Below are 55,840 nucleotides of genomic sequence, written 5' to 3'. Positions count from 1 at the left end.
GGGCCGCGCCTCGTTTCCCTTCAGCGCGGGCGCTCGCGTCACTCCGAAATGTTCGGCGAACGGTTTGGCCAGCACGAGGGGCGTCAACAGCGCGAAGGCCTCGATGTTTCTGACGTGGTTGAGTGCCGCCCAGATCAGCCCGAGCAGCAGGAATATGCGGGTCCATGACAGCACCACCCCGCTGCAATAGCCGATGGCGATCAAGCCGAGCAGGCTGGCGCCAAACAGGTCGAGCGAGCTGAAGTCGGCCGGCATCCACTCCCAGATCAGCGAGAGCAGCTTGCCGAGGCTGAGGATCTTGGTCGACGCCAGCAGCGTGTTCCAGCCATAGGGCGTGCAGCAGCTTGCGGCGAGCGCGGCAAGGCCGAACACGGCCCAGCGCGTCGCCAGGGCAAACCGGTCCTTGCGATCGCAGGACGCGATCGCATCGAGGCCGATGGCTCCGATCAGGGCCAGGCCCATGACGAAGCCGCCGTGAAGATTGGCCCACAGCGCCATCAGGGGCAGCAACAGCCAGGACGGCGCGCTACGCCGGTCAGCGGCCGCCAGCAGCCCGCCGACGAAGGCCACCATCACGGGCAGCGCCAGCATGTGCGGGCGCGCGAGAAAATGACCCATCGACATGAAGAGGAGCGGGGTGACGAGCACGAAAGCGCGTGCCGGCTCCAGATAGGGCTCGAGCAGGTGAACGAAGATCGCCGCCGTCGCGCCGATCGCGAGCGACGTCAGGATGACCACGCCGGACCAGTTCGACGGCTCGTAGACCAGTGCGAACAGGACCTGCGACAGCCAGGAGCTCGAGATCCACGCCTCGCCGGCGCGCGTGAACGAATAGATGTCGGTGTAGGGCATCGCGCGGTGTTCGAGGATCCACTGCCCGATCTTGATCTGCCACAGCGTATCCGAATCCCGCAGCATGATGTCGCCGACGCCCAGGAAGAACAGGTAGACACCGACGCCGATGCAGACCGGCAAAAGCCAGCGCGCAACGCCGCGGACCGGAACGCTGCTGATGACGGAAATCGACATTGGAGTCTCGGGGTTGGGCGACCGCGCGACGGCATTTGAGCACGACCGCCTTTAAGCTCGGGTAAACCGGGCGAGATCTGCGCTGCCAGAGGGTGAAAGGATGCGTTTACTACCTGCTCGCGTGAAGGCGGAACCTTGATTCGAGAATGCCGTCTTTGGCAGGGTGCTTTTTTGTAGGAGGGGGTCGGCAGCGGGATGACCGGTTGAGGGGCATGGCCGCGGACTGGCGCTCAACGTCGCCAGAGTCTCGCATGGTAGACCATCATCGTTCGGGGCGCGACTTCTTGACATTGCATGACACCCCGCGGCCGCGATGCATCGCCGTCAATGCCTTCAATTGTGATGGTCTGACGACTTTTGTTCCATACGACCTGACGAGGAACATCAAAATTCATCGACAGCGTAATCTCATCATCGCGGACGTCGGTAACCTCACCTCGGTAGAGCCGTCCTTCCTTGCCGCGCTCGAAGATCGCTTGTTTTGATGCAGCATCCATCGTGAAATACATGTACCCCGCGTCTTCGCAGCGAACGGAGATCGGATGCTGAATTGGTTCGCGAACCCGGAAGCTCAAAATGCTTCTCGGCGGTGTGACGGTGCACTGATGAGTCAATGTCGGCCGAAAGGTGGGGTCGTCGAATCCCGGCCAAGTCAACATCTTCTGATTGCGATCAAAGATCAGGTCGAGTCGTCCTGGACGGACGCGCAGCATGAATTCGATCTTTCCATCGTTCGTGGAAATGATCTCTCCTGAATATGCATTGATGCCGAAATTTGTCTCGACGTCTATCGACGGCGTTTCAAAGACGACAGCTTTTGCGTCGATGTCGAACGTCGCGAAGTAGGGGCGGACCGGAGCGCCACCTTCACACCGCACCGAAAATAAGTCGCTGGCTGTCGCGCGGTCTGATGTCAGCATCAGAAAGCAAGTGAGCGCGAGGCCCAGGAGCCGATTCATGTCGCACGCTCCGTTCGTCCATGAGACCCCCACGCCGCAGCTCGACAGCGCCGATCTCGCTCGAACTCTCGAAATTGCCCGGCAGTGAGGGGCGACGCCATCAGCACACTGCGCGCGACTGAGGTCAACGTCTGGCTGTGAACAGGATAAATGAACCTATAAGTTTATGATCGTAGCGCAATCCCAGGCGAAATACTCACAGGCGGAAGAGCGACCACTGAACTCAAATTGTGAACTGGCGGTCCAAGCCGTCGAAGAATACTCGTTCGGCCGCGCGATGGGTTAGTTGCACGTCGAACGGGCTGGCCAAGTGTGACGTTGATCCCGCGCTGCTCCGGGCAAACTCCCAGCGTTTGGACGGTGGCCTCGACAAAATGCCGTCGATGCAGGCTTGGCGCCTCCGTCCGCTCGCAATGACGCTTCACGCATTTCCCATCTTGTCATTCACCCTGAATAGTTGTTCAGTCCTTGCGGGGCGATTTGCATCTTTTGACGTGACGAAGCGTTTGGCCGCAGGGCGTGTGGCCGGCGTGTGGGACAGGAAGCGCGCCATGGTTTATCGGCGGACGCATCAAGTGGTGAAGCGCCTGGCGGCGCGGCGCAGCGCTATACTGGCGGCGGCGCGGGACGCGGCGGCGGAAGGCGGCATGGCGGCGGTGCAGATCGCGCCCGTCGCGGTCCGGGCCAATGTCGCGGCCGGCACGGTCTATCGCTACTTCCCCTCCAAGGCCGACCTGATCTCCGAGCTCATTGCCGAGGTCTCCCGCGACGAACTCGCGGCGATCCGGCGGGCGGCCGATGCTGCGCCGGGGCCGTCCTCGGCGCTGGCGGCGGCCGTGACCACCGTGGCGGTCCATACCCTGTCGCAGCGCAGACTGGCCTGGGGCATCCTGGCCGAACCTGTCGATGTCGATGTCAGCGCTTCGCGCCTCGCCAGCCGGCGCGAGATCGCGGGCGAAATCGCCGCGCGAATCGATGCCGCCGTGCGCGCCGGTCACCTGCCGGCTCAGGATACCGCGCTCGCCGCCACCGCATTGCTCGGCGCGCTGCACGAGGCCCTGGTCGGCCCGCTCGCGCCCGACAATCTCGATGATCCCGTCAAGATGCGCGATGCGGTGCAGACCGTGACGTTGCTGGCGCTCCGCGCGGTCGGCGTCATGGACGCCCGCGCCCGCGGCCTCGTGGTGCAGCAGACGCTGCTGCCGACGACGAAGGCGCTGGTCGGGGCTTGAAAAATCGCGCTGCGCGCGAGGTGTCGACCTGATCGCATTCAGGTCATTGCCCGCGCATGCTTTTTCGCGACATCCCAGCAAGCCGGCCGGTTCTGGCCGGCTACTGTGCATGGGGTTGTTTTTCGACTTTTTGTTTGGCCGCCCCGGCGGGCCTCACATGTTGGCGTCGCCCTCGGGGCCGACCGAGGCGATGCGCACCATGTTGGTGGTGCCGGGGATGCCGAGCGGCACGCCGGCGACGATGATCACGCGCTGGCCGGCGCGGACGAAGCCGTCCCGGAACGCGATCTGGCCGGCGCGGCTCACCATGTCGTCCTGGTCGCGCGCGTCTTCCGCCACCACGCAATGCACGCCCCAGGCCACGGCGAGCCGGCGGCCCGTGGTGATGTTCGGAGTGATCGCCACGATCGGCGGCTTCGGCCGCTCGCGGGCCACGCGCACCGCGGTCGAGCCCGAGCTGGTCCAGCAGATCAGGGCGGGCAGGTCGAGCGTCTCGGCGATCTGCCGGGCGGCGTCCGCGATGGCATCGCCCGCGGTGGATTCCGGCGCGGGACGCTGGGCCGTGACCACCGAGCGATAGGTCGGGTCGCGCTCGACCTCCTCGCCGATGCGGTTCATGGTCGAGACCGCCTCGACCGGGAATTTGCCGGCTGCCGATTCCGCCGACAGCATGATGGCGTCGGCACCCTCGTAGACGGCCGTGGCGACGTCGGAGACCTCGGCGCGGGTCGGCACCGGCGACTGGATCATCGATTCCAGCATCTGAGTCGCGATCACCACCGGCTTGCCGGCGCGGCGCGCCATCCGCGTCATCTGCTTCTGCAGGCTCGGCACGCGCTCGAGCGGCAGTTCGACGCCGAGATCGCCACGCGCCACCATCAGCGCGTCGGAGGCCTCGATGATGTCGGCGAGGCGATCGATCGCCTGCGGCTTCTCGATCTTGGCCATCACGGCGGCGCGGCCGCGGATCATCTTCTTGGCCTCGATGACGTCGTCGGCGCGCTGCACGAACGACAGCGCGATCCAGTCGACGCCGGTGACGAGGGCCGCCTCGAGGTCGGCGCGGTCCTTCGGCGTCATCGCCGAGACCGGCAGGTCGGTGTCGGGCAGGCTGACGCCCTTGCGGTCGCTCATCCTGCCGCCGACGACGACACGCGTCACCGCGTGCTCTTTCGAGGTCTCCTCCGCGATCAGCCGCACCTTGCCGTCGTCGAGCAGCAGCGCATGGCCTGGCCGCAGCGCAGCCAGGATCTCCGGATGCGGGAGATTGACGCGCGTGGCATCACCAGGCGTCTTGTCGGAATCCAGCGTGAAGGTCTGCCCATTCTGGAGCTGGACCGCGCCGTCGGCAAAGGCGCCAAGCCGGAGCTTGGGGCCCTGGAGGTCCACCAGGATGCCGATCGGCCGGCCATAGCTGCTCTCGACGTTGCGGATCGTCGCCACCAGCTCCCGCATCTTGTCATGCGGGGTGTGGCTCATGTTGATGCGGAACAGGTCGGCGCCGGCCTCGAACAGGCGGCGGATCATCGCGAGGTCTGAAGAAGCCGGTCCCAGGGTCGCGAGAATCTTGATACGGCGAAGACGCCTCATGGCTTATTTCCAGACGGGGGCGAGGGGGCTGGCGGGAGGCCAGGCGCCGCGGGGGGCGTACCACCGGGCGGACCATTGGGCAAACCCGGAACGCCGCCCGGGCCAACCGGGCCAGGCAGGCCAGGTACGCGTTGCTGCGCCGGCTGTTCGTTGGCGTCGGTCAGCTGCACCGTCCAGGCCCGCTGCTCACCGGTGTCGACCTCGAAATAGCCGGTCCGGTCATAGCCGCGCGCGAGGCAATCCTCGGTGCCGCGGATGGTGAACTCCTTGTCGCGCGAGCACATGAAGGCCTGGCCCGACCATTCGCCGCCGCGGTCATAGTCGATGGCATAGATGTAGTAGTAGCGGGCGACCAGCGTGCCCCGGAGCAGCGTCTCACAGGAGCGCGATGAGATGTTCCACCAACCCTCGGTGGTCCAGCCCTCGGCATCCTTGTAGCCGAGCGCGATCCCGACCCGGCTCGAAGTGTTGTTGCAGAGGCGGAAATCGGCCGAGGCCGGGCTGGCGCAAAGGCACAGCAGGGCGACGACCAGCACCGGGACCAACCGGGCGAGCAGGCGAAGCGGGAAGCGGGGAGATTCGGCAATCATTGTCGCGGAAGCTATACCAGATCATTGACGATTTGGCGTTGGGCCGGGGACGCGCCCCGTAACCGGGCTTTGGCCCGTTTGCGCCGCGATATGGCAAAATCTGTGACAGGACCCACCTGATCCCGTAAGGGTGACCGCCATCGGGACGGGCCCTTAAGGAATACAGCCATGGCAATCGACGACAAAACCAGAACGGAGCTCGAGGCGGCGGCTTTCCGGCGCCTGGTCGACCATTTGAAGACGCGGACGGACGTCCAGAACATCGATCTGATGAATCTGGCGGGCTTCTGCCGCAACTGCCTGTCCAACTGGCTCAAGGACGCCGCGGACGCCCAGGGCGTGCCCTTGAGCAAGGACGAGAGCCGGGAGGCCGTCTACGGCATGCCCTACGAGACCTGGAAGGCGAAGTACCAGGGCACGGCCACGCCCGAGCAGCTCAAGACGATGAAGAAGGTCCATCCCCACGGGCATTGAACGGCGCCCACCTCCAGCGCCCGAGTCGCACCCAGACAACAGCTTTCTTCGCCTCGGCGCACGAAGGTGTGGGCGCGCTGTGGACGAGCGCGATGCTTGCTTGAATGCAGCTGGCCCCAACCCTAAGGGTCTACCCAGCACGCGCGGTGAGGGATGCCGGCGTCACCTCGTTTTGCCAGTTCCATTGGGAGTACAAGATGGCCACCTCCGCCGCCGTCCGCGACGACGAGCCCGCGACGAAATTTGCCAAGGACCAGCTCAAGTCCATCATCGAGCGCATTGAGCGGCTGGAGGAAGAGAAGAAGGCGATCTCCGACGACATCCGCGACGTCTATGCCGAGAGCAAGGGCAACGGCTACGACGTCAAGGCGCTGCGCACCATCGTACGCCTGCGCAAGCAGGACCCCAACGAGCGCGCCGAGGCCGAGACCATTCTCGAGACCTACATGCAGGCGCTGGGGATGATCTGAAGGCGACAGGACCGCGCCTCATCCATAAGAGTACCTCGCCGGGCCGCAATTTGCGGACGGCCTGCGCTTGGGTAAAATCCGCTGGTCTGCTAGAATGCTCGGCGAAGGGACCGAGCAATGGATGTGCCTGGACCAGAGCGCAGGCTCGCCGCGGTCCTCGCGGCTGACATGGTCGGCTTTAGTCGGCTCATGGAGGTCGACGAGGGTGGCACGCTCGCGCGTCTCAAGACCCACCGGATCGAGCTCATCGATCCGGCGATTGCCAAAAATCACGGCCGCATCATCAAGACCACGGGCGACGGCCTGCTGGTCGAATTCCACAGCGTCGTCGATGCAGTGTTGTGCGCTGCTGAAATTCAGAGCCGGATGGGGCGCCGCAACGCCGATGTCCCGCCGCCGCGATGGATCCAATTCCGCATCGGTATCAATCTGGGCGACGTGATCGTCGACCAGAACGACATTTTCGGCGACGGTGTCAACGTCGCGGCACGGTTGGAGGCGCTGGCCGAACCCGGAGGCATCTGCATCTCCAGCGCGGTGCGCGACCAGCTGGGCCAGCGTCTCGATGGCGTCGCATTCGAGGACATCGGCGAGCAGAACGTCAAGAACATCGCGCGTTCCATCCGCGTTTACCGGATTCGACTGGAGGATGGGCTGGCAAGCGCGACAGCCGGCACGACGGCCGCTGCAAAGGCGACTGGCAAGTCGAAGAAGCCGTCCATCGCCGTGCTGCCCTTCGCCAACATGAGCGGCGATCCGGAGCAGGAGTTCTTTGCGGACGGTTTGACCGAGGACATCATCACGGAGCTTTCACGCTTCCACGACCTGCTGGTGATCTCGCGCAACTCGACGTTCGTGTACAAGGGAAAGTCGGTCAAGGTACAGGATGTCGGCCGCGAATTCGGTGTCGACTACGTCATCGAGGGAAGCGTGCGAAAGGCCGGAGATCGCGTCCGCGTCACCGTGCAGCTGATCGATGCCGAGACGGATCGGCATATCTGGGCCGAGCGCTATGACGGCGAGCTCAAGGACATCTTCGCGATCCAGGACGAGATGACCCGGGCGATCGCCGCCACGTTGCCCGGCCGTGTCGAGGCCGCGACGCACGATCGGGCGAACCGCAAACCGACGGACAACATGGCAGCCTATGAATGCGTGCTGGCTGCGAAGATCCTGCACCATCGCTCCAATCGCGAAGACAATGCGCGGGCGCAACTTCTGCTTGGTCGGGCGCTCGAACTCGACGCGAACTATGCTCACGCGCACGCGTGGAAGGCGTGCGTCCTCGGCCAGACCTGGGTCTATAACTGGTGCGCGGATCGCGACGCCACCTTCGAGCAGGTGGCTGCAGAGCTGGAAACCGCGCTGGGCCTCGACGACAATGACAGCGACGTCCACCGCATCCTCGCGGCACTCAATCTGAACCGCGACGACCATGGCAAGGCCGCCTATCATCAGGAACGCGCGCTCGCGCTCAACCCGAACTATGACCTCGTGGTGGTGCAGCAGGGCGAACTGCTGACCTGGTTGGGGCGGCCGGAGGAGGGCATCGACTGGATCAAGAAGGCGATGCGGCTCAATCCGTATCACCCGGAGCGGTTCTGGAGCCATCTCGGGCGCGCCTATTACTGTGCCGAGAAATACGCCGAAGCCGCCGAAGCCTTCTCGAGGATCTCACGCCCCGATCACACCCATCACGCCTTCCTTGCCGGGATCTTCGCGCAGATGGGCAATGCAGTGGCGGCTGGCGCGCACGCGGCCGAAGTTCTCAAGCGTGAGCCGGCATTTTCGGTGGCCAGTCATCTCGCTACCCAGCATTATAAGCAGGAGGTCGATCGTCAGCGCTATGAGGCGGGCCTTCTCCGGGCAGGCCTGCCGGCTTGATCCGGCGCACGGCGGCGACCGACTGCCGATCCATCGAGAGTGAGACGGTGACCGAGCCGATATTGCCGCGCGAGGTGAGCCGGGCCTTCGACGCCTTTCCGACGCCGATGCGTAAGCGGCTTCTTCAGGTACGCAAGCTGATCTTTGCGACCGCCGCGGCGCATGAGGAGGTCGGGCGGCTCAGCGAAACCCTGAAATGGGGTGAACCGGCCTACCTGACCGAAGAGACGGGCAGCGGCTCAACGATCAGGCTGGGCCGCCTGAAGGCTTCCGATCACGCCGCCATTCTGTTCAACTGCAAGACGACGCTGATCGACACCTTTCGCGAGCGCTTTCCAGATAAGTTCGAGTATCGGCAGACCAGGGCGTTGCTGTTGCCGGTGGCGGGCAAATTGCCGAAGCGGGAGCTCGCCGTCTGCTTGTCGCTGGCGCTGACCTATCATCTGGACCGGCGGGGCGGGAAAGCGAAATAAATAGATGCTGTGAACCTGTAGCCCGGATGAGCCAAGCGATATCCGGGCTGTTTCAGCGCGCGCCGCTTTCCCGGATGTCGCTGCGCTCATCCGGGCTACGAGGCCGAGTTCGTGGATAGAGAGAGGGGCTACCGGCCTCAGCGCAGCGCCGCGGTGCGCATGACGAACGACGTCGTCTCGAGCTTCGCGGTCGCGCTGCCCGAGAAGCTGTCGCAGGACAGGCCCTGCATCGGATCGTCGACAAAACCCATCGCGACGACCGCGCGTGGCTTGACGAAATAAGCACGCAGCGCGACCGTGTCGAGCTCGCCCATCAGCGTCACCGACATCGCGCGGCTGGCGCTCGGCGACAGCATCACGATCTTGAGCCAGATGTTTTCGCCCTTGGCCGCAGAGAGGCGGGTAGCGGTTGCGACCCTGCCGTCGATGCTCTTGCCGACCACCATGTTGATCTCCGTCGCCTGGGCCACGCTGCGGGAGGCCGCAGACGGGCGGGCGGTGCGCGGGATCGGCGCTGACGCTGCGACGACGTTGGCGCGGTCGACCGGGGAGGCCGCCGGTGCGTAAGCCAGGGCCTGGAAGGCCGCGCTGGTCACGCTCGCGGTTGGTTGCGGATCGGTGGCGGCGGCCAGCGCCTGACGCGCCTTCAACGCTGCGACCTGAGCCGGCGTCGCCTGCTGCGGCGCGGCCGGGACATCATCCCAGAAGCCGCGGGCGTTGATGATGTCGGCCGGTGTCTCCAGCTTGCCCTCGACAGACTTGCCGGTCGCCGGCTTGTCAGCCACGGGCGCGGGCTTCGGCGGCGCAACGATCTGGGCATCGGCCGAAGCGAGCTGGAGGGTTGCGGCGATCTGCGGCTTGGCGCGGGGCGTCGGCACCGGCTCGGCGGGCTTGGCGGCGGCTGCGACCACGGTCGGCGCGGACGGCTTCGCGGCCGTTGCGGGCGCGCCCTCGTCATCCTCGTCGCTGCTCGCGGCGGGAGCCGGCTTGCTCCTGAACAAGGCGGCGAAGAAATTCGGCTTGCTGCCGGCGTCGTCGCCGCTGCTGCGCCGCTCGATCTCGGCCCTGGCCAGCTCATAGTTCTTCAGCGGAACGCCGTCGGTCGGCAGATGCACCGTCTTGCCGTCCGGGAAGACGCGGGCGAGCTGGTCATGCGTCATGCGCGGCCAGTGCCGAACGCTGCCGGTGTCCAGATGCACGAAGGGCGAGCCTGACGTTGGATAGAAGCCGACGCCGCCGCGCTGGAGACGCAGGCCGGCGAAACGGATCTGCTCCAGCGGCACGCCGGGGATGTAGAAGTCCATCGCATGTCCGAGCATGTGCTGGCTGGAGCGCGCCACGCCGGAGGAGCGGCGGCGGAGCATGGCGTTGGTGGCGGGGGAGCGGTAGGAGGAGATGATCTGGATCGGCTGCTTGCCGTCGACGTCGCGATAGACTTCCCAGAGGATGTCGAAGAGGCGACGGTCCATGACCGTCTCGTCCTGGGTGCGCCAGTCGCGCAGGAAATGGTTGAGCTGCTTCAGCGCGGCCTCGTCATAGCGGCCGTCGCGCTTGAAGGTGACGGTGAGGTCTTCGCCGGAATGGGTGTGGTGGAAGGAGAGCGTCTTGGTCTCGTTCAGCGCCGCGGCGTCGTGGACCGAGCCTGCGGCGGCAAGCAGCAACACGGAGGCGAGGCCGATCCGGGATCCGGCCTTCACCCCCGCATGGGACAACGACAGCGCAACGAATTTGCGTGCGAAACCAGTCAGCACGTATGAGCCCACCCAGTCGACGAGCGTTCAAAATGGACTCTCCCGCCAACCCCGTTAGCAGCGCGAAGAGGATGAACGCTTTCTTAAAGCAAGAAGGTTAATTCGAGGTTGACCTTCCCGCCCCCAAACCAAGTCAGAGTACGATCCTAAGCGGTTGACTGTGGCAAAAAAACGCCCGCCGCCCCGGCGCGGGTTGGCGCATGGTTAACGATAGGCGGCCCCATCCAAAGGACGGGGCCGCTGATTTCATTGCAGAATTCTTGTGAGAATGGCGCTGAGCCGGCCTCAGCGGGTAAACACCCGCTGCGGACGACGGCCGATCGGCGCCGGCGGCTGGGCCGGGGTCGGCGCTCCGAACAGCCGCTCGAAGAAGTTCGGGCCGGACGAGCCGAAGCCACCGCCATTGTTGGCCACCGCCACGCCGGAGGGCAGCGTCGTCGCCGGGCGCGAATAGCTCGGCTGGGAATGGGCGACGACAGCCTCGAGGTCCTTGCCGCGGTTGTTCTTCAGGATGTTGATCATGGCCGCATCGCGACCGTAGATGTCCTTGCGGAATTGCAGCTTGCCGGCGTCATCCACGAACGCAGTCTGATAGGTGATGTTGACCGGGATCGGGGTCGGGAATTTCAGATCGATCTCGCTCTTGCCGTACATGCTGCGCACGCGCTCCGGCGTGTACTTCTCGCTCGGCATGGTGATGTTGAGCAGCACGGAGGCGTATTGATCCGGATTCTGTACGCGCATGCAGCCATGGCTGAAGGCGCGCTCGTCCCTGGCGAACAATTGCTTGTCCGGCGTGTCGTGCTGATAGACCAGGAACTTGTTCGGGAAGTTGAAGCGAATGCGGCCGAGCGCGTTGGCTTCGCCGGGCGGCTGCGAGATGTGCACCGAGCCATCGCGGTTCTGCTCGAGCCTGAGGCCCATGCGCTGAAGCACCGTCGGGTCCTGCTGCAGCGCCGGCAGGTATTCGTTGTAGACGATCGACGGCGGCACGTTCCAGGTCGGATTGACCGTGATGTACTTCATCGTCTCGGTCAGCAGCGGGGTGGCGTGCTGGCCGGGCTTGCCGGTCACGACGCGGGTGGTCCAGACCTGCTGGCCGCGCTGCATCACCTTCAGCGTGAAGTCGGGAATGTTGAGGATGACATAGGCATCACCCAGCGAAGGCGCGCCGAGGTCGCGCGGCAGCCAGCGCCAGCGCTCCATGTTGACCAGCACGACGTCGATCTGCTTGTCGCGCTTGGGAGTGTTGAGCGCCTTGACGGTCTTGTCGTCGAGAATACCCGTCGCCTTCATCTCGGCGCCGCTCTGGAATTTGCGCACGGCCTCGGCGACCGCCGCGTCGTAGCGGGTGTCGCCGGCGTTCTCGGCAAGGCCGAGCTTGGCGCGGAGCTGCGGCACGCGCGGATCTTCGACGACGATTTCAGCGCGCTTCTTGCTGTCCGGGGTGTATTTCAGCGCCGGGCCGTCGGCGATCTCGATCACCGGGCCGTTGCCCTGGCCGCGCAACTCGGCGAGCTTGGCCTTCAGCTCCTTGTAGAGCTTGTGCGGCGGGTTGTAGCTGTCGAGCGCTGCGGAAGCATCCGCCACGGTCGTGACCTTGGCGAGCACCTCGTTGGGGTCGACCGGATGCTCGGGATAGAGAATGTCGCCGCTGACCTGCGACCAATGCATGCGGCCGCTCTGGGCATGGCGCGCGTAGTCGAACATGCTGGCGGTGAGCTTGAGCTCGGCATCCGCCAGTGCATCGGGCGTCGTGGCGGCGGCGAAATCCGGCAACGGATAGTCCGCGGGATTGAGGCCGTCGGAGGCCGCGTCCTTCAGCCGCGCGATCACGCCCTTCGCCGCAGCGGTCGGGTTGCCGCCTTGGGTCCAGACCGGCGCGAAATCGCGTGCGCCGTAGAACTTCTCGATCGCCGCGCGCTCGTTCTTGCGGTCGAAATAGCGCGAGGTCTTGGCGCCAATGATGTCCTTGAGCTTGTCCGCGACCGGCTGGTCGGCTGCGGGCACGTTGCTCGCGGCCTTCACCGGCTCGGCGGCGGGAGCCGCTGCAGCAGGTGCCGCGGGAGCCGCCGGCGTGGCGGTCGCGGTGTCAGCCTTTGCAGGCTCGGTGTTTGCAGGCTCGGTTTTCGCAGTCTCACTCTTCGGCGCTTCGGGCGCCGGCGTGGTGGCGACGTCGGACGGCCTGGTCTCGACCTTGTCCGGCGCAGGCGCGGCGTCCGCCTTGACGGGCTCCTTCGCGATTTCCTTGGTGGGATCCTGCACCGTGGCGGTGGTGTCGAGCTTGATGTCGGCTGCTGTGGGGGGCGGGACGTTTGCCGGCTCGGGGCGCGGGATCGCAGCTTCGATCGCGAGTTCGGCGGCGCTGCTGCGCGCCTGGTCCTGCGCCAGCGCCGAGTTGGCGGACACCGCGAGGAAGGTCGCTGCGACCGTCATCAAGACACGGTCAAAGCCCGCACGGTGGTTCAAACAGTCACGCATTGTGTCGCACCCCTCGGGTGAGCTGTCCACTCGTGGAACAGCTTCGTTATCGCCTATTGATGAGCTTCGGCTAAACTGCGCCGGCCTCTCGAAAGTTGCACGCCTGCACGCAACGATTCCTACGCAGACGATATACAGGCCCCGATTCTGCGGCCAGCGCTACCCGGGACGACTCACGACAAACTGACTTCAAGGGAGCCTCTTGGCAACGGATTGTGCGCTTCTGCCACGCGGTTTTCCCTCTGTCTGTCACTTCCGGGTCACGGTTCAAATCGCAGTCGAATTCTGTCGTCATGCGAACGGCTTACCGCTGTCACGCACCGTCGCGCGAATCTCCGTTTGCACCCGGCTCAGTGCGTCTCCTCACCGCTTTTGCCGCCATGTCCGGGAACCCCGGCCTCGTCGAGTTTACGGTAGAGCGTCGACCGGCCGATCTTGAGGCGGCGAGCCACTTCGGACATCTGGCCGCGATAATGCGAGATCGCGAAGCGGATGATCTCGTTCTCCATGTCCTCCAGCGCGCGGACATCGCCGGTCGCGGTGAGCATGGCGAGAGTTCCCACGGCGGGGAGTGGCGCGATGGGTATTTCGTTACCTGACACCACCGAAGGCATCGCCGGCGGCTCGAGCATCAACGGTGCGGTCGGAATATCCGTGACGGGATGCGGCTGCGAGGCGAGCAGGGGAAAATCGCCAATGTCGAGCTGGTCGCCGTCGCTCATCACCACGGCGCGGTAGACCGCGTTTTCGAGCTGGCGGATGTTGCCGGGCCAGTCGAGCTGGGCCAAGTGCGCGACCGCCTCGCCGCTGATGCCGGTGATCTGGCGGTTCTCCTCGGCGGCAAAGCGCGCCAGGAAATGCCTGAGCAGATGCGGGATGTCCTCGCGCCGGGCGCGCAGCGAGGGAATCGTCAGTGGCAGCACGTGCAGGCGATAGAACAGGTCTTCCCGGAAATGTCCCTGTTTCACCCGCTCCAGCAGCTTGCGATTGGTTGCCGAGATGATGCGGACGTCGACCTTGACCGGCTTGCGGCCGCCGACAGCCTCGACGGCACCTTCCTGCAGCGCGCGCAGCAGCTTCACCTGCGCGGTCAGCGGCAGCTCGCTGACCTCGTCCAGAAACAGCGTGCCGCCATGAGCTTCGACAAACTTGCCCATGTGCCGCTCGGTGGCGCCGGTGAAGGCGCCCTTCTCGTGGCCGAACAGGATGGATTCGACGAGGTTGTCGGGAATCGCGCCGCAATTGACCGCGACGAATGGCTTGGCCTTGCGCTCGCCGCTGCCATGGATGGCGCGCGCGAACATTTCCTTGCCGACGCCGGACTCGCCCTCGATCAGCACGGGGATCGCGGAATTCGCCGCCTTCTGCGCGGCGCGCATCACCGGGGTCATTGCCTCAGCGCGCGTGATGATGTCGGAGAAAGTCAGCCGGCCCTCACGGCTGTGACGGATGCGCTGCAATTCGCCCTTGAGCGCGGACGTGTTGAGCGCGTTGCGCAAGGAGACCTGGAGCCGCTCGACGCCGACCGGCTTGACGACGAAATCGGCCGCGCCTGCGCGCATCGCCGAGATCACGTTGTCGATGCCGCCATGGGCGGTCTGCACGATGACAGGGATGCTCAGGCCGGCTTCGCGGATCTTCGCGAGTACGCCCATGCCGTCGAGGCCGGGCATCACGAGATCGAGGATGACGGCGTCGATGGCCGGTGCATCGGGGGCGGTGAGGGTGGCAATTGCGGCGTCCCCGGAGTCCACGACGACCGTCTCATAGCCGCATTTCTGCACCATGTTCTCGACCAGCCGGCGGGCTACAGCGTCGTCGTCGGCGATCAAAATACTGGCAGCCATGGTGTTCCCCGCACGCTACTACTATCTGTCTCGAATCGGGGCACTCTGGCCGAAGCCGATTAACACATGCTTAAGCCTTGATGCCCCCGCCCGCCGTCGCGATTGTTGAACACAGGTTTTCCACACAATGACTTCGCGCTCCAAGACCGCTCTCACAAAATCGGCACTCCGCAAGCCAGCCACCAAGAAATCCCCCGCCAAGAAAAGATTCTCCAAACCTTCGCTCGCCAAGCATTCACTTGCAAAGCCTGCGAGCAAGACCGGCAAGCTTCCAGAGTGGAACCTCGCCGATCTCTATTCCGGGATCGACGCTCCCGAAGTGGCGCGCGATCTCGAAAAAATGGATGCCGACTGCGTCGCCTTCGAGACGGACTACAAAGGCAAGCTGGCAACAGGGACAGCAAACGAAGATGGCGGAAAATGGCTCGCTGAAGCCGTGCGACGCTATGAGGCGATCGACGATCTCGCCGGCCGTCTCGGCTCCTATGCCGGTCTCGTCCATGCCGGCGACAGCGTTGACCCCGCGATTTCAAAGTTTTACGGCGACGTGTCCGAGCGCCTGACGGCGGCGTCGACGCATCTTCTGTTCTTCGCACTCGAGCTCAATCGGATCGATGACGATATTTTGAACCGCGCGATGCAGGCCACCGAGCTCGCCTACTACCGTCCGTGGATCGAAGACTTGCGCAAGGAGAAGCCGTATCAGCTCGACGACAAGCTCGAGCAGGTCTTCCTGGAGAAGGCGCAGACCGGCTATTCAGCCTTCAACCGGCTGTTCGACCAGACCATCTCCAGCCTGCGCTTCAAGGTCGGATCCAAGGAGCTCGCGATCGAGCCGACGCTCAATCTGCTGCAGGACCGCGACGGCACCAAGCGCAAGAGCGCGGCGGAAGCGCTGGCGAAGACCTTCAAGGCCAATGAGCGCACCTTTGCGCTGATCACCAACACGCTGGCCAAGGACAAGGACATCTCCGACCGCTGGCGCGGCTTCAAGGACGTCGCGGATTCCCGCCATCTCAACAACCGGGTCGAGCGCGAGGTGGTGGATGCGCTGGTCGCCTCGGTGCGCGCGGCCTATCCGAAGCTGTCGCATCGCTATTATGCGCTGAAGGCGAAATGGTTCGGCAAGAAGCGGCTGGCCTATTGGGACCGCAACGCGCCGCTGCCGTTTGCGGCCACCGACGTGATCGGCTGGCCCGATGCGCGGAACATGGTGCTGACGGCCTATCGCGGCTTCTCGCCTGAGATGGCCGATATCGCCGAGCGCTTCTTCACCGATCGCTGGATCGACGCGCCGGTGCGGCCGGGCAAGGCGCCGGGCGCCTTCTCGCATCCGACCACGCCGTCGGCGCACCCCTACGTGCTGATGAACTACCAGGGCAAGCCGCGCGACGTGATGACGCTCGCGCATGAGCTTGGCCATGGGGTCCATCAGGTGCTCGCCGCGAAGAACGGCGCGCTGATGGCGCCGACGCCGCTGACGCTGGCGGAGACCGCGAGCGTGTTCGGCGAGATGCTGACCTTCCGGCGGCTGCTGGCCCAGACCAAGAACGCGAAACAGCGTCAGGCGCTGCTCGCCGGCAAGGTCGAGGACATGATCAATACCGTGGTGCGGCAGATCGCGTTCTATTCCTTCGAGCGCGCGGTCCACACCGAGCGCAAGAATGGCGAGCTCACCGCGACGCGGCTCGGCGAGATCTGGCTGTCGGTTCAGGGCGAGAGCTTAGGGCCCGCGATCGAGATCAAGGCGGGCTACGAGAACTACTGGATGTACATCCCGCATTTCATCCATTCGCCGTTCTACGTCTACGCCTATGCCTTCGGCGACTGCCTCGTGAACTCGCTCTACGCCGTCTACGAGAATGCGGCCGAAGGCTTTGCCGAGCGCTATCTCGACATGCTCGCCGCCGGCGGCACCAAGCACTATTCCGAGCTGCTGCGGCCGTTCGGGCTGGATGCCAAGGACCCGAAGTTCTGGGACGGCGGGCTCAGCGTCATCGCCGGGATGATCGACGAGCTGGAGGCGATGGGCTGATGTAGGGGCCGTAAAACATTTGTTGAACGATCGCTTGGGGCATGTTATACAAGTGTATAACGAGGTGCGGGCATGAACGAGAATGCGGGCCCCAAGGATCTGAAGAACGAGTCCACCGTGCTCCAGGTGCGCAAGATAGGCAATTCGATCGGCGTCATCTTGCCGAAGGAGCTCGCGGCTCGCCTGAATCTCAAAGAGGGCGACAAGCTGTTTCCGGTCGAGCAATCGGACGGTGGCGTCCTGCTGACGCCGCGTGATCCCGACTTCGAAAAAGCGATGGAAGTCGCGCGGCGAGGTATGAAGCGTTATCACAACGCCCTCGCCGAGCTTGCCAAATGAGCGAGCCGTTCTGGCTGACGCGTCGGATCATCATTGCGATCCACGACGAACAGCTGGCGATCCACGGCGGTGCAAGCGGCCTTCGAGACGAGGGCATGCTCGAATCCGCGCTCGATCGGCCCAGAAACGAATGGTCTTACGAGAGCGCCGATCTTCCTGAATTGGCGGCGGCATACGCTTTCGGCATCGCGCGCAATCATCCGTTAGTCGACGGCAATAAACGCACGTCTCTGCTGGCGCTGTACACGTTTCTCGGCGTGAACGGCATCGACTTCGTTGTACCCGAGGCAGAAGCGGCAGCCATGATCCTGTCGCTCGCGGCCGGCGAAGTCAGCGAGGAGAGCCTCGCGCGCTGGATCCGCGACAATTGGAATTCCAAATGACCCGATTTGCGGGAAAACCCCGCCTCGGTGCCGTTGCCCTGTTCAAATCTTTAAGGTATCCCAGCCCGAGAATTCGAGTTTCGACTGGGGACATCCATGGCTGACCATAGTGAAGTGGCGTACACCACCGCCGACGGCAACGACTATGTTGCCCACGAGCAGACCTATGAGGGCTTCATCAAACTGGTGAAGTACGGCACGGCCTCGGTCGCGCTCATCGTGATCCTGATGGCGATCTTCCTCACCTGATCCATCGTCTGCCGCACCGCCAGCGTCGTCGGTGCCCACAAAATTTGCATTCAAGCCGGTCCCAAAACCGGTATCCAACGTTGCGGGAGTAACGCTAAGTTCGCGTGCGCGCTTTTTCCCGCGTCGCCGGAGGCCTCATGAAGATTGCCGTTGCCAAGGAAATCGATCCGTCGGAGCCGCGCGTCGCCGCTTCGCCTGACACGGTGAAGAAGTTCAAAGCGCTGGGCGCCGAGCTTGCCGTCGAGCCGGGCGCCGGTATCAAGTCGGGCCTGCCGGATTCCGAATTCACCGCGGCTGGAGCCACCGTCAGCGCCGACGCGCTCAAGGACGCGGACATCATCATCAAGGTGAAGCGCCCCGAGGCGTCCGAGCTCGCGCAGTACAAGCGCGGCGCGCTCGTCATCGCGATCATGGATCCCTACGGCAACGAGGCGGCGCTCAAGACGATGGCCGATGCCGGCATCTCCGCATTCGCCATGGAGCTGATGCCACGCATCACCCGCGCGCAGGTGATGGACGTGCTGTCCTCGCAGGCGAATCTCGCCGGCTACCGCGCCGTGATCGAGGGCGCCGAGGCGTTCGGCCGCGCCTTTCCGATGATGATGACCGCGGCCGGCACCGTGCCCGCGGCCAAGGTGTTCGTGATGGGCGTCGGCGTCGCCGGCCTCCAGGCGATCGCGACCGCGCGCCGTCTCGGCGCCGTCGTCACAGCCACGGACGTGCGTCCCGCCACCAAGGAGCAGGTCGAATCGCTCGGCGCGAAATTCCTCGCGGTCGAGGACGAGGAATTCAAGAACGCACAGACCGCCGGCGGCTACGCCAAGGAAATGTCGAAAGAATACCAGGCCAAGCAGGCCGCGCTCACCGCCGAGCATATCAAGAAGCAGGATATCGTGATCACGACCGCGCTGATTCCGGGCCGGCCGGCGCCCAAGCTCGTCAGCGCCGACATGGTCAGGTCGATGAAGCCGGGTTCGGTGCTGGTCGATCTCGCCGTCGAGCGCGGCGGCAATGTCGAGGGTGCGAAGCCGGGCGAGGTCGTCGACCTCGATGGCATCAGGATCGTCGGCTACACCAACGTCGCCGGCCGCGTCGCGGCTTCGGCTTCCAGCCTCTATGCCCGCAATCTGTTCTCCTTCATCGAGACCATGGTCGACAAGAAAGAGAAGAAGCTCGCCGTTAACTGGGACGATGAGCTGGTCAAGGCCACCGCGCTGACGAAAGACGGCGCCGTGATCCACCCGAACTTCCAGCCCAAATCATCTTAAATCGGGTTTAAGGAGAGCCGCCATGGAGCATGCAGCACAGCTCGTCGACCCCTTCATCTTCCAGCTGTCGATCTTCGTCCTCGCCGTCTTCGTCGGTTATTTCGTCGTCTGGTCGGTGACGCCGGCGCTGCATACGCCGCTGATGAGCGTCACCAACGCGATCTCCTCGGTGATCGTGGTCGGCGCGCTGCTCGCGGTGGGTGTCGGCATGATTTCGAGCGGCTCGGGCTGGGCGCGCGGCTTCGGCTTCGTCGCGCTCGTCTTCGCCTGCGTGAACATTTTCGGCGGCTTCCTCGTCACCCAGCGCATGCTGGCGATGTACAAGAAAAAGTCGAAGTGAGCGGCCACCTCGGGCTGAAGGGATCAATGGGGACCTGAGATGAGCGCCAATCTCTCTGCATTCTTGTATCTCGTGGCGGGGGTGCTGTTCATCCTGTCGCTGCGCGGGCTGTCGAGCCCGGCAACCTCGCGCCAGGGCAATCTGTTCGGCATGATCGGCATGGCGATCGCGGTCGCCACCACGCTCGCAAGCCATCCGCCGGCCGACGGCGTGGCGTGGATCCTCGTCATCCTCGCGGTCGCGATCGGCGGCGGCGTCGGCGCGGTGATCGCCCGCCGCGTGCCGATGACCTCGATGCCGGAACTGGTCGCCGCTTTCCACTCGCTGGTCGGCATGGCCGCAGTGCTGGTCGCGGCCGGCGCGTTCTACGCGCCGGAGGCCTTCGGCATCGGGACCCCCGGCAACATCCATCCGCAGAGCCTGGTCGAGATGTCGCTCGGCGTCGCCATCGGCGCGCTGACCTTCACCGGCTCGGTGATCGCGTTCCTGAAGCTGTCGGCGCGCATGAGCGGTGCGCCGATCATCCTGCCGTTCCGCCACATCATCAACATCGCGCTGGCCCTGGCGCTGGTGTTCTTCATCGTCGGCCTCGTGCTGTCAGGCAGCGCGTTCGACTTCTGGATGATCGTCATCCTCGCGCTGGCGCTCGGCGTGCTCATGATCATCCCGATCGGCGGCGCCGACATGCCGGTCGTGATCTCGATGCTGAACTCCTATTCCGGCTGGGCCGCGGCCGGCATCGGCTTCACGCTCGGCAATTCCGCGCTGATCATCACCGGCGCGCTGGTCGGCTCTTCCGGCGCGATCCTGTCCTACATCATGTGCCACGCGATGAACCGGTCCTTCATCTCGGTCATCCTCGGCGGCTTCGGCGGCGAGACTGCCGTGGCCGGCGGGGGCAGCGGCGAGCAGAAGCCGGCCAAGCTCGGCTCGGCGGACGATGCCGCCTTCATCATGAAGAACGCCTCCAAGGTCATCATCGTGCCCGGTTACGGCATGGCGGTGGCGCAGGCCCAGCACGCGCTGCGCGAAATGGCCGACATGCTGAAGAAGGAAGGCGTCGAGGTGAAATACGCAATTCATCCGGTGGCCGGCCGCATGCCAGGCCACATGAACGTGCTGCTCGCGGAAGCCAACGTGCCCTATGACGAGGTGTTCGAGCTCGAGGACATCAACTCCGAATTCGCGCAGGCCGACATCGCCTTCGTGATCGGCGCCAACGACGTCACCAACCCCGCGGCCGAAGAGGACAAGTCCTCGCCGATCTACGGCATGCCGGTGCTCCAGGTCTGGAAGGCCGGCACCGTGATGTTCATCAAGCGCTCGCTCGCCTCGGGTTACGCGGGCATCGACAATCCGCTGTTCTATCGCGACAACACCATGATGCTGCTCGGCGACGCCAAGAAGGTCACCGAGAACATCGTCAAGGCGATGTAGCGCGAGGCGCGCCGACCGTGGCTATCAACGAGGAATGGCACCGGTCCCATCCGATGCCCCCCAAAGCGACGCGCGAGCAGCGCGTCGTCTGGCACGCTGCTCACGAGCAGGCGTGCGGCTGCCGCGATGTTCCGGCGAGCCTTCGGCCCGATGTCATGAAATTGCTGCGGAGTCGTCGCAAGCCGTAAGTCTCATCGAGAGGCGGGCCGCGCAATGATGACCATCGTCAAGTGGATCGCCATTGCGCTGGTGACCGTCTATTGCGCCGGGCTCCTCGTGCTGTATGTCCGGCAGCGCGAGATGCTGTTTCCGATCCCGCCCGTCGGCCGCACCGCACCCGATGCTGCCGGACTTCCCGAGGCGGAAGAGCACGTGCTGACCACGTCGGACGGCGAGAGAGTCGTCGTCTGGCACGTGCCGGCCAGGCCAGGTCATTCCGTGATTCTATACTTCCCCGGCAATGGCGATTTTCTCGCCGGCCGCGTCAGCCGTTTCAAGGCGATGACCGCCGACGGCACCGGCCTCGTTGCCTTGTCGTATCGTGGCTATGCCGGCTCGAGCGGGACACCGAGCGAACGGGGCCTGCTGCGCGACGCCGCAGCCGCCTACGCTTTCACCACTGCGCGCTATGGAGCGGAACGTATCGTCGTCTGGGGCTTTTCGCTCGGGACGGGCGTGGCAGTTGCGCTCGCATCCGAACACCCGATCGGCAGGCTGATCCTGGAAGCGCCTTATACCTCGACGGTCGACATCGCCGCACTAGCATTCCGGTTCGTGCCGGTGCGCCTCCTGATGCGCGACCAGTTTCGTTCGGACGAACGGATCGCGCGCGTCACGGTGCCGCTGTTGGTGATGCATGGCACCAATGACCTTGTCATTTCGATCATATTCGGAGAGCGTCTGTTCGCGCTCGCGCGCGAACCGAAGCAGTTCGTTCGCTTTGCGGGTGGCGGACACGACAATCTCGACGCCTTCGGTGCGGTCGAAAAGGCAAGGCAATTCATTGGATCCTAAGCGAATCGTCACGCGGCTCTGGAGCCAGGCCCTCGCCGCCATCCTGACATTGTTGCCGCAGCAGGCGTGGGCCGCGACCGGGCTCGACGGCGCGGCGATGCGCTGGCCCTATGCGCTGCCCTTTGCCGGCCTGTTGCTGTCGATCGCTCTGGGGCCGCTGCTGTTCGCAAAATTCTGGCACCACCATTACGGCAAGTTCGCCGCGGCCTGGTCGCTGCTGGCGCTCGCCTCGCTCGTCTTCTTTGCCGGCGGCATGGCGACGCTGGCGGCGCTCGTTCACGCCGTGCTGGTCGAATATCTCGGCTTCATCGTGCTGCTGTTCTCGCTCTATGTCGTGGCCGGCGGCGTCCTCATCACCGGAGACATCAAGGCGACACCGGCGACCAATGCCGGCATCCTCGCGCTTGGCACGCTGGGGGCGAGCATCGTCGGTACCACGGGTGCCGCGATGATCCTGATCCGCCCCTTGATCCGCGCCAACCGGCCGCGACGCCACAACACCCATGTCGTCATCTTCTTCATCGTCCTGGTGGCCAATGTCGGCGGCGCGCTGAGCCCGCTCGGCGATCCCCCGCTCTTCGTCGGCTTCCTGCACGGCGTCGACTTCTTCTGGACCACGCGGGCCCTCTGGTTGCAGACCGCGATCGTGGCCGGACTGCTGCTCGCGATTTTCGTCGCCGTCGACGTCTGGCATTTCCGGAGCGAGCCGCTCGCTGACACCGGCCCGGCGCAGCCGGTCCGCATCCGCGGCCTCGTCAATCTGGTGCTGATCGCGGCCATCGTCGCGAGCCTGCTGGCCTCGGCGATGTGGAAGCCCGGCATAGCCTTCGACATTCTCGGCACCAAGCTGGACCTCGAGGACGTCGTCCGCAATCTGGCGCTGCTGGCCATTGCGGCGCTGTCGGTGTGGCTGACGCCCGACGAGCACAGGCAGGCCAACGGTTTCACCTGGGAGCCCATCCGCGAGGTCGCAAAGCTGTTCGCCGGCATCTTCGTCGCCATCATCCCGGTCATTGCCATGCTCAATGCTGGCAATGATGGTGCGTTCGCATGGCTGCTCTCCGCCGTGACCGAGCCGGACGGAGCGCCGCGCGAGGTCGCCTATTTCTGGTTCACCGGCCTGATGTCCGCGTTCCTCGACAATGCTCCGACCTATCTGTTGTTCTTCGAGCTCGCCGGCGGCGACCCGCAAGTGCTGATGCACGAGCTCTCGGGTACGCTTGCCTCGATCTCGATGGGGGCCGTCTACATGGGAGCGCTCACCTATATCGGCAACGCGCCAAACTTTATGGTGAGCAGCATTGCCAGCGAGAGCGGCATCGAGATGCCGAGTTTCTTCGGCTATCTCCTGCGCGCGGGTGCCGTGCTGATCCCCCTGTTCCTGCTGCTGACGTTCCTGCCGGTCGCCCCGATCCTGCACTGGCATTGAATCTGCCGGCCGATTTGCTACTGCTCATTCAAGCAAATGGAAGTGGTGGATGAGCGCGCACAATCCGATGCCCCGGTCGGCCTGGATCTTCCCGGGGCTGGCCGTGCTGTTGTTCGCAGCCGTCAGCGCGACGGACTATGTGTTCACGCTGTCGCTCGGCGGGCTCGTCTTCGCCGTCGTCCTCCTGGTCATCCTGTTCGGCACCGTGTTCGCCGCGGTTCATCATGCCGAGGTGATCGCGGAGCGGGTCGGCGAACCCTATGGCACGCTGGTGCTGACGCTTTCGGTGACCATCATCGAGGTCGCGCTGATCACCACGATCATGCTGGGCGACAAGCCTGCCCCGGCACTGGCGCGCGACACCGTATTCGCCGTCGTCATGATCGTCTGCAACGGCCTCGTTGGCCTCTGCATCTTCATCGGCGGCCTGCGCTATCGCGAGCAGGGCTTCCAGCTCTCAGGGGCCAACGTCTATCTCAGCGTGCTGTTCGCGCTTGCGACCATCACGCTGATCCTGCCGAACTACACCACCACCACGCCGGGGCCGGTCTATTCGGCGATTCAGCTCGGCTTCGTCGACGTTGTCACGCTCGCGCTTTATGCGGTGTTTCTCTACACCCAGACCGTCCTGCACAAGGATTACTTCGTTCATGAACGGGCCGAGGGCGAGGGCGCGGAGGTGCACCTGTCGGCCGGGGCGCTCGCGCTCACGGTAGCGCTGCTCCTGGTCTCGCTTCTGGCGGTCGTGCTGCTGTCCAAGAAATTCTCGCTGGTGGTCGATGCCGTCGGCGCCAGGATCGGCGCGCCATCGGCCTTCGCCGGCCTTCTGGTCGCGCTGCTGATCCTGATGCCCGAAGGCGTCGCGGCCATTGCCGCGGCCCGCAGGAACAACCTTCAGAAAAGCATCAATCTCGCGCTCGGCTCGTCGCTGGCGACCATCGGTCTGACGATCCCTGCCGTCGGTGTCGCCACCTATGCGCTCGACAAGGAACTCGAACTCGGCCTGAACGCCCAGGGCAGCGTCCTTTTGCTGCTGACCTTCTTCCTGAGCATGCTGACCTTCGGCACGGGCCGGACCAATGTCCTGTTCGGACTGGTCCATATGGTGGTATTTGCCGTCTACGTGTTTATGGTTTTCGTGCCGTGAAGCGCTAAAGGAGAGTTTCGATGCTTGCCGCCAAATCCGAGGTCCAGGTCGACAACGAGCAGGTCCGGGTGACCGAATGGCGGCTTGCCCCGGGTAGCGCTACCGGGCATCACACCCATGGGATGGACTACGTGATTGTTCCGGTCGTTGCCGGCGAGATGACCATCGTGGCGCCCGGTGGCGAACGGTCCAAGGCGCAGCTCGCCGCCGGAAAATCCTACTTCCGCAAGGCCGGCGTCCAACACGACGTACTTAACGAAACCTCAACTGAGATCGTGTTCCTTGAGATCGAGCTGAAGCCGTAAAGTCCGGCGTTACCCTTTGCCATTGATCCGTCGCAGTTGATCCCTCACAATGCCCTAAAGTTCCCGCATCAGATCGCGCGGGGAGTGGCCGAGAAATGCTGAAATACCTCGCTAAAATCTCGATGGATATTTTCCCCTCGGTGCTCGCGACGATCATCGGGGCGTACATCGTTAATCATTACATCAACGCCAAGCCGGCGGCCGATGCCCCCGCGGCCGTTGTTGCGCCCGCCGACGCCGGCCAGAACGGCAAGCCTGCTGATGTCGCCAACCTCCCTGCGCCCGGCGTCAAGGCCAAGGGCATCGCCGAGAAGAGCGTGACCGACAAACCGGCAGCCGACAAGGCGGCCGATCATCATCCGGTCGCCGAGCCCAAGGGGGCTGAGAAGGCCGCCGAGAAGGCTCCGGATGTGGCGCCGGCCGAGAGCCCGCGCGCCAAGCCGTCCGCCCGTGAAAAGGCGGTCGCCAAGTCTACGCCGGCCGTGACCGCACCTGCGTCGGTGGTCGAGGCCAATTCGGCGCCGGCTGCTGCCGCTCCGGCCGCAACCCCCGATGCCAACGATCTCGTACGTGCCGCGATCGAGCGCCTGCGCAAGTCGCCTGAGGGCAGGTCCGTTGAAGGCAGGTCCGCTGAGGCCAGATCTTCCGAAACCAAGCCTGCCGAGCTCAAGTCGTCCGAGGCCAAGCCAACCGAGAGGTCCGCGGAGCCTGCGGTGCGGGAAGCTGCCCGCACGCCGGAGGCGCCGCGGGTCATTGGCATGGAGCCATCCACGGTCCGTCCGCTGCCGCCGCCGATCACGGTCTCGACGCCCTCATCTGAGGCCTATGGCAATGGCGGCTCCAATCCGTCCTACACGGCCTCGGTCGGCAGCGACGATCCGAATCGGGTGACGCCGCCGGCCGACATTCCAGTGCCGGTCATAGCGCCCCCGCTCGACCTGCGTGCCGATGTTGGTGCCTCCATGCCGCGGCCGAGGAAGACCAATGTCGCCGACGAGATGCTGTCGGGCATGAAGTCGATGTTCAACTCCGTTCTGCCGAAGAGCGCCACGCCCGATTAAGACTGGCCCGCGCTGCGCCAGACCGTCAGCCGCCGACGCGGGCGAGGCCGCTGCGGGCGGCGTCATCGCGTGGACGTAACGCGACGGCCTTGGTGTAGGACGCCGCCGCCTTGGCCCTGTCCCCCAAACGCTCATAGGCCTGTCCGCGCGTGGTCCAGACCTGGGCATTGTGCGGATCGGCCTCGGAGGCTTCATCGAGATCGGCTGCGGCCTCCTTGAGCTTGCCGATCGCGAGATAGCTGGTGGCGCGGCCGAGCAGAGGCTCGACCTTCTGCGGGTTGAGCCCGCTCGCGGCGCCGAAATCGGCGATCGCGAAGTTGTGCTGGTTATTGCCCTGGTAGATCAGGGCGCGGCCATAGAGTGCCTGCGCATTGTAGGGATCGAGCCCGACGGCGCGATTGAACTCGTCGAGCGCTGCCGCGGTCTCCCCTGACTTCGCCAGGGACTGGGCCTTTGCAGTGTGGGCCTGAGCTTCGGTGACGTTGCCGGCGCTCACCGTGCTCTCGGCAGGCGCCTCTGCCTTGGGCGTCTCCTGGGGCTTGTCCTTCGCCGGGATCAACGATCCCAGATCGAAGGAGCAGCCGCATAGCGCGATCCCCATCAAGCCCAACACGAGCGGCTGCTGCCAGATCCGGCGTCGCCACGCCAAGCTGCGCTGAGGGAAAGGGGAAGCCATCGACGGTTCGCTCGCGCTAAAGCATGATCCGGCAAAGTGTGCCGCGGTTTTCTCTCGCGACAAACGCGGAACGCGTTTGCGCGGAGATCGTGCTCAAACAACTACCTAAATCGCGATGACCATTCATCCAACTTTATCGCGCTTTAGCGCCGCATCGGTCGTGCCCCGTCCCGCGAAGGCACCGCTCACAAACAATAACGCGGGCCAAGGGCCCGCGTCATCGAAAACCGAGATCTTAAAGGTTCGGCAAATCAGCGCGGTCCGCGCGGACCTGCACCGGGGCCGCCACGACCGCCGCGATCACCGCCCGGGCCTGCGCCGAACACCGGCTTCGGCTTCATCGGCAGCAGGCCTTCGCGCTGCAGCTTCTTGCGGGCCAGCTTGCGCGCACGGCGCACGGCTTCGGCCTTTTCGCGGGCCTTCTTTTCGGAGGGCTTCTCGTAGTGACCGCGGAGCTTCATCTCGCGGAAAATGCCCTCGCGCTGCATCTTCTTCTTCAGCGCCTTGAGAGCTTGATCGACGTTGTTATCGCGAACGAGAACCTGCACGCGGCATCCTCTTCAGTAGATCGGATTTGAATTCTGGTAAGTCAAAGGGGATGGCAAAAAGCCGGGCGCCCTTGGCCTTGAGCGCGCGGATGTATCAGACAAAACCTTGGATGTCCACCGGCCAAGCGGGTTTTCGGGCCAAGTTCGGCCATTAAATGCGGCGAAAATACCTCCACGCGGCCCCGATTTGGGCGATTCGACGCCAATGGCGAGGCCGCAACCGGAGCTTTGTTCCGGAATCTTGAAATCAGGGGACCACAATGGACATGAAAAAATATGCTGCCGAAGCCATCGGCACCTTCTGGCTCACATTCGCAGGTTGTGGCAGCGCAGTGATCGCGGCCGGCTTCCCGCAGGTCGGAATCGGCCTGGTCGGCGTGTCCCTGGCTTTCGGCCTGAGCGTCGTCACGATGGCCTACGCGATTGGCCACATCTCGGGCTGTCATCTCAATCCGGCTGTCACGGTCGGCCTTGCCGCCGGCGGGCGCTTTCCGGCCGGACAGATCCTGCCCTACGTGATCGCGCAGGTGGCCGGCGCGGTCGTTGCCGCGTGCCTCCTCTATGTCATCGCGAGCGGGGCGCCCGGATTCGACGTCAGCAAGGGCTTTGCCTCCAACGGCTATGATGCGCATTCGCCCGGCCAGTACAGCATGATGGTGTGCTTCCTCACCGAGGTGGTGATGACCATGATGTTCCTGTTCATCATCATGGGTGCCACTCATGGCCGCGCGCCGGCGGGCTTCGCACCGCTCGCGATCGGGCTTGCGCTGGTGATGATCCATCTCGTCAGCATTCCCGTCACCAACACCTCGGTGAACCCGGCGCGCAGCACGGGCCCGGCACTGTTTGTCGGGGGCTGGGCGCTGTCACAGCTCTGGCTGTTCTGGGTTGCACCGCTGATCGGCGGCGCGCTGGGCGGGGTGATCTATCGCTGGCTCAGCGAGGAGCCCACCGGCGTCGTCGCGGGCGTGAAGACGGCGTAATCGCAAAGGGGATCGCGGCCAGCAGCTGCGGTCCCCTCATTCGCCCTGTGGCGGCCGGACCTTGGTGACATGGCCCATCTTGCGGCCCGGGCGCGGAGCGCCCTTGCCGTAGATGTGCACGGTCGCGCCCGGCACGCTCAGCCATCTTTCGTAATCGTAGATCTCGTCGCCGATCAGGTTGGTCATGGTCACGACTTCGCCGTGGCGCACGGGCTTGCCGAGCGGCCAGCCGGCGATGGCGCGGATGTGCTGCTCGAACTGCGAGACCGAGGCGCCATCGAGCGTCCAGTGCCCGGAATTGTGCACGCGCGGAGCGATCTCGTTGACCAGCACCTTCGGTCCGGTGCCATTGGCGAGCACGAACATCTCGACGGCGAGCACGCCGACATAGTCGAGCGCGCCTGCGATCTTTCCGGCGATGCTGCGCGCTTCCTCGGCGAGCGCATCCGGAATCGGCGCGGGCGCGCGCGATATCTTCAGGATGTGGTCGCGGTGCTCGTTCTCGGTGACGTCGAAACACTCGACCTCGCCTGCGGCCGAGCGCGCGGCGATCACGGAAATCTCGCGCTCGAACGGCACGAAGGCCTCCAGGATCGCCGATTTGGTGGCGAGGCTGGTCCACACCTTCGCGATGTCGTCGCCGTCGCGGATGATGACCTGGCCCTTGCCGTCATAACCGAAGCGGCGGGTTTTCAGCACGGCCGGAAGGCCGATCCTGGCGATCGCCTCGCGCAGGGAGGGGACGGAGGTGACGTCGGCATAGGCTGCGGTTCCGATGCCGAGCCGCGTGACGAAATCCTTCTCGGCAAGACGGTCCTGGGTGGTCTCGAGGATCTTGCGGTTGGGCAGCACGGGTCGGCGCGCATCCAGCACCATCGCGGCTGCCGCGGGCACGTTCTCGAATTCATAGGTGATGACGTCGACGTCGTTGGCGAACAGTTCGAGCGCTTCGACATCGGCATATTCTGCGCAGGTCGCGTTCAGCACGACGTCGAAAGCCGGCGAGTCCGGATCGGGCGAGAACACCTGGCAGCGCAGGCCGAGCCGGGCAGCAGCCATGGCCAGCATCCGGCCCAATTGTCCGCCGCCGAGGATTCCGATGGTGTCACCGGGCTTCAGCTTCACATGCCTGGTGTCGGTCACGCCTTGTCCTCCGGGCGCTCGGCGACCGCCTCAGTTTGCGCCTTGCGCCAGGCGGCAAGGCGATCGGACAGGGCCGGATCGGACAATGCCAGCACGGCGGCCGCCAGCAGCGCGGCGTTGATCGCACCGGCCTTGCCGATGGCGAGGGTGCCGACCGGGACACCCGCCGGCATCTGGACGATCGAATAGAGCGAATCGACGCCCTTGAGCGTCTTGGATTCGACGGGAACGCCGAATACCGGGAGTTCCGTCAGTGCCGCCGCCATGCCGGGCAGATGTGCAGCCCCACCGGCGCCCGCGATGATGACCTGGTAACCCGCAGCCTTGGCGCCCTTGGCGAAAGCAAACAGCCGGTCGGGCGTGCGATGTGCCGAGACGACGCGGCTGTCGGCGGCAATGCCGAGCGCGTCAAGCGTGTCGGCAGCATGCCGCATCGTGTCCCAGTCCGACTGGCTTCCCATGATGATGGCGATCGGCGCGGTCATGACGTTAATTGTGCCCGGAAAAACAGAAAGATAGGCCAGATTTACGGTTCCGGCCGGCGGCTCGCAAGGCGGTGGCAAGGAGAAGGGAATCCACTATCCTGTCTTGGTGAATCCCCGCAAGCCTTCATTGAGCAGGATGCCCATGAAGAAACCAAGAAGGGCGAGCGCTGCGAAGGCCAAAAAGGGCCGGAAGACCAGCGCCGGCCGATCCGCCCCCAAAAGGCTGACCAAGCGTCCGGCGAAGCCGCCCCGGCGCGCCGCCTCGGGCGATGGTGGGGCTATTGAAAACGTCAGGGCGACAATCCGGGGCCTGCGAGCCAAGCTCAAGGAGGCGCAGCTCCGGGTTGCGGAACTGGAAGCTGCGGCCGACACCGATTTCCTGCTCGAGATTCCCAACCGGCGCGGCTTCGAGCGCGAGCTTGCGCGCGCCATCGCCTATATGAAGCGCTACCGCGCCAGCGGGGCACTGATCGTGCTCGACGTCGATCGGCTCAAGCCGATCAACGATTCGTTCGGTCATGCCGCCGGCGACGAGGTGCTCAAGGCGATCGTCGCCACGCTGACGCGACAGGTCCGTGCCTCCGACGTGGTCGGCCGGCTCGGGGGCGACGAGTTCGCCCTCTTGCTTTGGAATCTCAGCGAGACCGACGCCAAGGCGAAGGCCGCGGCCTTCGAGCAGGCGATCGACGAATTGTCTTTTGTCTTTCGCGGCCAGCACGTGACCGCGGGCGCTTCCGCCGGAGTCGCGCTGCTGGGGGCGCAGTCCGACGCCGGCCGTGCCCTGGAGGAGGCGGACGCCGCCATGTACGTGCGCAAGGCGTGTCGGCGGCACGAGCCGCAGATCAGGCTGGTCAGCAGCTGACCTTACAGTGTCCCCAGATCTTCCGGCACGTTGCCGAATTTGCGCAGCAGCCTGGCGTCGCCGAATTCGCCGGTCACGGGATCGCCGCTGCGGCTGAATGCGACCGCGCCGATGTGGCCGGCACCGTGGGCCAATATCTCGGCGCGCCGCAGCGCCGCAGTCGAGGTCTGGCATTCCTCGGCAGTGCCTGCGACCGGCGAGCCGTCTGCATCGATCAAGAAGGGCATTGCAACGTAGTAGGTCACATCCGACATGGCGTTGCTCCGGTTGTTGAAAATCAGGCGGCGCTGCTCTTGCTCCGCATCTTGCTGCGCGAGGTCTCCGGAATGCAGCCGGCGGAAATCGCGGCCTGCAATTCCTCCAGCTCGGTTTCCAGATATTCATTGGCCATGATCAGCGCTTTGATCGTGCTGCGCAGATTGCCGTCGCACATCGCGATCGCCTGATCGCAGGCCTGTTCATAATGGCTGTTGTCGAGAAGGGGCGTTGCCGACATCTGCGTTGTCCTCGTGTCGTGGCTTGGGCATTCCGGAGGTTTGGGCGCTCCAAAATGTTCCTATTTTGTTCTCATCGAGTCAAGCGGATTCATCTGGGCAAAGCCGCGGTGCAGGCCGGCTCACGGATCAGGCGATGATGTCGGGGGTAATCTGGTCTTCGATGAACGCGATGCGATCACGTAACAACAGCTTGCGCTTCTTCAACCGCTGTAACCGCAATAGGTCGGGGGCGGGCGATTGATGCAGTGCATCGATCGCGGCGTCCAGATCTCGGTGTTCCTGCTGCAACCGGGTGAGCTCGGCTTCGAGCTCACGCTCGTCTTCATTGGTCATGTCTGCGGTGGCCGAAAACCGATAAGCGTGAGATTAAGGCTGTGGATGCCCTGTGGAAATTATCGTCCTTGCGCGGCGTGATCGCAAGCCATCTGCGATCCCTGCTCGCCAATCTCCCGCAAGATATTTCTGCAGGCGGGTGCGGCGTCGCGCAGGCGCATTGATATCACGGATTTTTCCCGCGCGGTTCCCCTAGTCACGCTTCGTTACATATGAACTTTCAAAAATGACACCGCGACGACGGATACCCATCGACAGAACGGATCGCTGATGTAGACTTGCTTGTCCGGATCGAATCCTGAGGTTCAACCCTACCGAGGAGGTTTCGAATGACAATTCAGGCACATCTGGTTGAATTGGAACGGAAGCACAAACTTCTCGAAAACGAATTGCACGAAGCTCTCGTGCACCTTTCAACAGACGACCTGCAAATTGTTGAGTTGAAGCGCCGGAAGTTGATGGTCAAGGACCAGATCGAGCGTCTGAAGCACGGCGATACGCTCCACTAGCGACCCCCGCAACATCGTAGAGTTGATCGCATCCTTTCACGCAGGGATGAGGGCATTCGTGCTCATCCCTGCTGCAAGGTGGCGCAAGACCTCTGCCTTGCGCCAGCCTTGTTGGGACCGTTTTCTCGACGCCAACCGTCATCCACCTCACGCGAACACGCGCTAGATGTCTGCGAGCTCGGCGACGTGATCGGCGATCGCGAGCGACGACGTCAGTCCCGGGGATTCGATGCCGAACAGGTTGATCAGGCCTGCGACGCCGTGATCGTGCGGGCCCTGCATCAGGAAGTCCTGCGTGGCCACGGCCGGCGGCACGATCTTCGGGCGGATGCCCGAATAGCTCGGCATCAGCGCGCCATCGGGCAGCGTCGGCCAGTATTTGCGGATCGCCGGATAGAAGCGCTCTGCGCGTGACGGATCGACCTCGTAGTTGATCGTCTCGATCCATTCGACGTCGGGCCCGAAACGTGCCTGCCCTGCCATGTCCAGCGTCAGATGGACCCCTAACCCGCCGGGCTCGGGCACCGGATAGATCAGGCGCGAGAACGGCGCCCTGGCGTTGCAGCTGAAGTAATTTCCCTTGGCGAGATAGGCCGGAGGGATCCGGTCCAGCGGCATGCCGTCGATGTTGCGCGCGACATTCGTCGCCGACAGCCCCGCGGCGTTGACGAGGAGGCTGCATTGCAGCGTCATCGGCGCCTCGCCGCCGGCCTCGACCTCGATGACGCCGGCAGTCGCCTTGGCGCGGATCAGCGGAGTGTGAAACGCGAAGGCCGCGCCGGCGTCCTCGGCCTCGCCGCGCAGCGAGAGCATGTAGGCGTGGCTGTCGATGATGCCCGTTGACGGTGACAGCAGCGCAGCATCGCAGGCGAGCGCCGGCTCCAGCGCCCGCGCGGCCTCCCCCGTGAGCAGCTGCATGTCGAGCACGCCATTGGCCTCGGCATGCGCCTTGATCGATTGCAGCTTCTCGGTTTCCTTCGCACTGGTCGCAACGATCAGCTTGCCGCAATTCTTGTGGGGGATGCCGCGCTCGGCGCAGTAGCGGTAGAGCGCGTGCTTGCCGCTGACGCACATGCGCGCCATCCAGCTTCCGGCGCGATAGTAGATGCCGGCATGGATCACCTCACTGTTGCGCGAGGAGGTGACGGTGCCAATGGCCTCGGCTGCCTCGAGCACGATGACCTCGCGCCCGGCCTGGGCGAGCTTCCGGGCTACCGCGAGCCCGACCACGCCGGCTCCGATGACGATGCAATCGACCCTATCCATGGTTGTGCAGAATGTTCGCTGGAGGTGCCGGTGGCATTGGAGCCGAGAACGAGGGCGCGGGCCCGTTTTCCATTAAGCAAGCATTTATCATGTCAGGGCAATTGCCGTATTTCGCGTCACATTTTTCTGTTGCGCCTACAGGCGTTTACCCGATCCAAACCCGCGAGGCCAGACAATCCGACGTTGAAATCGCGGGTGGCTGATGGCTGAGAAGAACTGGCACGTGGGCAGCGCGCTTCTGATTGCTGTGCAGGCCGTCGTATGCCTGGCCGGTGCGGTCACGCCTGCGCGTGCCTTTGCGCTATCGGACAGCTTTGGTCCGGGCGATCTCACCAAGCTCGATCCCAGCGTCATCTGGGAAGCCCTGATTGCGGTCATCGTCGTGTGCTCGTTCCTCGCCGCGATCGCGCTGTGGATCCATTCCTCGCTGCGCCGGACCAGGCGTCTGCAGTTGCGGCGCAACGCCTTCATCTCCTCCGCCATGAACAATCTCAACCAGGGCGTGGTGATGACGGATGCGCAGCGCCGCATCATCTTCTGCAACGACCGCTATCTCGAGATCTATGGCCTGACGCGGTCGGATGTCCGGGCGGGCATGAACGGCCGCGAGCTCCTCGCGCTTCGGCGCAAGCGCGGCGTGCTGGGCGCTTCCGACGACGAATTTTACGACAAGGCGGCAAGCGCCAATGGTCTGATCACGGAACTGCCCGACGGGCGGGCCATCCTGGTGAAATATTTCGTGCTGCCGAACGGCGGCTCGGTGGCCACGCATCTCGACGTCAGCGAGCAGCGCAGGCTGTCGCGGCAGCTCGCCTCGACCAAGCAATTCCTGGAATCGGTGCTGGACCATGTGCCGGCCTGCGTGGCAGCCAAGAGCATCGAGGATGGTTGCTACATCTTCGCCAACAGCGCCTATGAGCGGTTCTGGGGATTGTCGCGGGACTTCGCCGTCGGCAGGAATGCGCGGGAGCTGTTTGCGCCGGGCTCGGCGTCCAGCATCGAGGCGGCCGACCAGGCGGCGCTCAATTCGCCGGGTGGCCAATATCGCAACGAGTTCGAGGTCGACCGTGCCGGTGCGCGGCGCATGGTCGCCTCGATCCGGATCGTGGTCCGCAACGAGAGCAACAAGCCCGAATTTCTGCTCATCGTGTTCGAGGACATCACCGACCGCCGCTCGCTGTCGCAAGAGCTGGAGAGCACCAAGAAGTTCCTCGAACTCGTGGTCGACAACATCCCGGTCGCGCTGATCGTGGAACAGGTCAAGGACGGCCGCTATCTGCTCGCCAACCGCAGCGCGGAGACGATCCTCAACCGCAGGCGCGAGGAAACCACCGGCCTGACCGCGTCCGACATCTTCAATGCCAAGGAAGCCAGGCTGATCATCGCGCGCGATGAGGCCGCGATCAAGAAGCGCGGGATGATCACCGAGGAGCATCCGATCTCCACCAAGGACGGCCTGCGGCTGTTTCTCACCCGCCGCGCCACCGTGCTCAATGATGCCGGCGAACCGCAATATCTGATCAAGACCCACGAGGACGTCACCGACCGCCGCCAGACCGAGTCGCGCATGGCGCACATGGCCTATCACGACGGCCTCACCGATCTGCCGAACCGCGCCGCCTTCCTCCAGGCGCTGACCCAGATGATCGAGGCGTGCGAAGGCACCGGCGAGGAGTTCGCCGTGCTCTGCGTCGACCTCGACGGCCTCAAGGAGGTCAACGACGTCTTCGGCCATGCGCTCGGCGACAAGCTCCTGATCGAGGTGGCCCATCGGCTCCAGGACTCCGCGCGCGGCGGCGTGGTGGCGCGCCTGTCCGGCGACGAGTTCGGCCTGATCATCGACGGCAAGCAGCCCGAGGCGGGCCTCGCACTGGCGCGGCAAATCGGCGAAGCCGTCGCCCGGGAATTCCAGATCGACGGCCGGCCGGTCCGCGCCGGCATCACCACGGGCATGTCGGTCTTCCCGCACAATGGCACCGATGGCGCCTCGCTGCTTGCCAATGCCGGCGCGGCGCTGTTCCGCGCCAAGCAGAAGTCGCGCGGCACGATCAGCCTCTACCAGCCGGAGATGGACCAGCAGATCCGCGATCGCCGCGTGCTGCATCAGGACCTCTCGATGGCGGTCAAGAACGGCGAGCTCTCGCTCGCCTTCCAGCCGCAGGGGGCCGCGGGCCACAGCGTTGCCGAGAGCGAGATCATCGGCTTCGAGGCGCTGGCGCGCTGGCAGCATCCGGTGCGCGGCCAGGTTTCGCCCGCCGAATTCATTCCAATCGCCGAGGAGAGCGGCCTGATCGTCGAGATGGGCGAGTGGATCCTGCGCGAGGCCTGCCGCGAGGCGGCGTCCTGGCCGAAGCCGCTGCAGGTCGCGGTCAATCTGTCGCCGGCGCAGTTCATGCACGGGGACGTGGTCGGACTGGTCCATTCGATCCTGATCGAGACGGGCCTTGCACCGGGCCGGCTCGAGCTCGAGATCACCGAGGGCGTGCTGATCGAGGATTTCGATCGCGGCCTTGCGTTGCTGCGCCGCCTGAAGGCGCTTGGCGTGCGCATCTCCATGGACGATTTCGGCAGCGGTTACTCCTCGCTGAGCTACCTCCAGGCGTTCCCGTTCGACAAGATCAAGATCGACCGCGCCTTCATTATCAATCTTGGCCGCAACCCGCAATCGGCGGCAATCGTGCGCGCGGTGATCGATCTCGGCCACGGCCTCGATATGTCGATCATCGCCGAAGGCGTCGAGACGGTGGACCAGCTCGCCTTCCTCGCCAAGGAGGGCTGCGACGGCGTGCAGGGCTATCTGCTCGGCAAGCCGCTGCCGATCGGGAAATATGCCGGCCTCATCGGTCGCGCCGAAGCCATGGAGCTTGCGCTGAAGACCGGCTAGTTATGGGAGTGCTTCGCTCCCATTCGACGGCTTCATGGCGGATTTCGACCTCGCGATCATCGGCGGCGGCCTGAACGGCGTCAGCCTCGCGCGCGATGCGGCGGGTCGCGGCCTGCGGGTTATCCTCTTCGAGCAGGGCGATCTCGGCGGCGCGGCATCGTCGGCAACACCGCGGTTGATCCACGGCGATCTCTCGGTGCTGGAGCGCCGCGGCTTCTGGCGGGTGCGCCGGGCTCTGGCCGAGCGCCGGACCTGGCTCCGGATCGCGCCGCATCTGGTCCGGCCGATGCGCTTCGTTGTTCCCGCGCATTCGGATGAGCGTCCACCATGGCTGCTGCGGGCCGGCCTGTTCCTGTATGACAGCCTCGCCAGCCGGAGCGGCCTGCCCCGATCGAAGACTCTCGACATCACCCACCATCCGGTCGGCAACGCGCTAAGGCGCCCATTCGGCACGGCGTTCGATTATTCGGACTGCGTCGTCGACGATTCCCGCCTCGTGGTGCTCACGGCGCTGGACGCGGCCGAACGTGGCGCGGCGATCCGGACCGGGGCACGCTGCGTCCGCGCCGATCGAACCGACGTCTGGCGGCTCGCCGTGGTCGATCGCGGCCATCGCCGTACCATCACGACCCGGGCGCTGGCCAACACCAGCGGGGCCTGGACGCCATTGGTTGCGGAGACCGTGCTGCGGCAACCGCAGCCCGCCATGGCCGCCACACAGATGAGCCAGATCATCGTGCCGCGGCTGTTCGAGTCCGATAACGTCTACGTCTTCCAGAACAGCGACGGCCGGCTGATCTTCGCGAGCCCGTTCGAGCGCGACTTCACCCTGATCGGTACGGTGACGCGTGATTTCACCGGAGATCCCGCGATCGTGGCGATGGCCGGATCCGACGTCAGCTATCTCTGCGAAGCGGCCAGCCGCTATTTCCGCGAGCGCATCGCCCCGGTCGACGTGGTCCGGACGGTCTCTGGCGTCAATTTGAGGCCGGCGTCGGTGCGAGGAGGTGACGGCGCGACCCTGTTCCACGCGCGCCGGCGCAAGGCGCCGCTGCTCACGATGTTCGGCGGCGATGTCACCACGTCGCGCCTGCGCGCGGAGCGTGCGGTGACGAAGCTGACGCCGTTCTATCCGATGTCGCCGCCCTGGACCGCGGGCGCAGCGCTGCCCGGCGGCGATTTTGCCTGGAATCGCTTCGACACCGCGGTCGACCTCGCACGCGAGCGCTGGCGCTTTCTCTCCGAAGCGCAGGCCCAGCGCCTGGTTGCGGCCTATGGCTCGCGATTGCCGGCGGTGCTCGGGGACGCCAAGACCCGCGACGATCTCGGCCCTGCCTTCGGCCCCGAGCTGACCGGCGCCGAGGTGCGATACCTGATGAGCCGCGAATGGGCGCGCTTCCCCGAGGACGTCCTGTGGCGTCGCTCCAAGCTCGGCCTGACCATGCCCGCGGCGGACCGTGACGCGCTGGCGGCGTTCATGGCGGATGTGAACGATTCATCCCGAACTAGTTGAGCTAGGGACGATCGGCCGCTAGCGTGCGGCGGAATCGGGGTTGGCGGGGACCATGACGGACGAGTTGCCCAGAACAGACACCGCGGCCAGTGCGGCCGGTGGAGATCCGTATCCGGCGGCTGGCCAGCCGCTGCTGCGGATCGAGGGCGTCGCCAAGACGTTCGGGACGTTCCGCGCCGTGGATGGCGTCTCACTCGACATCAAGGCCGGCGAGTTCTTCGCGCTGCTCGGTCCGAGCGGCTGCGGCAAGACCACGCTCTTGCGCATGCTCGCCGGTTTCGAGGCACCGGACGAGGGACGCATCCTGCTCGGCGGCAAGGACATCGCGCAGGCGCTACCGCACGAGCGCCCGGTCAACATGATGTTCCAGAACTACGCGCTATTCCCGCATTTGTCTGTGCGCGACAACATCGCCTTCGGCCTGAAGCGCGCCGGCATGCCGCGCGTCGAGATCGCCACCCGCGTGGCCGAGATGGTCGCACTGGTGAAGCTCGAAGGGCTCGAGAAGCGCAAGCCGGATCAACTCTCGGGCGGCCAGCGCCAGCGCGTGGCGCTGGCCCGTGCGCTGGCGCGCCGGCCTCAACTCCTGCTGCTCGACGAGCCGCTCGCAGCCCTCGACAAGAAGCTGCGCGAGAGCACGCAAGGCGAGCTGATGGAGCTGCAGCGGCGGCTCGGCATGACCTTCATCATCGTGACCCACGATCAGGAGGAGGCGATGACGATGGCGAGCCGGATCGGCGTGATGAAGGCCGGCAAGCTCGCCCAGGTCGCGAGCCCCCGCGAACTCTACGAGGCGCCGCGCTCGCGCTGGATCGCGGAGTTCGTCGGCGACATCAATCTCTTCGATGGCGAGTCCAAATTGCGCGATGGTCATCGTCTGGTCATCGGCACGCGTGATGCGGGTGCGCTGGTGGTGGCCGAGCCGCGCGAGCCGGTCGGCGCGGGAAAATTGGCGGTCGCGATCCGCCCCGAAAAAGTCAAGCTGTCGCGACGAGGTCCCGTGAGCGAGGCCGGTCGTGAAACGGCGATCAACCGGCTCGACGGCGTCATCGCCGACATCTGCTATCTCGGCGGCACCACCACCTTCAAGGTGAAGCTCGACACCGGCGGGATGCTGCAGGCGTCGGTTGCCAACAGCGCGCGGCTAGACGTCGACGCCTACAGCCTGAACCAGCATGTCGTCGCCTGGTTCACGCCCGACGACTGCGTGGTGCTGCCGTCATGAGCTCCCGCCGCATCTTTGCGCGGCCGGCGCGCTTTGCCGCGATCGCACCCTATGTCTGGATGGTGCTGTTCTTCCTGGTGCCGTTCGCCTTCGTGCTGAAGATCAGCCTGTCGCAGACGGCGATCGCACAGCCGCCCTACGCGCCGGTCTTCGACCTGACGGCGGGATGGGACGCGCTCAGAGGCGCCTTTGCCGCACTCTCGGCCGACAATTTCAAGCTGCTCGTCTCCGACGACATCTATGTGTTTGCCTATATGCGCAGCCTCACCGTCGCCGTGACCGCGACTGCGCTGCTGCTTCTGATCGGCTATCCCATCGCCTATGGCATGGCGCGGCTGCCGAAGCGCTGGCAGGCGGTGGCCATGGTGCTGGTGATCGTGCCGTTCTGGACCTCGTTCCTGATCCGCATCTATGCCTGGATCAACATCCTCCAGCATGACGGCCTGCTCAACCAGATCCTGCTGGCGCTGCATCTGGTCAGCCAGCCCGTGGTGTGGCTCTCCACCGACACCGCGATGTATATCGGCATCGTCTATTCCTATTTGCCGTTCATGATCCTGCCGCTCTACGCCACGCTCGCCAAGATGGAGCCGGCGTTGGAGGAGGCGGCCGCCGATCTCGGCGCGCCGCCCTGGCAGGTGTTCTGGCTCGTCATCTTCCCGTTGTCACTGCCCGGCGTCGGCGCCGGTGTGCTGCTGTGCTTCATCCCGATCGTCGGCGAATTTGTCATCCCGGATCTCCTGGCCGGCTCCAATGCGCTGATGATCGGCCAGACCCTGTGGCTCGAATTCTTCACCAACAAGGACTGGCCGGTTGCGTCGGCAGCCGCCATCGTGCTGCTGATGGTGCTGCTGGTGCCGCTGCTGCTGTACGAACGGCTGCAGAAGCGGCAGCTCGAACATGGGCGGTGAGGCGATGCGCAAGGTCTCCCGCCTGTCCCGCTTCAACATCGCCTCGCTGGCGCTCGGGCTGGCATTCCTCTATCTGCCGATCCTCATCCTCGTCATCTATTCCTTCAACGCCTCGCGGCTGGTGACGGTGTGGGGCGGCTGGTCGCTGCGCTGGTATCACGAGTTCTTCAATGATCGCGCCATGATCGAGGCGGCCTGGATGAGCTTGCGGGTCGCGGTTGCCTCCGCGACGATCGCCACGCTGCTCGGCACGCTCGCCGCGGTGGCGCTGTCGCGCGGCGAGCGGTTCCGCGGCCGAACGCTGTTCTCCGGCATGCTCTATGCGCCGCTGGTGATGCCGGAGGTGATCACCGGATTGTCGCTGCTGCTGCTGTTCGTCGCGCTGAACGCCGAGCGCGGCTTCTGGACCGTGACGATCGCCCACACCACGCTGACGATGTGCTTCGTCGCCGTCGTCGTGCAGTCCCGCCTCGGCTCGCTCGACCGCTCGCTGGAGGAGGCGGCGATGGACCTTGGTTGCGACCCGGTGCGCGCCTTTCTCTCGGTGACGCTGCCGCTGATCGCGCCCGCGATCGTCGCGGGCTGGATGCTGGCGTTCACGCTCTCGCTGGACGATCTCGTGATCGCGAGCTTCACCACGGGCCCCGGCTCGGCGACGCTGCCGATCCGGATCTATTCGGAGGTGCGTTTGGGGGTGAAGCCGGAGATCAACGCGATCTGCACGCTGGTGATTGCGCTGATCGCGGTCGTCATCGTCATGGCTTCGCTCGCCTCGAAGCTGTCGAGCTCGCAGGGCGAGAGCGCCGCGCCGCTGTAGGTTCTGCTGTCATTGCGAGGAGCCCTTGCGACGAAGCAATCCAGAGTCTCTCCGCGGAAAGATCCTGGATTGCTTCGCTGCGCTCGCAATGACGAAGGAGCCCTACGACTTCACCGCACCTGCCGTCAGTCCGCCCACCATGTAGCGGCGGAAGGCGTAATAGACCGCGGCCGGGGGCAGCGCGTAGATGAAGCCGGTGGTCATCAGCAGCTCCCAGGGCGAGTCGTCCGCGGCGAGGAAGTTGCCGAGCGCGACGGGGAGGGTGATCTCGCGGTCGTTCGAGAGCAGCAGGAACGCGTAGAGATATTCGTTCCAGGCCAGCAGCACGGCATAGGTGCCGATCGCGACCAGCGAGGGCATCATCAGCGGCAAATAGACCAGGCGGAAGATCTGCAGCGTGGTCGCGCCGTCCATCACGGCGGCCTCGTCCAGCTCGACCGGCAGCTTGTCGGAGGCCTGCTTGAGCACCCAGATCGCGTAGGGGCTCGCGATCGTCACCATCGCCAGGATCAGCGACCAGTGATTGTTGAGCAGGCCGTAATTGCCCATGGTGCGGTACATCGGCACGGCGAGGAACGCCGCGGGGATGAAATAGGTGAAGAGCGCGAGGTTCAACACCGTGCGCCCGCCCGGCACCTTCAGCCGCGAGATCGAGAACGCCGCCGCAGTTGCGATGAACAGTGTCAGCGCGCCGACGGAGACCGCGATCACGGTCGAGTTCCAGAACTGGATGTAGAAGTCGCGCAGGAAGTAATGCTGCTGCTTGAACACGATCGCGAAATTGTGCAGCGTCGGGTGATCCGGCCACAGCTTGCCCGAGAACGCGTCCTCCTTCGGGGAGATCGCGAACAGGAACATGTGATAGATCGGAATCATCGTCCACAGGAAGACGGGGATGCCGATCAGCAGCAGCCTCGCTTCGGTTCCGACTTCGCGCCAAGAAAACTGTCTTACGCCGGGGAACTTCATCGCGACAACCGTTTCATCATGAAGTACACGAGCGGCAGGACGAACGGCATCGCGCAGACGATCGATGCCATGGCCAGCGAGAGCTGGTCGAGCCGGAGATAGCGGATGCCGAGCGTCGCCAGCACGTGCGTGAGGTCGGCCGGGCCGCCGCCGGTGAGCAGGTAGACGCTGTTGAAATCGCCCAGCGTCCAGATCATCGAGAGCAGCGTGCAAGTGACGTAGAGCGTCTGCATCGAGGGCCAGGTGATGTAGCGGAACTTCTGCCACCAGCTCGCGCCGTCGACCTCGGCGGCCTCGAACAGATCGTGCGAGATCGCGAGGCGGCCGGTGATCAGGATCAGCGTCCAGAACGGCAGCGACTTCCAGATGTGCACGGCGATCGCCATGGTCAGCGCCACCGTCGGATCGTTCAGCCAGTTCGGGCCGTCATCGCCGGTCAAGGAGAAGATGTAGTGGTTGATCATGCCCCATTCGGGATTGAGCATGAAGCGCACCGACAGGATGGTCGGGATCGACGGCACCGCCCAGGGCAGGATGAAGATCACCGAGAGCCATTTGATCCAGGTGCGCTGCTGGGCGAAGAAGCCGGACAGGAACAGCGCGATCAGCATCTTGATGTTGATGCCGATGACCAGGAAGATCAGCGTGTTGACCGCGGCGCGCGCAAAGATCGGATCATTGTAGAGCGCCACATAATTCGAAGGGGCCCGTGCCAGCCACAGCCCGTAGCAGACTGGATAGACGACGAAGGCAAGGAAAACGAGCAGATAGGGCGCGAGCAGGATGATGCCCCAGACCTGCGCCGGGGTCAGCCGCGACGACAAGGGCGGGCCGGGGATTGCCTGATCGCCAGAGAGCGTGATCGCCATTCTTTTCGGACTCTTCTCAAATCTAAAACCTCTCCCCGCTTGCGGGGAGAGGTCGGATCGCCCCCGGCGATGCGAAGCATCGTCCGGCGCGATCCGGGTGAGCGGGTACAGGACTCACTACGCGCACAACTAGCGGATAGAGCCCCCCACCCCAACCCTCTCCCCGTAAGAACGGGGAGAGGGAGGGGATAGACCTTAGCCCGCGACCTGCTTGATGCGGGCGATCAGTTCATCGACGGCCTTGTCGACCGGAACCTTCTCGCTGACGACGCGATTCATCGCCTTCGCCCACACGTTCTCGTTGTTGAGGATCGTGAACTTCCAGTTCTTGGTGAAATCGAACGCGGCGGTGCCGCCCTTGAACTGCGCGTAGACGGCCTTGCGGTGCTTGTCAGCCTGCCAGAACGGGCTTTCCTGGCTTTCCTTGGTCACCGGGAACCAGCGACCGAGCGCGCCTTCGATGTAGGGACGGACGTTATCTTCCTGGAGCAGGAAGCTGATGAACTGCTTGGCCTCGGCCTTGTTCTTGGCCGCGGTGAACACCAGCCCGGTCTTGACGTCCGAGCGGTAGCGGATAGTCGAACCATCCGGCGCCTTCGGGAAGGATGCCGTGATGATGTCCTGCTCATAGGCCTTCTTGCCGGCGTCGCGCTGCTCCTGGGTGAGCGCCTGGTTCTGCGAGTCCTCGAACCACTTCGCCGCGATCGAGATCGTGAAGTTGTGGGTCATCACGATGGTCTTGTTGTGGAACGCGACGTTGTTGTCGGGATCCTTCCAGGTGGTCGAGGAGGGCGGGGTGCAGCCCTTGATGTAGGTGTCGGTATAGTCCTTCATCGCCTTGATCAGGCCGTCGCGGACCTTCGGGTCGTCGACCAGCAACTTGCCGTCGTCGTCGACCAGCTTGACGTGGTAGGCATCCATGAAGGTGTAGAACGACTGGAAGGAATCGGTGGATTCCACGCCCATCGGCTGGCCGACGGCGTAGATGCGCTGGCCGGTTGCCTTGCGGATCGCCGGCTGCACCTTGTCGCACCAGAACGTCCAATAGCCCGTCCAGTCGTTCGGGATGTCGCTCTGCTTGAAGCCGGCCTTCTCCAGCATGTCGTTCCAGATCTGGACGTGCATGCTCTGCTGCTTCAGCGGGAAGCCGTAATAGGCCTTCTTCTTGGCGACGTCATTGTAGAGGATCGACGCATCGAGCGTGTTCTGCACGAACCGGTCCTTGATCGGCTCCATGACGTCCGTGAGGTCCTCGAGCTTGCCCTCATAGGCCCACTTGCCCTGCGCCTGCACGTCATAGGAGTCGGAATAGGCGACATCGGGAACCGTGCCGGCATCGAGCGCCGCGACCGTCTTCGGAATCATGTCCTGGATCGCGTATTGCGACAATTCGACCTTGATGCCGGTCTTGGCTTCGAATTTCTTGATCGTCTCGATCAGCGCGTCGTCTTCGGAGCGATAGAAGCCCTTGCCCCACCAGACCGTGATCGTCTTCTGCTGCGCAAAGGCGGGTGCAGTGGCGGCAAAAAGCCCAACCGCAGCGACCGCCAATGATACTGCGCCAATTACCTTGGATCTCACGTTTTTCTCCCTCAAGCGGCCGGTGTTTTTAACCGGTCGTATAAAACACTAGCGCAGGATGGTAGCGCAATCAACGCATCTTGTCAGACCCGGGTCGTCAACGCGTGGACGATGAAATCGCCGCATCAATTCGGCCGGATCAATTCGCGATGGTCGGCCAACACCGGAGAGGCGCCGTCCTCAGTTGAAACTCACCTGAGTCGGACGTCAGCTCAGTTGGACTTGCTAGTTGGACTTGGCGTTCTCTTTAGTATTTTCCGCCGTCGGCGCTTCCGCCGGCGCGGGACGCTTTCCGCTTCCCGTGATGCGCTCGATCGCGGAGCGCACGGCATCGCCTCCCTTGCGGTCCTTCAGCATGTCAAGCAGCGGCGCGGAGGCTGGCGAGCGGCGGATCAGGCTTTCCGGATCGGGAAAGATCAGCGGATCGTCCCATGGCCCCTGCACCACGAACGGCAATTCGAATCCTGAGGCGCTGGTGAGGCTTGCCACACCCTTCATGTCGTATTCGCGCGTCGGCACCGAGGCGGTGCCGGTGAGCGTGATCTTCGTCGCCGGCCCTTCGACGCGGATGTCCTCGGCGGTGGCGATCCCGTCGGAGAATTTCACGGCGATGGTGAGATTGGTGTAGGGCGTCGAGCCGTTGCGGAAATTGCCACCGCCCGACAGCGGCCGCCGCTCCAGCCGCTTGAGGAGCTGCTCGGCGTTGAAGCCTGCGATCGCGCCGTCATGCCCGGTCACGGTGGCACTTCCGTCGAGTGACTGCACGAGGCCGAACGGGCTCGATCCGGAGGCGAGAAGCGAGACGTTGATATTGCCGCGGCCGGACAGCTTGTTGAGCCCGAACAGCTCCGTGGCGCAGGCCTGGAGGTCGACGTCGGTGAACTGGAATTGCGCCTTGATGTCGGCGACGGTGTCGGACCGGGCGATGCCGAACGAGCCCTTTGCGATCCCGCCATAGACTTGCGCCTCGCCGACCGAGAGCGCCAGCGCGCCGTTGCGCAAATTGGCGCCGATCGCGGTGCGTCCGAGCTTCGTCGGCCCGACCGTGAGCTTGGCCGCGGACAGGCGCATGTCGAGATCGGTGGTCGACAATCCCTGGAGATCGAACAGCTGCCGGTTCCAGTCGCGCGCGCCGCTCGCGAGCAGGCGGAACGTCGAGATATAAGGCGTGAAGTCGAGCGCATCGGCGGCGAGCGTCGCCTGCAGCGTCTGCCGGCCGTTATTGGCGTAGGTCATGACGCCCTCGGCGGCGTTGCCGTCCAGCTCGACGTTGACGTTGGTGAGCGCGATCGAGGCGCCGACGACGTTGGCGCGCGCCTTCAGCGCGAAGCGGCCGAAGCCGCCGCTGCCGGGCTGCGGCTGCCCAGTCCAGCGCAGCGCGTTGCGCAAGGACGGGCTGTCGACGGTGAGCGTGCCTTCCATCATCGGGCTGGTGCGATTGGCGACGCTGCCGTCGAAGGCGAGCTTGAGCGGCGCGCTGGCGATGCGCGCCTTCAGGCCGGACCGGTCGCCGGAGAGGGCCGCGACGAAATCGGAAAAGCTGATCGAGCCGTCGACACGCTCGCCGCGCCAGTCGAACTGTCCGGTCGCGGCAAAGGAGCGCGAGATCGAAGGCCAGGCCAGCGACAGGTCGATGTCCTCGAGCTTCTCGGTGGCACGCGTAGCGGCGTCCTCGTAGTCGAGCACGCCGTCCTGGATCCGGATTTCGGAGAACGAGACCTGGTTCTCGGCCCCGGGCTTCATGGTGCGCGCGATGGTCTGGATGAAGGGCGTCCAGTTGCTCTCGCCGTCCGGCTTGAGGCTGACATGGATGCGCGGACGCAGCAGCATCAGGTCGGCGATCTCGAACCGCTGCAGCAGCAGCGGCAGCAGCCGCAGATTTGCAGTGAGCACGTCGACCTGGAGCGCTGGCGTGCTGGTGCCGCCGCCCTTGAGGCCGACGTCGTGGAAGGAGATGTAGCTCGCCGGCAGCACCGAAATGTCGATGCTGCCTGCGACATTGAGCTCCAGCCCGGTGACGTCGCGGATCTGCGCTTCGACGGCCTTGCGCAGCGCGTCGCGGTTGATGAGCCAGGAGGTCGCGATCAGGGCGATCAGCGCGACGCCGAGCAGCGCCGCGATCGGCGTCCCGAGGCGCTTCATTCCTTGGGCCATGGTCAATGGCATGTCCTGATCGGGTTGGTCGTTGGAGCCAGAGGGCGGGCCGGGAAACCTGCGCGCCCACACCCAACCCCCGCAACTTGATGGGTTTTCTTGACGCTTTCAAGGCCGCTGCACGGTTATGCCCACGGCGTGGGCAGCTTCTACCACCCAGCGGCGCAGCGGAGAACCCCGTATCATTGACGGCTTCGGACGATTTCGCCTAATAATCGCCGCCAATAAGGCGCGACGGCCAGCAAGCCGAAGGTTCAGTCGAGGTTTTTTGCATGAACAAGGTCTATCCCGACGCCAGGTCGGCTCTGTCAGGCATTCTGAAAGACAACATGATGATCATGTCGGGCGGCTTCGGCCTCTGCGGCATTGCCGAGGAGCTGTCGGACGCGATCCGGGAGTCCGGTGTCAAGGGCCTGACGGTGGTCTCCAACAATGCCGGCGTCGACGGCATCGGCCTCAGCCGCCTGCTCGAAACCCGTCAGATCAAGAAGATGATCTCGTCCTATGTCGGCGAGAACAAGCTGTTCGCCCAGCAATTCCTCGCCGGGGAGCTGGAACTCGAATTCAATCCGCAGGGCACGCTGGCCGAGCGCATCCGCGCGGGCGGCGCCGGCATCCCGGCCTTCTACACCAAGACCGGCGTCGGCACGCTGATCGCCGAAGGCAAGGAAGTGAAGGAATTCGACGGCGAGAAGTACCTGATGGAGCGCGGCCTGTTCGCCGACATCGCCATCGTGCACGCCTGGAAGGGCGACACCGCCGGCAACCTCATCTACCGCAAGACCGCGCGCAATTTTAACCCGATGATGGCGACCGCCGCGAAGATCACGGTGGCCGAGGTCGAGCATCTGGTTCCGGCCGGTGAACTCAATCCCGACCACATTCACACGCCCGGCATCTTCGTGAAGCGCATCGTCGAGGTCGGCACGGCCAAGAAGCGCATCGAATTCCGCAACACCCGCCCGCGCCCGAGCGCATGATCCGGAAAACTGGACACCGGTTTTCCGATCAGATCATGCGCCACTAAAGAATCGACAGGAGCACAACGATGGCCTGGACCCGTGAACAGATGGCCGCGCGCGCCGCGAAGGAGTTGCGCGACGGCTATTACGTCAATCTCGGCATCGGCATCCCGACGCTGGTCTCGAACTACATCCCGGACGGCATGGACGTCAGCCTGCAGAGCGAGAACGGCATGCTCGGCATGGGCCCGTTCCCGTATGAGGGCGAGGAAGACGCCGATCTCATCAACGCCGGCAAGCAGACCGTGAGCGAGCTGCCCTCGACCTCGTATTTCTCGAGCGCGGATTCCTTCGGCATGATCCGCGGCGGCCACATGGACCTGTCGATCCTCGGCGCCATGCAGGTGGCCCAGAACGGCGATCTCGCCAACTGGATGATCCCCGGCAAGATGGTCAAGGGCATGGGCGGCGCGATGGATCTCGTCGCCGGCGTCAAGCGCGTCATCGTGGTAATGGAGCATTCGGCCAAGGACGGCCCGAAGCTCTTGAAGCAGTGCAATCTGCCGCTGACCGGCGAGCGCGTGGTCGACATGGTCGTCACTGATTTGGCCGTCTTCACCATCGACAAGCATGGCAGCGGCGGCATGGCGCTGATCGAGCTCGCCGACGGCGTTTCGCTCGACGAGGTCAAGTCCAAGACCGAAGCCGAATTCCGCGTCGCGTTGAAGAACACGTAAGCGGGAAACGCTGGGGGCGCGCAACACAATACGGTCTGCGCGTCCTTACGATTTTTGCTCAGCGATCAGGTCGGGCGATGACAACTCGATTGGTCGAAGCACCACGGGTGTGCGGACGATGTGCCCATGCCTTCAAGCGGGGCCGCTCGGCACCTCGGAGAACCGGGTCAGCCAGACGACCGGGCCGATGCTGGCGGCGATGATCAGGAGGGCCGCGAGCGCGCCGTCCTCGAAATTGCCGCGGCTTGCGAACTGGTAGATCGACGTCGACAGCGTTTCGACGTTGAGCGGCCGCAAGAGCAGCGTTGCCGGCAGCTCCTTCAGGCAGTCGACGAACATGATGATGACGGCGCCGAGCATCGCGGGCCGGAGCAGCGGCAGATAGATCTGTCTCAACATGACCGCCTGGCCCGCGCCGACCGTCCGCGCGCTCTCGTCATAGTCGCGCGGAATGCTGTCGAACCCGGCCTTGATCATGCCGACCGGCACCGCCAGGAAACGAATCGTGTAGGCGATGACGACGGCCGTCCCGGAGCCGACCAGGATCAGCCCGGGCAGCGAACGTCCCGTCCAGGCAACGACCGCGCTCAGCGCGTTGTCGACCGCCAGCACGGGGGTCAGCAGGCCGAGGGCAATCACGAGACCCGGCAGCGCGTAGCCGGTCTGCGCGATGCTCATCGCCACATATCGCAGAGGATCCGGCCGAAAGCGGTGCGCGATCGTCGTGGCGAGCGCAAGCATCAGCGCCATGAGCGTCGCGAGCGCTGCATAGGCAAACGAATGGAAGGTGTGGCGCCACAGGAGCGGGTCGAAATTTGCAAGCAGTCCGCGACCGAGAGCCTGATGCGCCAGATAGAACAGCGGCACGACGAAGCCGATCAGCACCGGCAGCACGCAGACCGCGAACGCGATCCAGGCTCTTGCGCCCGAAAGCGGGGTTCGCTGCCTCACATGCGGGCTTTCGGCCGAGAATTCGGCGTTGGCGTTGCGACGGCCGTAACGCTCCATCGCGATCAGGCCGGCGACGATCGCAAGCATCAGGCATGCGAGTTGCGCCGCACCGGCAAGGCTGCCGCGGTTGAGCCAGGTGGTGAAGATCGAGACCGTCAGCGTGCGGATGCCGAGATATTCGCTGGCGCCGATGTCGTTGAGCGTTTCCAGCGCGACCAGCGCCACGCCGACTGCCAGCGCCGGCCGCGCCATCGGCAGTGAAACGCGCCAGAAAACGGTCCATCGGCCGGCCCCCAGCGTCGTAGCCGCCTCGGCGAATTCGGCAGACTGAACCTGAAACGTCGCGCGCGCCGACAGATAGACGTAAGGATAGAGCACGAGCCCGATCACGAAGATGGCGCCCGGCAGCGAGCGCAGGTTGGGCAGATGGCCGAGGGCATCGCGCAGCGGCAGCCAGACCGCCAGGGTGCGGTGCACCAGGCCGAGCGGTTCGAACAGGTCGGCATAGACGTAAGCCGCAAGATAGGTCGGAATCGCCAGCGGCAGCGGCATCAGCCACAGGAGCATGCCCCGGCCGGGAAAATCGTGGCGCGATATCACCCATGCAGTGCCGGCGCCGATCAGAAGCGTGAGCGCGCCGACCCCGACGAGCAGAAGCGCGGTGTCCAGGAGGGCGGCCGGCAGCACGTAGTTGATCAGGTCGTGCCACACATCGGGCGCCGGCTGCAAAGCCAGCGAAACGATCGAGATCACGGGCGCCGCGACCAGGATCGCGGTTGCGATCGCGATTGCGGTCGCCGCGCGCCCGGCGTGGGCGCGGCCTCTCAAACGAGGCCGTGCGCCCGAAGCTTCTGCCAGTTTGAGTGACGAGGGCCGCCAGAGATCAGTTGTCAAAGCCGACCTTGTCCACCAGCGAGGCCGCAGCCTTGCGGTTGGCGGCGATCTTTGCGATCGGCAACGGATCTGGGCCGAGCTTGCCGTAGCCCGCGATGGTGGAGTTGACGGCGACACCGCCCCGAACCGGATATTCGTAGTTCTGGTCGGCATACATCTGCTGCGCCTGCTCGCTCACGAGCCACTCGATCAGCTTGATGCCGTTGGCCTTGTTGGGCGCGTTCTTGGCGAGCAGCACGCCGGAGAGGTTGACGTGGGTGCCGCCGCCCTCGAAGGTCGGCAGGATGACGCGTGTCGCCTCCGCCCACGGCTTCTTCTCGGGATCGTTGTTGATCATCAGCGCCCAGTAATAGGTGTTTCCGATGCCGATGTCGCACTTTCCGGCGGCAACGTCACGGGCGGCTTCGCGATCGCCGCCCGACGGCTTCTGCGCGAGATTGGCCTTCACGCCGCGCAGCCATTCCTCGGCCTTGGCCTCACCGTACTTGGCCGTGTAGGCCGCGAACAGGGCGTTGTTGTAGATGTGCTGGCCCGAGCGAATGCAGATCTTGCCCTTCCACTTGGGATCGGCGAGCTCCTCATAGGTGATCTTGTCCTGTTTGACGCGATCCTTCGAGGCATAGATCACGCGCGCGCGCATGGAGATGCCGGCCCAGTGTCCGTCCGGATCGCGATACTGCGCCGGCACGACCTTGTCGACCACCTCCGACTTGATCGGCTGGGTGACGCCGGCCTGCACGGCCTCGTCGATGCGGCCGATGTCCACCGTCAGCAGCACGTCGGCCGGGCTGTTGGCGCCTTCCGCCTTCATGCGCTGCTCCAGACCGGAGCTTGCGGAGACGACATTGACCTTGATGCCCGTATCCTTGCTGAAGGCGTCGAACAGCGGTTGGATCAGCTTGGTCTCGCGATAGGTATAGACGTTGACCTCGCCATTGGCGGCTGCCTTCGACGCGAAGGACGAGGTCAGGCTCAACACCGCCGCGGACGCGGCGAGGACGCGAAGATTGATCATAAGGGCTGCTCCAGGCGCGCGATTGAACGCCCGATTGAGTAGCGCAGGCAATGCGGCAACGTCAGCGACGCGATGTCGCGAGGGCCATGACTTAGAGAGATTCCAATATTATCTTTAGATCGATTCTAATTAGTGGATGGAGGCGTTGACGGGAAAACGATGCGCGCCGCTATGATCATGATCTTGCCGGCCACGTCTTGCTCAGGCGCTGCGACACGCCGACCAGCCATGACGTCTCCTCGCGCACCAGGCGGAAGCCGAGATTGGCGGGCGGCACGCCTTGGGCGCAGCCGCCGGCGCGGGCGTCGCGGATGAAATCGGTGACATAGGCGCGGTGGGCGCCTTCGGTGATACGTACCCCGCAGTTCACGGTCGGGCGGCCGGCACTTCCGGCGTCGTCGACACGCGAACGTACGAAGCAGCTCGAGGTCCACTCCCAGACGTTGCCGGCGAGATCTTCGACGCCGTGCTCGTTCGGGCCGAATTTGCCGAACGGATAGGCCGTGGTGTCGGTGAGGCCGCGTTCGGATTCACGCTCATAGCGGCTGATCCAGCGCTTCGAAGGGTCGCTTGCATCGACCGGCACACCATCATCCCTGAACCTGGAGCCGGCGGCAAACGCCCATTCCTCGTCGCTCGGCAGGCGGTAATGCCGGCCGGTCTTGCGCGACAGCCAGCCCGCATAGGTCTCGGCATCGTGCCAGCTCACCTGCACCGCGGGGCGATCGGGGGCGATCGCCACGTCACGGTCGAGCGCACGGCAGGGGCCATCCTTCACGCAAAGCTGATAGTCGGAAGAGGAAACCTGATTCCGCATGATGTGCAGCGGCCGGTCGATCCGGATCGTGCGCAGCGGCGCGTCCGCCTGCTGCCCGCCGCGGGTGAAGTCGCCGGCGTCACGATATGAGAAGCTGCCGCGGACGACCTCGACCATGGCCGGCTCGCCTCCCGCATCATGCGTCGCCATCTCGGAAACCAGAGGCGCAACGGCCAGCGGCCCCGCAAGCCCGGCCGCGCAGGCGAGCACCAGTTTGAGCTTGAATGCGATCAGCATGATGATTCCCCCGAAGGAAGAAGGGGCCGGTGATCAATCACCGGCCCCTTGTCGCGTCTAGTTGGTGCTGGCAGGCGGTATTTCGGCAGGAGCCTTCACCTGGGTCATCAGATCGTCGTTCCACTTGCCTTCGACCTTGAAGTGCGCGGTGGCGCCGAGATTGGCCGCCTCGATCAGATTGTGCGTGACATAAGCGTAGATGCCGGGCTGCTGGAATTTGTACAGCGCAGCTCCCGCCGACCCGCCGCGGATGAACCAGGTCTCGAGCCCGACCTCCGGCGCATTGCCGAACTTGCCGGTCTCCCAGACATAATCGCCATGGCCGCCGATCAGATGCGGACGGCTGTCGCGGTTAGCCTGCGAATGCACGATCAGCACGTTCTCCCCGACCTTGGCGGTGAGCGCGTTCTTGCCGGTGAGCGCGCCGACCTTGCCGTTGAAGACGACATGGGTGGGGATCAGCTTGTTCATCACCTCTTCGGTCTCGGTGAAGGCTTCGCCGGGCGATTCGTAGGACTTGAAGTTGCCCTTCTCGTCGCGCGGCACGTACATGTCCTGCTCGCCAATATAGTAGACCTTGTCGTATTTCAGCGCGCGGCCCTTGCCGTCGTTCAGCCCGTCGCGCGGCAGCACCATCACGGCGCCGTTCATGCCGGCGACGACGTGCCAGGGGATCATCGGGCCGCCCGGCGCGCAGTGATAGACGAACACGCCGGTCTTGGTCGCCTTCCAGCGCAGCACGACCTGTTCGCCGGGGTTGATGAGCGTGAGTTCGCCGCCGCCGAGTGCGCCGGTCGCGGAATGGAAGTCGATGTTGTGGGGCATGGTGTTGGCGGCGGGATTGACCAGCGTCAGCTCGACATAGTCACCCTCGTGCACGACCATGAGCGGTCCCGGCATCGAGCCGTTGAACGTCATCGCCTGGAAGGTGGTGCCCTTGTCGTCGATGACGACTTTCTTCTCCTGGACCGTCAGCTTGAACTCGACGATCTTGGGCCCCTGCGTCGTGGCTTGCTCGTGCGCGTGCACGAAGGGCGGAGCGACCAGCTCTACCTTCTGACGCGGCAGCTTGAGATCGCTGGCGGCGAAAGCCGGGGTCGCCAGCATCAGGGCGGTCGCGGCGGCGCTGATCAATGCGGCTCTGCGGGTGAACATCGGAAGCATCCTTCATGAAAAGGTTTTGATGACGGAATGCAGTGTGCGCCGATCGCGGCAAGCGTGTTTGCGCTGCGACAAGCTCCCGCCGGATTCACCTCCGCAACAGTACTTAGGTGCTCAGCGGAGCAGGATCGGTGATGCCATTTCGATCGCGTCCGCAGGCGTGATGCGGATGTAGAGCGCGAGCGACGGCGCAACCGCATCGGCACTCAGCGCCAACTCGTTTGCATCTTCAAGTTGGATTGCGATCTCGACCGCGCGGGCTAACACATGCGACTGGTGGCAGCCTGCGCGCACGCCTCGTCCTTCGAGACGGCGCTTACGCGCCTCCTCAGGATGAGGCTTATCGGCGTCAGTGCTCGTTGAACTGCTGCCGCGCACTCCGTCCTCATCCTGAGGAGCTCGCCCAAAGCGGGCGTCTCGAAGGATGGCCGCAGGGAAAAGCTCTCAAAATGCGATCGCCCTGCGCTTGCGAGGGACCAAACCGTGCAATCAATTCGACCCAAAGCCATTCCGCTTCAGAGCAGATACATGGCAAGCCCGACCGTGCCCCAGATCGCCAGCGACAGCACGACGAAGATGGCGATTGCTGCGGCCAGGGCGCGCACCACGCCGCCGGCGGCTGGTGCAGTCGGGGCCGGCCTGAAGTCGTCGAAACGCGGGATATGGCCGCGGACGTCGAGCAGGGAGAGAATGAGTTCGAATGCGAGAAGCCTCATGGCAAACGCTCCGGATGACGACGCGAATTGCCCAGATCATGGCCGGGAACCGGCCGCCGCGCTTTGCGCGAGCGCAAAGTCGTTTCCGCGCATTCGGGATAACTAACACGCATTCGGTGATTTGCCGCGATGTCTGCGCGCGGCGCGAATTTACGAATAGGTAAGATATGAGAACTGATCTTGCGGCGGTCTACGGCGAGGAACGCCTGCCACGCTACACGAGCTATCCGACCGCACCGCACTTTTCGCCCGCGATCGGTCCAGACACCTATGCTCGGTGGCTGGCGGAACTGCCGGCGGGCGCCAGCGCGTCGCTTTACCTGCACGTGCCGTTCTGCCGCGAGATGTGCTGGTACTGCGGCTGCCACACCCAGATCGTCCGACGCGACGAGCTCATTGCCGGCTATCAGCGGACGCTGCTCAGCGAGATCGCGCTAACCGCCGAAACCATCGGCCGCCGCATCAAGGTCGAGCACATCCATTTCGGTGGCGGTACGCCGACGATCATGGCGCCGGAGGCTTTTGTCGAGTTGATGGTAACGATGCGCCAGAAATTCTTCGTGCTGCCTTCGGCCGAGATCGCGGTCGAGATCGATCCCCGCACGTTGTCCGACGACATGGTCGAGGCCATGCGGCTCTCCGGCGTCAACCGCGCGAGCCTCGGCGTGCAGAGCTTCGATCCCGTGGTGCAGAGGGCGATCAACCGGGTGCAGAGCTTCGAACAGACCGCGTCCGTGGTCAACATGCTCCGCGGCGCGGGCATCGAGGGAATCAATTTCGACCTGATCTACGGCTTGCCGCACCAGACTGTCGCTTCGTGCCTGGACACCGTGCGGCGCAGCCTCGCGCTCGCGCCCAACCGCTTCTCGGTGTTCGGCTATGCTCATGTGCCTGATTTCAAGAAGCACCAGCGCATGATTAACGAGGCCGTGCTGCCCGACGGCCTTGCGCGCCACGACCAGGCCTGCGCGATCGCGAATACCCTGAAGGAGGCCGGTTTCGTGCAGATCGGGCTCGATCATTTCGCACGGCCCGACGATTCCATGGCGGTGGCGTACGAGCAGCGGACGTTGCGGCGCAATTTTCAAGGCTATACCACCGACAAGAGTGAAGTCCTGCTCGGCTTCGGCGCGAGCGCGATCGGACATCTGCCCCAGGGCTATGTCCAGAACGAGGTGCAGATCGGCGCCTATGCCCAGAGCATCGCCGCCGGCCGCTTCGCCACCGCGAAAGGCTACGGGCTCACCGACGACGACCGGTTGCGCGCCGACATCATCGAACGCATCATGTGCGAGTTCGGTGCCGATCTCGGCGACATCTGTGCCCGTCATGGCGCAGAGGCCGGCGCGATGCTGAAATCGGCAGCCCGTCTGAAGCCGCTGATCTCCGACGGCGTCGTGCGATTGGACGGCGACCGGCTCGCGGTCGCCAAGGATTCGCGCTTCCTGGTCCGCAGCGTCGCCGCCGCATTCGATGCGCATCTGGATCCCGGCAAGCAACTGCACAGCCGGGCTGTGTAGCTTCCTGTCATTCCTAGGCGCACCCCTTGGTGCGAGCCCGGAATCCATTTCACTGCACTGGTTGCTGCCCGATGGATTCCGGGTTCGCGCTGCGCGCGCCCCGGAATGACGGAGCCAGCTTGCGCTTCAACAAAGAGGCTTCCGCTCGCTCCGCTATCGTCAATTCGGAACGGAGTTGTCCATGCCCTTCGGATCCGACGATCTGGTCGATGACATCATGCGCACGGCGCCGCACACGATCCGCGTGTTTCTCGCCTTCAGGATGGCCTGCGTCGGCTGTCCGATCGCGACCTTCCACACCGTGGATGATGCCTGCCGCGAGCATGGAATCGAGCGCGACAAATTCCTCGCTGCATTGAGCGATTGCGTGCCGGCGTGAAACGGTCTGGAATCGCGCGGGCGCGCGCGTTCCCGGATGAGGGAGCGTTTTCGCCGTAAGCGGAAGCGCCCCTCATCCCTGTCAGCGGAGGCATCCCGGCATCGGCTCTCACGCCGCGCCGCCGTCGGCATTCCGCTCCGCCAGCACGACGATCTTGTGCGGCTCGCGCAGGATGATGCGCTGGCGGCCGCTCTCCACGAGGCCTTGGCTCTCCCAGCCGCTCAGGATGCGGCTGACAGTGTGCAGCGTGGTGCCGGTCATCTGCGCGATGTCCTGGCGGCTGATCGGGAAGTCGATCTCAATGCCGTGGTCGAGTTTCTTGCCGGACTGCTTGGCGAGGCGCAGCAGCGCGTGCGCGATGCGTTGCTCGACCTGCTGGGTCGACATTTCGAGGATGCGGGTGTGACTCTCCTGAAGCCGGGTGCCGACGGTCTGGAGC

The 55,840-nt window shown here is 64.6% G+C and carries 55 protein-coding genes (2 of these 55 running past the window's edge); 29 read left to right on the top strand and 26 right to left on the bottom strand.

The features are described 5' to 3' along the window. Window positions 1-1,029, bottom strand: partial view of a hypothetical protein gene (locus H1B27_RS29680; RefSeq protein ID WP_197968500.1) — the 5' portion only. 465 nt of this gene lie to the left of the window's left edge; the window shows 1,029 of its 1,494 coding nt (coding positions 1-1,029); it begins with the start codon at window positions 1,027-1,029; the stop codon falls past the left edge of the window. 230 nt (window positions 1,030-1,259) lie between these two features. After that, window positions 1,260-1,988, bottom strand: a complete 729-nt coding sequence (locus H1B27_RS29675; protein ID WP_061880844.1) for a hypothetical protein — start codon at window positions 1,986-1,988, stop codon at window positions 1,260-1,262. 551 nt (window positions 1,989-2,539) lie between these two features. On the opposite strand from H1B27_RS29675, the gene H1B27_RS29670 reads away from it, so the two are divergent. Next, window positions 2,540-3,220 (top strand): TetR/AcrR family transcriptional regulator, encoded by a 681-nt coding sequence (locus tag H1B27_RS29670; protein ID WP_028180633.1) that lies wholly within the window; start codon window positions 2,540-2,542, stop codon window positions 3,218-3,220. A gap of 153 nt (window positions 3,221-3,373) precedes the next feature. Here H1B27_RS29670 and pyk read toward each other — a convergent pair whose 3' ends face one another. Beyond that, on the bottom strand, window positions 3,374-4,810 hold the full coding sequence (pyk, locus tag H1B27_RS29665) for a pyruvate kinase (RefSeq protein ID WP_197968499.1): 1,437 nt from the start codon (window positions 4,808-4,810) through the stop codon (window positions 3,374-3,376). Further along, on the bottom strand, window positions 4,807-5,400 hold the full coding sequence (locus H1B27_RS29660; protein ID WP_028180635.1) for a DUF1036 domain-containing protein: 594 nt from the start codon (window positions 5,398-5,400) through the stop codon (window positions 4,807-4,809). The genes pyk and H1B27_RS29660 overlap by 4 nt, the downstream gene beginning before the upstream one ends. Before the next feature lie 168 nt (window positions 5,401-5,568). Between H1B27_RS29660 and H1B27_RS29655 the strand changes: the two genes are divergently transcribed. The 4 genes from H1B27_RS29655 (at window position 5,569) to H1B27_RS29640 (ending at window position 8,701) form a co-directional block, all read left to right on the top strand. Then, on the top strand, window positions 5,569-5,874 hold the full coding sequence (locus H1B27_RS29655; protein WP_197968498.1) for a DUF1244 domain-containing protein: 306 nt from the start codon (window positions 5,569-5,571) through the stop codon (window positions 5,872-5,874). Window positions 5,875-6,071: 197 nt separating this feature from the next. Then, window positions 6,072-6,344, top strand: coding sequence for a DUF2312 domain-containing protein (locus H1B27_RS29650; RefSeq protein WP_008546273.1), 273 nt, complete (start codon window positions 6,072-6,074; stop codon window positions 6,342-6,344). Between the two features lie 117 nt (window positions 6,345-6,461). Next, window positions 6,462-8,228: an adenylate/guanylate cyclase domain-containing protein gene (locus H1B27_RS29645; protein ID WP_197968497.1), complete on the top strand. Its 1,767-nt coding sequence runs from the start codon at window positions 6,462-6,464 to the stop codon at window positions 8,226-8,228. Between the two features lie 47 nt (window positions 8,229-8,275). Beyond that, window positions 8,276-8,701, top strand: a complete 426-nt coding sequence (locus tag H1B27_RS29640) for a DUF1801 domain-containing protein (protein WP_197968496.1) — start codon at window positions 8,276-8,278, stop codon at window positions 8,699-8,701. A gap of 137 nt (window positions 8,702-8,838) precedes the next feature. On the opposite strand, the gene mepK is transcribed toward H1B27_RS29640, so the two are convergent. The 3 genes from mepK to H1B27_RS29625 form a co-directional block, all read right to left on the bottom strand. After that, window positions 8,839-10,452, bottom strand: a complete 1,614-nt coding sequence (gene mepK / locus H1B27_RS29635) for a peptidoglycan L,D-endopeptidase MepK (RefSeq protein WP_311977144.1) — start codon at window positions 10,450-10,452, stop codon at window positions 8,839-8,841. A 285-nt stretch (window positions 10,453-10,737) separates the two neighbouring features. After that, window positions 10,738-12,933: a L,D-transpeptidase family protein gene (locus H1B27_RS29630; RefSeq protein ID WP_197968494.1), complete on the bottom strand. Its 2,196-nt coding sequence runs from the start codon at window positions 12,931-12,933 to the stop codon at window positions 10,738-10,740. 350 nt (window positions 12,934-13,283) lie between these two features. Then, window positions 13,284-14,780, bottom strand: a complete 1,497-nt coding sequence (locus tag H1B27_RS29625) for a sigma-54-dependent transcriptional regulator (protein WP_197968493.1) — start codon at window positions 14,778-14,780, stop codon at window positions 13,284-13,286. Window positions 14,781-14,907: 127 nt separating this feature from the next. On the opposite strand from H1B27_RS29625, the gene H1B27_RS29620 reads away from it, so the two are divergent. The 12 genes from H1B27_RS29620 (at window position 14,908) to H1B27_RS29565 (ending at window position 25,787) form a co-directional block, all read left to right on the top strand. Continuing rightward, on the top strand, window positions 14,908-16,815 hold the full coding sequence (locus H1B27_RS29620) for a M3 family oligoendopeptidase (RefSeq protein WP_197968492.1): 1,908 nt from the start codon (window positions 14,908-14,910) through the stop codon (window positions 16,813-16,815). Window positions 16,816-16,887: 72 nt separating this feature from the next. After that, window positions 16,888-17,154, top strand: a complete 267-nt coding sequence (locus H1B27_RS29615) for an AbrB/MazE/SpoVT family DNA-binding domain-containing protein (protein WP_061880835.1) — start codon at window positions 16,888-16,890, stop codon at window positions 17,152-17,154. Further along, entirely contained in the window at window positions 17,151-17,537 is a 387-nt protein-coding gene (locus tag H1B27_RS29610; RefSeq protein ID WP_061880834.1) for a type II toxin-antitoxin system death-on-curing family toxin, read from the top strand. Before H1B27_RS29615 ends, H1B27_RS29610 begins: the two co-directional genes overlap by 4 nt. 96 nt (window positions 17,538-17,633) lie before the next feature. Further along, a complete protein-coding gene (locus tag H1B27_RS29605; RefSeq protein WP_008136857.1) occupies window positions 17,634-17,786 on the top strand; it encodes an aa3-type cytochrome c oxidase subunit IV in 153 nt (50 codons plus the stop codon). 137 nt (window positions 17,787-17,923) lie between these two features. Next, complete coding sequence (locus tag H1B27_RS29600) at window positions 17,924-19,054, top strand: Re/Si-specific NAD(P)(+) transhydrogenase subunit alpha (protein ID WP_061880833.1); 1,131 nt, start codon at window positions 17,924-17,926, stop codon at window positions 19,052-19,054. Window positions 19,055-19,076: 22 nt separating this feature from the next. Continuing rightward, the gene (locus H1B27_RS29595; protein ID WP_028180801.1) at window positions 19,077-19,394 is read left to right on the top strand and encodes a proton-translocating transhydrogenase family protein; all 318 of its coding nucleotides are present in this window, start codon (window positions 19,077-19,079) and stop codon (window positions 19,392-19,394) included. A gap of 39 nt (window positions 19,395-19,433) precedes the next feature. Next, window positions 19,434-20,831 (top strand): NAD(P)(+) transhydrogenase (Re/Si-specific) subunit beta, encoded by a 1,398-nt coding sequence (locus tag H1B27_RS29590; protein ID WP_197968491.1) that lies wholly within the window; start codon window positions 19,434-19,436, stop codon window positions 20,829-20,831. A gap of 216 nt (window positions 20,832-21,047) precedes the next feature. Further along, entirely contained in the window at window positions 21,048-21,845 is a 798-nt protein-coding gene (locus H1B27_RS29585; protein WP_197968510.1) for an alpha/beta hydrolase, read from the top strand. A 97-nt stretch (window positions 21,846-21,942) separates the two neighbouring features. Continuing rightward, window positions 21,943-23,274: a sodium:proton antiporter gene (locus H1B27_RS29580; RefSeq protein WP_376709008.1), complete on the top strand. Its 1,332-nt coding sequence runs from the start codon at window positions 21,943-21,945 to the stop codon at window positions 23,272-23,274. 49 nt (window positions 23,275-23,323) lie between these two features. Next, window positions 23,324-24,421, top strand: a complete 1,098-nt coding sequence (locus tag H1B27_RS29575) for a calcium:cation antiporter (protein WP_061880830.1) — start codon at window positions 23,324-23,326, stop codon at window positions 24,419-24,421. A gap of 20 nt (window positions 24,422-24,441) precedes the next feature. Beyond that, a complete protein-coding gene (locus H1B27_RS29570; protein WP_014492439.1) occupies window positions 24,442-24,726 on the top strand; it encodes a cupin domain-containing protein in 285 nt (94 codons plus the stop codon). 95 nt (window positions 24,727-24,821) lie between these two features. After that, the gene (locus H1B27_RS29565) at window positions 24,822-25,787 is read left to right on the top strand and encodes a hypothetical protein (protein ID WP_197968489.1); all 966 of its coding nucleotides are present in this window, start codon (window positions 24,822-24,824) and stop codon (window positions 25,785-25,787) included. Between the two features lie 25 nt (window positions 25,788-25,812). Here the strand turns inward: H1B27_RS29565 and H1B27_RS29560 are convergent, their stop codons facing one another. After that, the gene (locus H1B27_RS29560; protein WP_197968488.1) at window positions 25,813-26,463 is read right to left on the bottom strand and encodes a tetratricopeptide repeat protein; all 651 of its coding nucleotides are present in this window, start codon (window positions 26,461-26,463) and stop codon (window positions 25,813-25,815) included. Between the two features lie 251 nt (window positions 26,464-26,714). Beyond that, on the bottom strand, window positions 26,715-27,011 hold the full coding sequence (rpsU, locus tag H1B27_RS29555; protein ID WP_008546194.1) for a 30S ribosomal protein S21: 297 nt from the start codon (window positions 27,009-27,011) through the stop codon (window positions 26,715-26,717). Window positions 27,012-27,271: 260 nt separating this feature from the next. Between rpsU and aqpZ the strand changes: the two genes are divergently transcribed. Further along, window positions 27,272-27,994: an aquaporin Z gene (aqpZ, locus tag H1B27_RS29550; protein ID WP_061880827.1), complete on the top strand. Its 723-nt coding sequence runs from the start codon at window positions 27,272-27,274 to the stop codon at window positions 27,992-27,994. Between the two features lie 36 nt (window positions 27,995-28,030). On the opposite strand, the gene H1B27_RS29545 is transcribed toward aqpZ, so the two are convergent. Further along, entirely contained in the window at window positions 28,031-29,137 is a 1,107-nt protein-coding gene (locus H1B27_RS29545) for a 5-(carboxyamino)imidazole ribonucleotide synthase (RefSeq protein ID WP_197968487.1), read from the bottom strand. Continuing rightward, window positions 29,134-29,622 (bottom strand): 5-(carboxyamino)imidazole ribonucleotide mutase, encoded by a 489-nt coding sequence (gene purE / locus H1B27_RS29540; protein WP_028181612.1) that lies wholly within the window; start codon window positions 29,620-29,622, stop codon window positions 29,134-29,136. Before purE ends, H1B27_RS29545 begins: the two co-directional genes overlap by 4 nt. Window positions 29,623-29,764: 142 nt before the next feature. Between purE and H1B27_RS29535 the strand changes: the two genes are divergently transcribed. After that, on the top strand, window positions 29,765-30,484 hold the full coding sequence (locus tag H1B27_RS29535; RefSeq protein ID WP_082822101.1) for a GGDEF domain-containing protein: 720 nt from the start codon (window positions 29,765-29,767) through the stop codon (window positions 30,482-30,484). 2 nt (window positions 30,485-30,486) lie between these two features. Here H1B27_RS29535 and H1B27_RS29530 read toward each other — a convergent pair whose 3' ends face one another. From H1B27_RS29530 to H1B27_RS29520, 3 genes are all read right to left on the bottom strand, one after another. After that, entirely contained in the window at window positions 30,487-30,738 is a 252-nt protein-coding gene (locus H1B27_RS29530; RefSeq protein ID WP_028181614.1) for a hypothetical protein, read from the bottom strand. Between the two features lie 23 nt (window positions 30,739-30,761). Then, entirely contained in the window at window positions 30,762-30,980 is a 219-nt protein-coding gene (locus H1B27_RS29525) for a hypothetical protein (protein ID WP_028181615.1), read from the bottom strand. 127 nt (window positions 30,981-31,107) lie between these two features. After that, a complete protein-coding gene (locus H1B27_RS29520) occupies window positions 31,108-31,314 on the bottom strand; it encodes a YdcH family protein (RefSeq protein ID WP_008546179.1) in 207 nt (68 codons plus the stop codon). A gap of 329 nt (window positions 31,315-31,643) precedes the next feature. On the opposite strand from H1B27_RS29520, the gene H1B27_RS29515 reads away from it, so the two are divergent. Beyond that, complete coding sequence (locus H1B27_RS29515; protein WP_061880823.1) at window positions 31,644-31,823, top strand: YdcH family protein; 180 nt, start codon at window positions 31,644-31,646, stop codon at window positions 31,821-31,823. A 162-nt stretch (window positions 31,824-31,985) separates the two neighbouring features. Here the strand turns inward: H1B27_RS29515 and H1B27_RS29510 are convergent, their stop codons facing one another. Then, complete coding sequence (locus H1B27_RS29510) at window positions 31,986-33,089, bottom strand: NAD(P)/FAD-dependent oxidoreductase (protein ID WP_061880822.1); 1,104 nt, start codon at window positions 33,087-33,089, stop codon at window positions 31,986-31,988. 202 nt (window positions 33,090-33,291) lie between these two features. On the opposite strand from H1B27_RS29510, the gene H1B27_RS29505 reads away from it, so the two are divergent. The 5 genes from H1B27_RS29505 to H1B27_RS29485 are packed head-to-tail and all read left to right on the top strand — an operon-like array spanning window position 33,292 to window position 40,439. Then, a complete protein-coding gene (locus H1B27_RS29505; RefSeq protein WP_197968486.1) occupies window positions 33,292-35,973 on the top strand; it encodes a sensor domain-containing protein in 2,682 nt (893 codons plus the stop codon). A 34-nt stretch (window positions 35,974-36,007) separates the two neighbouring features. Continuing rightward, window positions 36,008-37,486, top strand: coding sequence for a glycerol-3-phosphate dehydrogenase (locus tag H1B27_RS29500; RefSeq protein WP_197968485.1), 1,479 nt, complete (start codon window positions 36,008-36,010; stop codon window positions 37,484-37,486). A 52-nt stretch (window positions 37,487-37,538) separates the two neighbouring features. Continuing rightward, window positions 37,539-38,711 carry an ABC transporter ATP-binding protein gene (locus tag H1B27_RS29495; RefSeq protein ID WP_197968484.1) on the top strand — a complete coding sequence of 391 codons (1,173 nt, stop codon included), beginning with the start codon at window positions 37,539-37,541 and terminating at the stop codon, window positions 38,709-38,711. After that, a complete protein-coding gene (locus H1B27_RS29490; protein ID WP_197968483.1) occupies window positions 38,708-39,622 on the top strand; it encodes an ABC transporter permease in 915 nt (304 codons plus the stop codon). The genes H1B27_RS29495 and H1B27_RS29490 overlap by 4 nt, the downstream gene beginning before the upstream one ends. Window positions 39,623-39,626: 4 nt before the next feature. Continuing rightward, complete coding sequence (locus tag H1B27_RS29485; RefSeq protein ID WP_197968482.1) at window positions 39,627-40,439, top strand: ABC transporter permease; 813 nt, start codon at window positions 39,627-39,629, stop codon at window positions 40,437-40,439. A 102-nt stretch (window positions 40,440-40,541) separates the two neighbouring features. Here H1B27_RS29485 and H1B27_RS29480 read toward each other — a convergent pair whose 3' ends face one another. The 4 genes from H1B27_RS29480 to H1B27_RS29465 all read right to left on the bottom strand — a co-directional run bounded on the left by H1B27_RS29480 (window position 40,542) and on the right by H1B27_RS29465 (window position 46,012). Then, a complete protein-coding gene (locus H1B27_RS29480) occupies window positions 40,542-41,408 on the bottom strand; it encodes a carbohydrate ABC transporter permease (protein WP_197968481.1) in 867 nt (288 codons plus the stop codon). Continuing rightward, the gene (locus H1B27_RS29475) at window positions 41,405-42,277 is read right to left on the bottom strand and encodes a carbohydrate ABC transporter permease (protein WP_061880815.1); all 873 of its coding nucleotides are present in this window, start codon (window positions 42,275-42,277) and stop codon (window positions 41,405-41,407) included. The genes H1B27_RS29480 and H1B27_RS29475 overlap by 4 nt, the downstream gene beginning before the upstream one ends. Window positions 42,278-42,472: 195 nt before the next feature. Next, window positions 42,473-43,858, bottom strand: coding sequence for an ABC transporter substrate-binding protein (locus H1B27_RS29470; protein WP_197968480.1), 1,386 nt, complete (start codon window positions 43,856-43,858; stop codon window positions 42,473-42,475). Between the two features lie 225 nt (window positions 43,859-44,083). Continuing rightward, window positions 44,084-46,012: an AsmA family protein gene (locus H1B27_RS29465; protein ID WP_197968509.1), complete on the bottom strand. Its 1,929-nt coding sequence runs from the start codon at window positions 46,010-46,012 to the stop codon at window positions 44,084-44,086. 272 nt (window positions 46,013-46,284) lie between these two features. Between H1B27_RS29465 and H1B27_RS29460 the strand changes: the two genes are divergently transcribed. Beyond that, on the top strand, window positions 46,285-46,992 hold the full coding sequence (locus H1B27_RS29460) for a CoA transferase subunit A (protein WP_197968479.1): 708 nt from the start codon (window positions 46,285-46,287) through the stop codon (window positions 46,990-46,992). A gap of 68 nt (window positions 46,993-47,060) precedes the next feature. After that, complete coding sequence (locus tag H1B27_RS29455; protein WP_131873980.1) at window positions 47,061-47,711, top strand: CoA transferase subunit B; 651 nt, start codon at window positions 47,061-47,063, stop codon at window positions 47,709-47,711. Between the two features lie 132 nt (window positions 47,712-47,843). On the opposite strand, the gene H1B27_RS29450 is transcribed toward H1B27_RS29455, so the two are convergent. The 6 genes from H1B27_RS29450 to H1B27_RS29425 form a co-directional block, all read right to left on the bottom strand. Next, window positions 47,844-49,490, bottom strand: a complete 1,647-nt coding sequence (locus tag H1B27_RS29450) for an ABC transporter permease (protein ID WP_197968478.1) — start codon at window positions 49,488-49,490, stop codon at window positions 47,844-47,846. A 55-nt stretch (window positions 49,491-49,545) separates the two neighbouring features. Beyond that, the gene (locus H1B27_RS29445) at window positions 49,546-50,571 is read right to left on the bottom strand and encodes a Fe(3+) ABC transporter substrate-binding protein (protein WP_197968477.1); all 1,026 of its coding nucleotides are present in this window, start codon (window positions 50,569-50,571) and stop codon (window positions 49,546-49,548) included. A 175-nt stretch (window positions 50,572-50,746) separates the two neighbouring features. Continuing rightward, entirely contained in the window at window positions 50,747-51,625 is an 879-nt protein-coding gene (locus tag H1B27_RS29440) for an SUMF1/EgtB/PvdO family nonheme iron enzyme (RefSeq protein WP_197968476.1), read from the bottom strand. A 57-nt stretch (window positions 51,626-51,682) separates the two neighbouring features. Beyond that, a complete protein-coding gene (gene nirK / locus H1B27_RS29435; protein ID WP_197968475.1) occupies window positions 51,683-52,780 on the bottom strand; it encodes a copper-containing nitrite reductase in 1,098 nt (365 codons plus the stop codon). A gap of 120 nt (window positions 52,781-52,900) precedes the next feature. After that, window positions 52,901-53,164, bottom strand: coding sequence for a hypothetical protein (locus H1B27_RS29430; protein ID WP_156505181.1), 264 nt, complete (start codon window positions 53,162-53,164; stop codon window positions 52,901-52,903). Between the two features lie 137 nt (window positions 53,165-53,301). After that, complete coding sequence (locus H1B27_RS29425; RefSeq protein ID WP_061880807.1) at window positions 53,302-53,502, bottom strand: hypothetical protein; 201 nt, start codon at window positions 53,500-53,502, stop codon at window positions 53,302-53,304. Between the two features lie 167 nt (window positions 53,503-53,669). Here H1B27_RS29425 and hemN point away from each other — a divergent pair, with 167 nt between their 5' ends. Both hemN and H1B27_RS29415 read left to right on the top strand, forming a co-directional pair. Continuing rightward, the gene (gene hemN / locus H1B27_RS29420; RefSeq protein WP_197968474.1) at window positions 53,670-55,022 is read left to right on the top strand and encodes an oxygen-independent coproporphyrinogen III oxidase; all 1,353 of its coding nucleotides are present in this window, start codon (window positions 53,670-53,672) and stop codon (window positions 55,020-55,022) included. 181 nt (window positions 55,023-55,203) lie between these two features. Continuing rightward, window positions 55,204-55,401, top strand: coding sequence for a DUF1858 domain-containing protein (locus H1B27_RS29415; RefSeq protein ID WP_131873994.1), 198 nt, complete (start codon window positions 55,204-55,206; stop codon window positions 55,399-55,401). Between the two features lie 108 nt (window positions 55,402-55,509). On the opposite strand, the gene H1B27_RS29410 is transcribed toward H1B27_RS29415, so the two are convergent. Next, a protein-coding gene (locus H1B27_RS29410; RefSeq protein ID WP_194389787.1) for a Crp/Fnr family transcriptional regulator crosses the window boundary here: on the bottom strand, window positions 55,510-55,840 show its 3' portion. It continues 380 nt past the right edge of the window; the window shows 331 of its 711 coding nt (coding positions 381-711); its start codon lies off the right edge, out of view — the gene reads right to left on this strand; the stop codon is at window positions 55,510-55,512.

It is taken from the genome of Bradyrhizobium diversitatis (assembly GCF_016031635.1).
Taxonomy (GTDB): Bacteria; Pseudomonadota; Alphaproteobacteria; order Rhizobiales; family Xanthobacteraceae; genus Bradyrhizobium; species Bradyrhizobium diversitatis.
Note: the sequence above shows the minus strand (reverse complement) of the source record. Positions and strands in the feature narration are given on the sequence as shown.

Excerpts from the sequence above, each read along its gene's own strand:
- H1B27_RS29585 (WP_197968510.1), top strand. The coding sequence starts at position 21,048 with ATGACCATCGTCAAGTGGATCGCCATTGCGCTGGTGACCGTCTATTGC.
- H1B27_RS29425 (WP_061880807.1), bottom strand. The coding sequence starts at position 53,502 with ATGAGGCTTCTCGCATTCGAACTCATTCTCTCCCTGCTCGACGTCCGC.
- nirK (WP_197968475.1), bottom strand. The coding sequence starts at position 52,780 with ATGTTCACCCGCAGAGCCGCATTGATCAGCGCCGCCGCGACCGCCCTG.
- H1B27_RS29530 (WP_028181614.1), bottom strand. The coding sequence starts at position 30,738 with ATGTCGGATGTGACCTACTACGTTGCAATGCCCTTCTTGATCGATGCA.
- H1B27_RS29485 (WP_197968482.1), top strand. The coding sequence starts at position 39,627 with ATGCGCAAGGTCTCCCGCCTGTCCCGCTTCAACATCGCCTCGCTGGCG.
- H1B27_RS29630 (WP_197968494.1), bottom strand. The coding sequence starts at position 12,933 with ATGCGTGACTGTTTGAACCACCGTGCGGGCTTTGACCGTGTCTTGATG.
- H1B27_RS29610 (WP_061880834.1), top strand. The coding sequence starts at position 17,151 with ATGAGCGAGCCGTTCTGGCTGACGCGTCGGATCATCATTGCGATCCAC.
- H1B27_RS29620 (WP_197968492.1), top strand. The coding sequence starts at position 14,908 with ATGACTTCGCGCTCCAAGACCGCTCTCACAAAATCGGCACTCCGCAAG.
- H1B27_RS29440 (WP_197968476.1), bottom strand. The coding sequence starts at position 51,625 with ATGCTGATCGCATTCAAGCTCAAACTGGTGCTCGCCTGCGCGGCCGGG.
- H1B27_RS29520 (WP_008546179.1), bottom strand. The coding sequence starts at position 31,314 with ATGACCAATGAAGACGAGCGTGAGCTCGAAGCCGAGCTCACCCGGTTG.
- H1B27_RS29590 (WP_197968491.1), top strand. The coding sequence starts at position 19,434 with ATGAGCGCCAATCTCTCTGCATTCTTGTATCTCGTGGCGGGGGTGCTG.
- H1B27_RS29480 (WP_197968481.1), bottom strand. The coding sequence starts at position 41,408 with ATGAAGTTCCCCGGCGTAAGACAGTTTTCTTGGCGCGAAGTCGGAACC.
- H1B27_RS29560 (WP_197968488.1), bottom strand. The coding sequence starts at position 26,463 with ATGGCTTCCCCTTTCCCTCAGCGCAGCTTGGCGTGGCGACGCCGGATC.
- H1B27_RS29510 (WP_061880822.1), bottom strand. The coding sequence starts at position 33,089 with ATGGATAGGGTCGATTGCATCGTCATCGGAGCCGGCGTGGTCGGGCTC.
- H1B27_RS29445 (WP_197968477.1), bottom strand. The coding sequence starts at position 50,571 with ATGATCAATCTTCGCGTCCTCGCCGCGTCCGCGGCGGTGTTGAGCCTG.
- H1B27_RS29535 (WP_082822101.1), top strand. The coding sequence starts at position 29,765 with ATGAAGAAACCAAGAAGGGCGAGCGCTGCGAAGGCCAAAAAGGGCCGG.
- H1B27_RS29460 (WP_197968479.1), top strand. The coding sequence starts at position 46,285 with ATGAACAAGGTCTATCCCGACGCCAGGTCGGCTCTGTCAGGCATTCTG.
- H1B27_RS29500 (WP_197968485.1), top strand. The coding sequence starts at position 36,008 with ATGGCGGATTTCGACCTCGCGATCATCGGCGGCGGCCTGAACGGCGTC.
- H1B27_RS29570 (WP_014492439.1), top strand. The coding sequence starts at position 24,442 with ATGCTTGCCGCCAAATCCGAGGTCCAGGTCGACAACGAGCAGGTCCGG.
- H1B27_RS29600 (WP_061880833.1), top strand. The coding sequence starts at position 17,924 with ATGAAGATTGCCGTTGCCAAGGAAATCGATCCGTCGGAGCCGCGCGTC.
- H1B27_RS29595 (WP_028180801.1), top strand. The coding sequence starts at position 19,077 with ATGGAGCATGCAGCACAGCTCGTCGACCCCTTCATCTTCCAGCTGTCG.
- H1B27_RS29515 (WP_061880823.1), top strand. The coding sequence starts at position 31,644 with ATGACAATTCAGGCACATCTGGTTGAATTGGAACGGAAGCACAAACTT.
- H1B27_RS29525 (WP_028181615.1), bottom strand. The coding sequence starts at position 30,980 with ATGTCGGCAACGCCCCTTCTCGACAACAGCCATTATGAACAGGCCTGC.
- hemN (WP_197968474.1), top strand. The coding sequence starts at position 53,670 with ATGAGAACTGATCTTGCGGCGGTCTACGGCGAGGAACGCCTGCCACGC.
- H1B27_RS29580 (WP_376709008.1), top strand. The coding sequence starts at position 21,943 with ATGCGCTGGCCCTATGCGCTGCCCTTTGCCGGCCTGTTGCTGTCGATC.
- H1B27_RS29465 (WP_197968509.1), bottom strand. The coding sequence starts at position 46,012 with ATGGCCCAAGGAATGAAGCGCCTCGGGACGCCGATCGCGGCGCTGCTC.
- H1B27_RS29675 (WP_061880844.1), bottom strand. The coding sequence starts at position 1,988 with ATGAATCGGCTCCTGGGCCTCGCGCTCACTTGCTTTCTGATGCTGACA.
- H1B27_RS29455 (WP_131873980.1), top strand. The coding sequence starts at position 47,061 with ATGGCCTGGACCCGTGAACAGATGGCCGCGCGCGCCGCGAAGGAGTTG.
- H1B27_RS29645 (WP_197968497.1), top strand. The coding sequence starts at position 6,462 with ATGGATGTGCCTGGACCAGAGCGCAGGCTCGCCGCGGTCCTCGCGGCT.
- H1B27_RS29575 (WP_061880830.1), top strand. The coding sequence starts at position 23,324 with ATGAGCGCGCACAATCCGATGCCCCGGTCGGCCTGGATCTTCCCGGGG.
- H1B27_RS29490 (WP_197968483.1), top strand. The coding sequence starts at position 38,708 with ATGAGCTCCCGCCGCATCTTTGCGCGGCCGGCGCGCTTTGCCGCGATC.
- H1B27_RS29495 (WP_197968484.1), top strand. The coding sequence starts at position 37,539 with ATGACGGACGAGTTGCCCAGAACAGACACCGCGGCCAGTGCGGCCGGT.
- pyk (WP_197968499.1), bottom strand. The coding sequence starts at position 4,810 with ATGAGGCGTCTTCGCCGTATCAAGATTCTCGCGACCCTGGGACCGGCT.
- H1B27_RS29415 (WP_131873994.1), top strand. The coding sequence starts at position 55,204 with ATGCCCTTCGGATCCGACGATCTGGTCGATGACATCATGCGCACGGCG.
- H1B27_RS29655 (WP_197968498.1), top strand. The coding sequence starts at position 5,569 with ATGGCAATCGACGACAAAACCAGAACGGAGCTCGAGGCGGCGGCTTTC.
- H1B27_RS29505 (WP_197968486.1), top strand. The coding sequence starts at position 33,292 with ATGGCTGAGAAGAACTGGCACGTGGGCAGCGCGCTTCTGATTGCTGTG.
- H1B27_RS29605 (WP_008136857.1), top strand. The coding sequence starts at position 17,634 with ATGGCTGACCATAGTGAAGTGGCGTACACCACCGCCGACGGCAACGAC.
- H1B27_RS29650 (WP_008546273.1), top strand. The coding sequence starts at position 6,072 with ATGGCCACCTCCGCCGCCGTCCGCGACGACGAGCCCGCGACGAAATTT.
- H1B27_RS29475 (WP_061880815.1), bottom strand. The coding sequence starts at position 42,277 with ATGGCGATCACGCTCTCTGGCGATCAGGCAATCCCCGGCCCGCCCTTG.
- purE (WP_028181612.1), bottom strand. The coding sequence starts at position 29,622 with ATGACCGCGCCGATCGCCATCATCATGGGAAGCCAGTCGGACTGGGAC.
- H1B27_RS29565 (WP_197968489.1), top strand. The coding sequence starts at position 24,822 with ATGCTGAAATACCTCGCTAAAATCTCGATGGATATTTTCCCCTCGGTG.
- H1B27_RS29625 (WP_197968493.1), bottom strand. The coding sequence starts at position 14,780 with ATGGCTGCCAGTATTTTGATCGCCGACGACGACGCTGTAGCCCGCCGG.
- H1B27_RS29660 (WP_028180635.1), bottom strand. The coding sequence starts at position 5,400 with ATGATTGCCGAATCTCCCCGCTTCCCGCTTCGCCTGCTCGCCCGGTTG.
- aqpZ (WP_061880827.1), top strand. The coding sequence starts at position 27,272 with ATGGACATGAAAAAATATGCTGCCGAAGCCATCGGCACCTTCTGGCTC.
- H1B27_RS29615 (WP_061880835.1), top strand. The coding sequence starts at position 16,888 with ATGAACGAGAATGCGGGCCCCAAGGATCTGAAGAACGAGTCCACCGTG.
- H1B27_RS29670 (WP_028180633.1), top strand. The coding sequence starts at position 2,540 with ATGGTTTATCGGCGGACGCATCAAGTGGTGAAGCGCCTGGCGGCGCGG.